This is a genomic window from Roseateles sp. FW305-36 (assembly GCF_058787015.1).
This window is the reverse complement of record NZ_JBYSZK010000009.1, coordinates 55,259-108,816: the sequence shown is the minus strand read 5'-3', so window position 1 is coordinate 108,816 and position 53,558 is coordinate 55,259. Positions and strand designations below refer to the sequence as shown.

General features: G+C 68.7%; 57 protein-coding genes (2 of these 57 running past the window's edge). 21 read left to right on the top strand and 36 right to left on the bottom strand.

Annotation, left to right across the window (positions count from 1 at the left end; all coding sequences use genetic code 11):
* The 7 genes from AC3WOE_RS17705 to AC3WOE_RS17675 form a co-directional block, all read right to left on the bottom strand.
* Window positions 1–68, bottom strand: the 5' portion of a protein-coding gene (locus AC3WOE_RS17705; RefSeq protein ID WP_492692281.1) for an AraC family transcriptional regulator. The gene continues 943 nt to the left of window position 1, outside the view; the window shows 68 of its 1,011 coding nt (coding positions 1–68); the start codon lies at window positions 66–68; its stop codon lies beyond the left edge, outside the window.
* Window positions 65–883, bottom strand: coding sequence for an oxidoreductase (locus AC3WOE_RS17700; protein ID WP_492692280.1), 819 nt, complete (start codon window positions 881–883; stop codon window positions 65–67). The genes AC3WOE_RS17705 and AC3WOE_RS17700 overlap by 4 nt, the downstream gene beginning before the upstream one ends.
* A gap of 139 nt (window positions 884–1,022) precedes the next feature.
* Complete coding sequence (locus AC3WOE_RS17695) at window positions 1,023–1,631, bottom strand: redoxin domain-containing protein (RefSeq protein WP_492692278.1); 609 nt, start codon at window positions 1,629–1,631, stop codon at window positions 1,023–1,025.
* Window positions 1,628–3,727 (bottom strand): protein-disulfide reductase DsbD family protein, encoded by a 2,100-nt coding sequence (locus AC3WOE_RS17690; RefSeq protein ID WP_492692276.1) that lies wholly within the window; start codon window positions 3,725–3,727, stop codon window positions 1,628–1,630. Before AC3WOE_RS17690 ends, AC3WOE_RS17695 begins: the two co-directional genes overlap by 4 nt.
* Before the next feature lie 9 nt (window positions 3,728–3,736).
* The gene (locus tag AC3WOE_RS17685) at window positions 3,737–4,291 is read right to left on the bottom strand and encodes a tRNA-uridine aminocarboxypropyltransferase (RefSeq protein ID WP_492692275.1); all 555 of its coding nucleotides are present in this window, start codon (window positions 4,289–4,291) and stop codon (window positions 3,737–3,739) included.
* A 10-nt stretch (window positions 4,292–4,301) separates the two neighbouring features.
* A complete protein-coding gene (locus AC3WOE_RS17680) occupies window positions 4,302–4,877 on the bottom strand; it encodes a hypothetical protein (protein WP_492692273.1) in 576 nt (191 codons plus the stop codon).
* A 117-nt stretch (window positions 4,878–4,994) separates the two neighbouring features.
* A complete protein-coding gene (locus AC3WOE_RS17675) occupies window positions 4,995–5,168 on the bottom strand; it encodes a hypothetical protein (protein ID WP_492692272.1) in 174 nt (57 codons plus the stop codon).
* Between the two features lie 170 nt (window positions 5,169–5,338).
* On the opposite strand from AC3WOE_RS17675, the gene AC3WOE_RS17670 reads away from it, so the two are divergent.
* The gene (locus tag AC3WOE_RS17670; RefSeq protein ID WP_492692270.1) at window positions 5,339–6,715 is read left to right on the top strand and encodes a leucyl aminopeptidase family protein; all 1,377 of its coding nucleotides are present in this window, start codon (window positions 5,339–5,341) and stop codon (window positions 6,713–6,715) included.
* 218 nt (window positions 6,716–6,933) lie between these two features.
* On the opposite strand, the gene AC3WOE_RS17665 is transcribed toward AC3WOE_RS17670, so the two are convergent.
* A complete protein-coding gene (locus AC3WOE_RS17665; RefSeq protein ID WP_492692268.1) occupies window positions 6,934–7,803 on the bottom strand; it encodes a ProQ/FINO family protein in 870 nt (289 codons plus the stop codon).
* A gap of 59 nt (window positions 7,804–7,862) precedes the next feature.
* On the opposite strand from AC3WOE_RS17665, the gene AC3WOE_RS17660 reads away from it, so the two are divergent.
* The gene (locus AC3WOE_RS17660) at window positions 7,863–8,345 is read left to right on the top strand and encodes a GFA family protein (RefSeq protein ID WP_492692267.1); all 483 of its coding nucleotides are present in this window, start codon (window positions 7,863–7,865) and stop codon (window positions 8,343–8,345) included.
* On the opposite strand, the gene AC3WOE_RS17655 is transcribed toward AC3WOE_RS17660, so the two are convergent.
* Both AC3WOE_RS17655 and AC3WOE_RS17650 read right to left on the bottom strand, forming a co-directional pair.
* Complete coding sequence (locus tag AC3WOE_RS17655) at window positions 8,342–9,016, bottom strand: DUF4197 domain-containing protein (protein WP_492692266.1); 675 nt, start codon at window positions 9,014–9,016, stop codon at window positions 8,342–8,344. The two genes, AC3WOE_RS17660 and AC3WOE_RS17655, sit on opposite strands and share 4 nt — an antisense overlap.
* A gap of 52 nt (window positions 9,017–9,068) precedes the next feature.
* A complete protein-coding gene (locus AC3WOE_RS17650; RefSeq protein WP_492692264.1) occupies window positions 9,069–10,067 on the bottom strand; it encodes a diguanylate cyclase domain-containing protein in 999 nt (332 codons plus the stop codon).
* A gap of 214 nt (window positions 10,068–10,281) precedes the next feature.
* Here AC3WOE_RS17650 and AC3WOE_RS17645 point away from each other — a divergent pair, with 214 nt between their 5' ends.
* Window positions 10,282–11,220, top strand: coding sequence for a histone deacetylase family protein (locus AC3WOE_RS17645; RefSeq protein WP_492692263.1), 939 nt, complete (start codon window positions 10,282–10,284; stop codon window positions 11,218–11,220).
* 8 nt (window positions 11,221–11,228) lie between these two features.
* Window positions 11,229–13,928, top strand: coding sequence for a bifunctional acetate--CoA ligase family protein/GNAT family N-acetyltransferase (locus AC3WOE_RS17640; protein ID WP_492692262.1), 2,700 nt, complete (start codon window positions 11,229–11,231; stop codon window positions 13,926–13,928).
* A 108-nt stretch (window positions 13,929–14,036) separates the two neighbouring features.
* Here AC3WOE_RS17640 and AC3WOE_RS17635 read toward each other — a convergent pair whose 3' ends face one another.
* The gene (locus AC3WOE_RS17635) at window positions 14,037–14,975 is read right to left on the bottom strand and encodes a nucleoside hydrolase (protein ID WP_492692260.1); all 939 of its coding nucleotides are present in this window, start codon (window positions 14,973–14,975) and stop codon (window positions 14,037–14,039) included.
* On the bottom strand, window positions 14,972–15,751 hold the full coding sequence (locus tag AC3WOE_RS17630; protein WP_492692258.1) for a fumarylacetoacetate hydrolase family protein: 780 nt from the start codon (window positions 15,749–15,751) through the stop codon (window positions 14,972–14,974). Before AC3WOE_RS17630 ends, AC3WOE_RS17635 begins: the two co-directional genes overlap by 4 nt.
* A gap of 34 nt (window positions 15,752–15,785) precedes the next feature.
* Here AC3WOE_RS17630 and AC3WOE_RS17625 point away from each other — a divergent pair, with 34 nt between their 5' ends.
* The 4 genes from AC3WOE_RS17625 (at window position 15,786) to AC3WOE_RS17610 (ending at window position 19,939) form a co-directional block, all read left to right on the top strand.
* Complete coding sequence (locus tag AC3WOE_RS17625) at window positions 15,786–16,691, top strand: hypothetical protein (RefSeq protein ID WP_492692257.1); 906 nt, start codon at window positions 15,786–15,788, stop codon at window positions 16,689–16,691.
* A gap of 123 nt (window positions 16,692–16,814) precedes the next feature.
* Window positions 16,815–17,096 carry a BTH_I0359 family protein gene (locus AC3WOE_RS17620; protein ID WP_492692256.1) on the top strand — a complete coding sequence of 94 codons (282 nt, stop codon included), beginning with the start codon at window positions 16,815–16,817 and terminating at the stop codon, window positions 17,094–17,096.
* 94 nt (window positions 17,097–17,190) lie between these two features.
* Window positions 17,191–19,500: an ATP-binding protein gene (locus AC3WOE_RS17615; RefSeq protein WP_492692254.1), complete on the top strand. Its 2,310-nt coding sequence runs from the start codon at window positions 17,191–17,193 to the stop codon at window positions 19,498–19,500.
* A gap of 193 nt (window positions 19,501–19,693) precedes the next feature.
* The gene (locus AC3WOE_RS17610) at window positions 19,694–19,939 is read left to right on the top strand and encodes a hypothetical protein (RefSeq protein WP_492692253.1); all 246 of its coding nucleotides are present in this window, start codon (window positions 19,694–19,696) and stop codon (window positions 19,937–19,939) included.
* A gap of 54 nt (window positions 19,940–19,993) precedes the next feature.
* Here AC3WOE_RS17610 and AC3WOE_RS17605 read toward each other — a convergent pair whose 3' ends face one another.
* The 4 genes from AC3WOE_RS17605 to AC3WOE_RS17590 are packed head-to-tail and all read right to left on the bottom strand — an operon-like array spanning window position 19,994 to window position 22,646.
* Entirely contained in the window at window positions 19,994–20,515 is a 522-nt protein-coding gene (locus AC3WOE_RS17605) for a GNAT family N-acetyltransferase (protein WP_492692251.1), read from the bottom strand.
* A 14-nt stretch (window positions 20,516–20,529) separates the two neighbouring features.
* Window positions 20,530–21,051, bottom strand: coding sequence for a GNAT family N-acetyltransferase (locus tag AC3WOE_RS17600; RefSeq protein WP_492692250.1), 522 nt, complete (start codon window positions 21,049–21,051; stop codon window positions 20,530–20,532).
* A complete protein-coding gene (locus tag AC3WOE_RS17595; protein WP_492692248.1) occupies window positions 21,048–21,617 on the bottom strand; it encodes a helix-turn-helix domain-containing protein in 570 nt (189 codons plus the stop codon). Before AC3WOE_RS17595 ends, AC3WOE_RS17600 begins: the two co-directional genes overlap by 4 nt.
* Window positions 21,618–21,647: 30 nt before the next feature.
* Window positions 21,648–22,646, bottom strand: a complete 999-nt coding sequence (locus AC3WOE_RS17590; protein ID WP_492692246.1) for a questin oxidase family protein — start codon at window positions 22,644–22,646, stop codon at window positions 21,648–21,650.
* 33 nt (window positions 22,647–22,679) lie between these two features.
* On the opposite strand from AC3WOE_RS17590, the gene soxR reads away from it, so the two are divergent.
* Window positions 22,680–23,168: a redox-sensitive transcriptional activator SoxR gene (gene soxR / locus AC3WOE_RS17585; protein WP_492692244.1), complete on the top strand. Its 489-nt coding sequence runs from the start codon at window positions 22,680–22,682 to the stop codon at window positions 23,166–23,168.
* Between the two features lie 68 nt (window positions 23,169–23,236).
* Complete coding sequence (locus AC3WOE_RS17580) at window positions 23,237–24,013, top strand: ferredoxin--NADP reductase (protein ID WP_492692243.1); 777 nt, start codon at window positions 23,237–23,239, stop codon at window positions 24,011–24,013.
* Between the two features lie 151 nt (window positions 24,014–24,164).
* Here the strand turns inward: AC3WOE_RS17580 and AC3WOE_RS17575 are convergent, their stop codons facing one another.
* The 11 genes from AC3WOE_RS17575 to AC3WOE_RS17525 all read right to left on the bottom strand — a co-directional run bounded on the left by AC3WOE_RS17575 (window position 24,165) and on the right by AC3WOE_RS17525 (window position 33,003).
* Window positions 24,165–24,998, bottom strand: coding sequence for a LytR/AlgR family response regulator transcription factor (locus AC3WOE_RS17575; RefSeq protein ID WP_492692242.1), 834 nt, complete (start codon window positions 24,996–24,998; stop codon window positions 24,165–24,167).
* Window positions 24,999–25,014: 16 nt separating this feature from the next.
* A complete protein-coding gene (locus AC3WOE_RS17570) occupies window positions 25,015–25,416 on the bottom strand; it encodes a hypothetical protein (protein ID WP_492692241.1) in 402 nt (133 codons plus the stop codon).
* Window positions 25,413–26,849: a sensor histidine kinase gene (locus AC3WOE_RS17565; protein WP_492692240.1), complete on the bottom strand. Its 1,437-nt coding sequence runs from the start codon at window positions 26,847–26,849 to the stop codon at window positions 25,413–25,415. Before AC3WOE_RS17565 ends, AC3WOE_RS17570 begins: the two co-directional genes overlap by 4 nt.
* Window positions 26,850–27,065: 216 nt before the next feature.
* On the bottom strand, window positions 27,066–27,632 hold the full coding sequence (locus AC3WOE_RS17560; RefSeq protein WP_492692238.1) for a YceI family protein: 567 nt from the start codon (window positions 27,630–27,632) through the stop codon (window positions 27,066–27,068).
* A 44-nt stretch (window positions 27,633–27,676) separates the two neighbouring features.
* A complete protein-coding gene (locus AC3WOE_RS17555) occupies window positions 27,677–28,210 on the bottom strand; it encodes a YceI family protein (RefSeq protein WP_492692237.1) in 534 nt (177 codons plus the stop codon).
* Between the two features lie 12 nt (window positions 28,211–28,222).
* Entirely contained in the window at window positions 28,223–28,759 is a 537-nt protein-coding gene (locus tag AC3WOE_RS17550) for a cytochrome b (protein WP_492692236.1), read from the bottom strand.
* Between the two features lie 102 nt (window positions 28,760–28,861).
* On the bottom strand, window positions 28,862–29,755 hold the full coding sequence (locus tag AC3WOE_RS17545; RefSeq protein WP_492692235.1) for a DMT family transporter: 894 nt from the start codon (window positions 29,753–29,755) through the stop codon (window positions 28,862–28,864).
* Window positions 29,752–30,516 (bottom strand): substrate-binding periplasmic protein, encoded by a 765-nt coding sequence (locus tag AC3WOE_RS17540; RefSeq protein ID WP_492692234.1) that lies wholly within the window; start codon window positions 30,514–30,516, stop codon window positions 29,752–29,754. Before AC3WOE_RS17540 ends, AC3WOE_RS17545 begins: the two co-directional genes overlap by 4 nt.
* Window positions 30,517–30,560: 44 nt before the next feature.
* The gene (locus AC3WOE_RS17535) at window positions 30,561–31,280 is read right to left on the bottom strand and encodes a site-2 protease family protein (protein WP_492692233.1); all 720 of its coding nucleotides are present in this window, start codon (window positions 31,278–31,280) and stop codon (window positions 30,561–30,563) included.
* Window positions 31,280–32,158: a DUF2167 domain-containing protein gene (locus tag AC3WOE_RS17530; RefSeq protein WP_492692232.1), complete on the bottom strand. Its 879-nt coding sequence runs from the start codon at window positions 32,156–32,158 to the stop codon at window positions 31,280–31,282. Before AC3WOE_RS17530 ends, AC3WOE_RS17535 begins: the two co-directional genes overlap by 1 nt.
* Before the next feature lie 71 nt (window positions 32,159–32,229).
* Window positions 32,230–33,003, bottom strand: a complete 774-nt coding sequence (locus AC3WOE_RS17525) for a substrate-binding periplasmic protein (protein ID WP_492692230.1) — start codon at window positions 33,001–33,003, stop codon at window positions 32,230–32,232.
* 93 nt (window positions 33,004–33,096) lie between these two features.
* On the opposite strand from AC3WOE_RS17525, the gene AC3WOE_RS17520 reads away from it, so the two are divergent.
* Complete coding sequence (locus AC3WOE_RS17520; protein WP_492692228.1) at window positions 33,097–33,606, top strand: DUF4440 domain-containing protein; 510 nt, start codon at window positions 33,097–33,099, stop codon at window positions 33,604–33,606.
* Between the two features lie 55 nt (window positions 33,607–33,661).
* On the opposite strand, the gene AC3WOE_RS17515 is transcribed toward AC3WOE_RS17520, so the two are convergent.
* The gene (locus tag AC3WOE_RS17515) at window positions 33,662–37,207 is read right to left on the bottom strand and encodes an indolepyruvate ferredoxin oxidoreductase family protein (RefSeq protein WP_492692227.1); all 3,546 of its coding nucleotides are present in this window, start codon (window positions 37,205–37,207) and stop codon (window positions 33,662–33,664) included.
* A gap of 215 nt (window positions 37,208–37,422) precedes the next feature.
* Between AC3WOE_RS17515 and AC3WOE_RS17510 the strand changes: the two genes are divergently transcribed.
* The 5 genes from AC3WOE_RS17510 to AC3WOE_RS17490 all read left to right on the top strand — a co-directional run bounded on the left by AC3WOE_RS17510 (window position 37,423) and on the right by AC3WOE_RS17490 (window position 42,331).
* Window positions 37,423–37,920: an Lrp/AsnC family transcriptional regulator gene (locus AC3WOE_RS17510; RefSeq protein ID WP_492692226.1), complete on the top strand. Its 498-nt coding sequence runs from the start codon at window positions 37,423–37,425 to the stop codon at window positions 37,918–37,920.
* Between the two features lie 27 nt (window positions 37,921–37,947).
* Entirely contained in the window at window positions 37,948–39,525 is a 1,578-nt protein-coding gene (locus AC3WOE_RS17505) for a GNAT family N-acetyltransferase (RefSeq protein ID WP_492692225.1), read from the top strand.
* Window positions 39,526–39,603: 78 nt separating this feature from the next.
* Complete coding sequence (locus tag AC3WOE_RS17500; RefSeq protein ID WP_492692224.1) at window positions 39,604–40,719, top strand: GGDEF domain-containing protein; 1,116 nt, start codon at window positions 39,604–39,606, stop codon at window positions 40,717–40,719.
* A gap of 78 nt (window positions 40,720–40,797) precedes the next feature.
* The gene (locus AC3WOE_RS17495; RefSeq protein ID WP_492692222.1) at window positions 40,798–41,697 is read left to right on the top strand and encodes an EamA family transporter; all 900 of its coding nucleotides are present in this window, start codon (window positions 40,798–40,800) and stop codon (window positions 41,695–41,697) included.
* Between the two features lie 10 nt (window positions 41,698–41,707).
* Complete coding sequence (locus AC3WOE_RS17490; RefSeq protein WP_492692220.1) at window positions 41,708–42,331, top strand: hypothetical protein; 624 nt, start codon at window positions 41,708–41,710, stop codon at window positions 42,329–42,331.
* Here AC3WOE_RS17490 and AC3WOE_RS17485 read toward each other — a convergent pair.
* The gene (locus AC3WOE_RS17485; protein WP_492692219.1) at window positions 42,322–43,125 is read right to left on the bottom strand and encodes an isocitrate lyase/PEP mutase family protein; all 804 of its coding nucleotides are present in this window, start codon (window positions 43,123–43,125) and stop codon (window positions 42,322–42,324) included. The two genes, AC3WOE_RS17490 and AC3WOE_RS17485, sit on opposite strands and share 10 nt — an antisense overlap.
* Before the next feature lie 191 nt (window positions 43,126–43,316).
* Here AC3WOE_RS17485 and AC3WOE_RS17480 point away from each other — a divergent pair, with 191 nt between their 5' ends.
* The 4 genes from AC3WOE_RS17480 to AC3WOE_RS17465 all read left to right on the top strand — a co-directional run bounded on the left by AC3WOE_RS17480 (window position 43,317) and on the right by AC3WOE_RS17465 (window position 47,834).
* Window positions 43,317–43,685 carry a methylglyoxal synthase gene (locus AC3WOE_RS17480; protein ID WP_492692217.1) on the top strand — a complete coding sequence of 123 codons (369 nt, stop codon included), beginning with the start codon at window positions 43,317–43,319 and terminating at the stop codon, window positions 43,683–43,685.
* A 31-nt stretch (window positions 43,686–43,716) separates the two neighbouring features.
* Window positions 43,717–45,816: a putative bifunctional diguanylate cyclase/phosphodiesterase gene (locus tag AC3WOE_RS17475; protein ID WP_492692216.1), complete on the top strand. Its 2,100-nt coding sequence runs from the start codon at window positions 43,717–43,719 to the stop codon at window positions 45,814–45,816.
* A gap of 68 nt (window positions 45,817–45,884) precedes the next feature.
* A complete protein-coding gene (locus tag AC3WOE_RS17470; protein ID WP_439463957.1) occupies window positions 45,885–46,049 on the top strand; it encodes a hypothetical protein in 165 nt (54 codons plus the stop codon).
* An 84-nt stretch (window positions 46,050–46,133) separates the two neighbouring features.
* On the top strand, window positions 46,134–47,834 hold the full coding sequence (locus tag AC3WOE_RS17465; RefSeq protein ID WP_492692215.1) for an NAD(P)/FAD-dependent oxidoreductase: 1,701 nt from the start codon (window positions 46,134–46,136) through the stop codon (window positions 47,832–47,834).
* A 212-nt stretch (window positions 47,835–48,046) separates the two neighbouring features.
* Here the strand turns inward: AC3WOE_RS17465 and AC3WOE_RS17460 are convergent, their stop codons facing one another.
* From AC3WOE_RS17460 to AC3WOE_RS17440, 5 genes are all read right to left on the bottom strand, one after another.
* Window positions 48,047–48,307, bottom strand: a complete 261-nt coding sequence (locus tag AC3WOE_RS17460) for a DUF7661 family protein (protein ID WP_492692213.1) — start codon at window positions 48,305–48,307, stop codon at window positions 48,047–48,049.
* 18 nt (window positions 48,308–48,325) lie between these two features.
* On the bottom strand, window positions 48,326–48,910 hold the full coding sequence (locus AC3WOE_RS17455; RefSeq protein ID WP_492692212.1) for a hypothetical protein: 585 nt from the start codon (window positions 48,908–48,910) through the stop codon (window positions 48,326–48,328).
* 217 nt (window positions 48,911–49,127) lie between these two features.
* Window positions 49,128–49,793 (bottom strand): glutathione S-transferase family protein, encoded by a 666-nt coding sequence (locus tag AC3WOE_RS17450; RefSeq protein WP_492692210.1) that lies wholly within the window; start codon window positions 49,791–49,793, stop codon window positions 49,128–49,130.
* Complete coding sequence (locus tag AC3WOE_RS17445) at window positions 49,790–50,170, bottom strand: hypothetical protein (protein WP_492692209.1); 381 nt, start codon at window positions 50,168–50,170, stop codon at window positions 49,790–49,792. The genes AC3WOE_RS17450 and AC3WOE_RS17445 overlap by 4 nt, the downstream gene beginning before the upstream one ends.
* Before the next feature lie 10 nt (window positions 50,171–50,180).
* Entirely contained in the window at window positions 50,181–50,417 is a 237-nt protein-coding gene (locus AC3WOE_RS17440) for a hypothetical protein (RefSeq protein WP_492692208.1), read from the bottom strand.
* Window positions 50,418–50,443: 26 nt separating this feature from the next.
* Between AC3WOE_RS17440 and AC3WOE_RS17435 the strand changes: the two genes are divergently transcribed.
* On the top strand, window positions 50,444–50,725 hold the full coding sequence (locus tag AC3WOE_RS17435) for a DUF427 domain-containing protein (RefSeq protein WP_492692207.1): 282 nt from the start codon (window positions 50,444–50,446) through the stop codon (window positions 50,723–50,725).
* Here the strand turns inward: AC3WOE_RS17435 and mltA are convergent.
* Window positions 50,709–51,812, bottom strand: coding sequence for a murein transglycosylase A (gene mltA, locus AC3WOE_RS17430; RefSeq protein ID WP_492692206.1), 1,104 nt, complete (start codon window positions 51,810–51,812; stop codon window positions 50,709–50,711). The genes AC3WOE_RS17435 and mltA overlap by 17 nt on opposite strands.
* Window positions 51,813–51,914: 102 nt before the next feature.
* Window positions 51,915–53,558, bottom strand: partial view of a site-specific recombinase gene (locus AC3WOE_RS17425; RefSeq protein ID WP_492692205.1) — the 3' portion only. The gene runs 309 nt beyond the window's last position; the window shows 1,644 of its 1,953 coding nt (coding positions 310–1,953); its start codon lies off the right edge, out of view — the gene reads right to left on this strand; it ends in the stop codon at window positions 51,915–51,917.

The following is a 53,558-nucleotide window of genomic DNA, read 5'->3' as shown; positions in this document are numbered from 1 at the left end:
CCCAGGTCACACATCAGCGTCGCCCAGCCGGCCTCGACCAGGAAGAGCTTGGGCGACGGCGTGCTCATTTCACTTGGCTGACGATGAGGCGGTCGTAGGCCCGATCGCCAAACCACTTGCGGACGAACATCAGCAGCCGCGCGAACTTGCCCGCGACATAGCGTGTGGCCGGCCGGCGCGCCTGCACGGCCTTGGCGATGGCATCGACAACGACGGACGGCGGCGACAGCGACTCCGGCTTGTCGTAGGACTCGCGCGTCGCGCGGGCCACGGCCTGGGCCAACGCACGGTAGGGACCACTGCCGGAGCGCTTGAGCAGGGGCTCCAGCATGACTTCACCGAACTCGGTCGCGATGACTCCCGGCTCGATGACGACGACGGCTATGCCGAAGGCCGCCAGCTCCAGGCGCAGGCAGTCGCTCCAGCCCTCGACGGCATGCTTGGTGGCGTGATACCAGGCGCCCAGCGGCGTGTAGATGCGCCCGCCCATGGAGGAGAGGTTGATGATCTTGCCGGCGCCCTTGGCCCGCATGGCCGGCAGCAGCAACTGGGTCAGCCGCGCCATGCCGAAGAGGTTGACCTCGAACTGGTAGCGGGCGTCTTCCAGCGGCATGTCCTCGACAGCGCCGAACAGCCCGAAGCCGGCGTTGTTGACAAGCACGTCGACGCCGCCGTGGCTGCGGGTGATCTTCTCGACCGCGGCCACGATGTCCTCGTCGCGAGTGATGTCCATCTTCAGCGCGATGGCGCCTGCAGCCTGCAGATCCTGCATCTGCTCGACGCGTCGGGCAGCCACGTAGACGGTGTAGCCCAGTTGCAGCAGGCGCCTGGCCGTGTCCTTGCCCATGCCGGACGACGCGCCGGTGACGAGAGCGATGCTCATGAAAATCCTTGCGAATACCGGGGACCGGCGGCACCTTCAGTGTGCTGCCCTGCCCGGCGCGTCAGACTCGCAAAGTGCGCCAAACCTCCAACCAAAGATGCCAACCTGGCGCCATCCGGCGCCAAGCCGTCTCGCCAGATCAGCTCGCGTATTTCACCGAGCAGCCGTAGGGCCGCGTCGACGCCTTCTCGACCTTGCGACCCGCGGCCACGGCCGCCAGGGCTTCGGTCACATAGGGCTCAGCCTTGGCGATGTCGGCCTTGTCGGATGTCGCGATGCTGTCGATGCCGCCCTTGTAGGCCAGGGTGCCATCGGCCCTGATGACGTACATATGCGGCGTCGTCTGCGCGCCGTAGAGCCTGCCCAGTTCGCCCTTGGGATCAAGCAGCGTCGCGGTCGGCACGGCACCCCGATCGGTGTTGAGCTTCTGCGCCACCGCACCGTCGACGAAGCCCTGCTGGCCGGGCGCCGACGAGATCACCTGCAGCCACACCACGCCCTGCGCTGTCGCGGCCTTCTGCTGGTTCTGCATATTGCCGCTGCCGTAGTGCTTCCTCACGAAGGGGCAGTCGTGGTTGGTCCACTCCAGCACCACGGTCTTGCCCTTGTAGTCGGCCAGGTTGACCGTTTTGCCGTCGGCCGTCGTGGCGGCAAAGGCCGGTGCCGGCGCGTCGACGGTGGCGGTGGCGTGGGCCAGCGCCGGCAAAAAGATCAGGGCGGCGAGCAGGCTGCGGCGAAGCAAGGTCATGTCGAACTCCTGGAAGCGGTCGGGGGCGGCGTGGACGAAGAAATGGCCTCGACGACCAGGCCGGAGGTCAGGATCTGCGGCAGTACCTGGGCCTCGGCGGCACCCGGTGCGTAGTAGAGGTACAGAGGCACGCCGGAGCGGCCATGGGCCTTCAGCACGGCGGTGATGCTGGGGTCCTCGCGGGTCCAGTCGCCCTTGAGATAGGCGACACCGGCCTTGGCAAAGGCGTCCTTGACCTCGGGGCGCGACAGCGCGACGCGCTCGTTGACGAGGCAGGAGATGCACCAGGACGCCGTCATGTTGACGAAGACCGGCTTGTTCTGCGCACGCAATTCGGCCAGGCGCTCCGCGCTGTAGGCCTCGGTGCTGGACTCGGCGCGCACCTCGAGCGCCGCCACCGGCTTGATCCAGTGCACCACGCCCAGGGCCAGTGCCAGGCTGGCCAGCGCGGCCACGCCGCTGACAACGCCCTGGCTGGCGCGACGCAGCCACAGCGCGAAGGCGATCAGCACCAGGCCGCCCAGGGCCATCGCGACGCCGTCCGGGCCGGCCTGCTGGGCCAGCACCCACAGCAGCCAGACGACGGCCACATACATCGGGAAGGCGAGGAACTGCTTGAACTTGTCCATCCAGGCGCCCGGCCGCGGCAGCCAGCGCTGCGCCGCGGGCCAGAAGGCCAGGATCAGGAAGGGCAGGGCCAGGCCGAGGCCGAGGGCGAGGAAGACAGCCAGCATGACCGCCGCCGGCTGGGACAGCGCGAAGGCCAGCGCGGCCCCCATGAAGGGCGCCGTGCAGGGGGTGGCGACGACGGCCGCAAGCACGCCGGTGAAGAAGCTGCCCGCCAGGCCCTGCTTGGCCGCCAGGTCGGACCCCAGGCCGGTGAAGCTGCCGCCGACATCGAAGAAGCCCGACAGGTTCAAGCCGACCAGGAAGAGCAGATAGCTGACGATGAGGACGAAGACCGGCGAATGGAACTGGAAGCCCCAACCCACCTGCTGGCCACCGGCGCGCAGCGCGATCAGCACGGCGGCCAGGGCCGCGAAGCTGATCAGCACGCCGGCCGTGTAGGCCAGGCCCTCGGCCTTGTGGTTGCCTTCGCGCACCAGGGCCAGGGCCTTGATGGACAGCACCGGAAAGACGCAGGGCATCAGGTTCAGGATCAGGCCACCCACCAGGGCCAGGGCCAGGGCGGGCAGCAGGCCGAGGTCGCTCTCGGGCGTGGGCGTGGCCGCGGGCGCGGCGCCGGCCTCGGGCGCGCTCAGGTCGGCCGGGCCCGGGCCCTTGCCGGCGCCCTCGGGCATGGGCACAGAGACCGCCCAAGCTTGCTCACCCGCTGCTGTCGTCAACACGACGACGCCGGACAGCGGCTTGCCCGCCGCCACGGGCTCGTCGCCGGCGGGAATGTCCAGCGCCCAGCCGCTGCCTTCGGCGTTCAGGGCCTGCGGCGCGCTGTGGGCGACGGCGCCCCAGGTGTCGGCAAAGAAATAGGCCTTGGTCACGCCTGCCGTCGGGCCGCTGAGGCGCACACCCTGGGGCGCAGCCTTGAGCTGCACGGCGAAGGTTGCCGGCTTGGGGATGGCACCGCGCCATTCCTCGATCTGGGCCGCGTCGGGGCCCGCCTTGGCTTCGGCCGCGACCGGCAGGTCCAGACCCAGGCTGACATCTTCGGGAATGCACACGTCCTTGCAGACCAGCCATTTGACGGCGGCGGCGGGCTTGAAGCGGCTGCCCGGCTTGGCGTCGGCCGGCACCGTCAGTTCGACCAGCAACGCCGCACGGCCTTCATAGCCGTAGTTGACGATGGGGCCGATGGCCTGGATGGATGGCGTGGGCCACTGGATGGCACCGGCCTGGGCGCCCGCCCAGGCTATGGTGGTGGCCTGTCCGGAGTCACCCGGGTTCAGCCAGTAGGTATGCCAGTGCGGCTTGATGTTCTGCTCCAGCGCCACCGTGAAGCGCTGGCCCGGCGCCACCGTGGCCTGGCTGGACACGAGGCGGGCCTGCACATGCTCGGTGGCGGCCTCGGGCGGGGCGGCCAGGGCGAGCAGCGGAGCGGCCAGCAGGGCCGGAAGGAAGGGGCGCAGCAACGAGAACATCCTGAAATCCTAGGCCATACCGCTTTCACCCCGCCGTGACAGGCCTGCTTGAACAAAAGCGTCGAAAGCGGCCCACAGCGGTGCAAAGCGTTCCGGAGCCCCTTCCAGCAGGGCCAGGGCATGCAGGCCCGCCTCCAGGGTCGACAGCTGGCCGGGACGGTGCGAGCGGCGAAGCGCATAGCGACCAGGGGTCTGCGGCAGCGCCAGGCGGGGCAGCGCAGCGAGCCAGGGATTGGCAGCCAGCAACCGGCGGCTCTGGCGCCAGCTGCCATCCAGCAGGATGAGGCGATCGATGCAAGCCGGCAGCGCGGACTCGCCCTCGCCCGGGTAGAGCAGCACGGTGCCGGGGCCGGCCAGGGCCGGGTCGAACACCTCGCCGCACAGCCTTCGCGCGGCCGGGCTCAGGCCCAACGTCAGAAAAGCGGTGGTGTTCTTCGCGTGGCCGGCCTCGTCGGGGTGCTGCAGGACGACCAGCTCGGTGCGCACTGCCAGCGGGGTGGGCAGCATCGCGCACAGGCAGGTCGCGGCCGGGCGCTCGCAGCGCGGGCAGACCGCGCGGGGCATGGCTGCAGGCTCAGTTCGCCGGCGGCGACACGGAGTGCGGCGCGATCGTCGACACCGTGCTGTCGGTGCCGGCGTCGGCGGCCTCTTCCTCACCCGCACGGCGCCGCGTGCGCGTGCTCGGCAGCTTCATCTGGCGGCGCTTGGCCAGGCGGCCCGCCAGCCAGACGCCCAGGACCACGCCGAAGATGTTCAGCGCGCCGAACAGCGGCGCCGCGTTGGACGACAGCAGCATGCTCTGCAGCGGTGCGGAGTAGGCTCGCGGCTTCAGCGCGAAGCTGAAGGCGCCAAAGATCAACCAGCCCCCCCAGCCCACGCCGACGCCGGACATCATCCAGGCCAGATAGGGCCGGTGGCGGCGGCGCTGCGGCCGCAGCGTCAGATAGCCCCAGATCAGTGAGACCAGGAAGAGCAGCAGCGCGATGGCGAGCGCCTCGCCCAGCATGACCTGCAGGCTGTTGCGGCCGCCCAGCTGGGCATAGACCTGACGCGGCAGGCCGGTGGTCGCGTACTTCATGGCCGCACCCGCGCCGAAGCAATACAGCAGGAGGCCGGAAAAGAAGGCGATGGAGCGACGGGCGGCTTTCATGGAGGCGGATTCTCGACGTTGTCGGCCCCGCGATTCCGGCAGGATTTCCCGATCGGCCAAAACAAAGCCCACCGTCCAGGGGGGTGGACGGTGGGCTGAGAGGAGGGGGCTGGGGAACTAGCGCTTGCGGTCGAAGCGCTGGGCGCGGGCGAGGCCGCGACGCTCGCCGCTGTAGAAACCGGTGTCGAAGGCCTCGTGCTTGCGGCCCTTTTCGACGGATTCTGCGCTCCAGGCGGCTTCCGGGAGGGGGAGGCGGCGCGGCTGGTGTTCGGTGCGGGTCTGGATCTTCATGATGCTGTCTGGCCTTTTGGGGGCCGTCTCACGCCGAGAGCGGCGCGATTGGGAGGCACAACGGCGGCCCCGCAACGGCGGTTGACAGCCAAAACACACTTCTTTGCAGATCTGGCCTGCGGTCACCCGCTGTGTCGACAATGCCGGTTTTGGAAATCCAGGACCCCGCCATGACCGTCCAGCTGAAGAAGACCCTCCCGGCCAAGGCCACCCCCATCACTGTCGTCGACCGGGCCGCCTTCCAGGCCCTGGCTGCCGGCCTGCCCGAGGCCACGCGGGCCTGGCTGGCCACGGTCGGCTTCGTCGGCGCCCCCGACAGCCACGCCCTGGTGCCCGGCGCCGACGGCCGCCTGGCCCAGGTGTTCGCCGGCGTCGCCCACTCGGCCCACCCCTTCGCGCTGAGCGCCCTGCCCCTGGCTCTGCCGGAAGGGCTCTACAAGCTGGACGAGGCCGGCCTGGCCCTGCTGCCCGAGGCGGCGGCCATGTCCTGGGAGCTGGGCGGCTACCGCTTCGACCTCTACAAGCCGGCCAAGCGCGCCCCGGCGACGCTGGTGCTGAAGGGCGGCGCCGACTCCGAACGCGGCCTGGCCCTGGCCGCCGCCATCGCGGCGACCCGCGACCTGGTCAACACGCCGGCCGAGCACATGGGCCCGGCCGAACTGGCCGCCGCCGCCAAGGCCCTGGCCAAACAATACGACGCGAGCTACGCCGAAACCGTCGGCGACACCCTGCTGAAGAAGAACTTCCCCAGCATCCACGCGGTCGGCCGCGCGAGCATGCGCTCACCTCGTCTGATCGAGGTGAACTGGGGCAACCCCAAGCATCCCAAGCTGGCCCTGGTCGGCAAGGGCGTCTGCTTCGATACCGGCGGCCTGAACATCAAGCCCGGCGAAGGCATGCGCCAGATGAAGAAGGACATGGGCGGCGCCGCCAACGCCCTGGGCCTGGCCACGCTGATCATGGCCTTCAAGCTGCCGGTGCGGCTGCAGCTGCTGATCCCGGCGGTCGAGAACTCGATCTCGGGCAATGCCTACCGGCCCGGCGACATCATCAAGACCCGCAAGGGCCTGCACATCGAGATCGGCAACACCGACGCCGAGGGCCGGGTCATCCTCTGCGACGCCCTGGCCTATGCCGCCGAAGGCAAGCCCGACCTCGTCATCGACCTGGCGACGCTGACCGGCGCTGCCCGTGTGGCCCTCGGCGCCCAGCTGCCGGCCCTGTTCGCCAAGCACATGGACACGGCCCGCGACCTCGTCGACCTGGGCCTGAAGCTGGACGACCCGCTCTGGCATATGCCGCTGTGGGCGCCGTATCACGCCGGCATCGAAAGCACGATCGGCGACATCGTCAACACCGGCAAGAGCCCGCTGGCCGGCGCCATCAACGCGGCGCTGTTCCTGGAAGACTTCCTGCCGGCCCAGCAGGACTGGCTGCACGTCGACCTGTTCGCCTGGAACGACGCGCCGCGCGCCGGCCGCCCGGTGGGCGGCGAGGCGCAGACCATCCGCACCTTGCTCGCCTACCTGGAGCAGCGGTACATGTGAGCCCCTCGCCCAATCTCGCCCCGCTGAACGCGGGCGAGCTTGGTCGGTCCCCCGAGGGGACGGCGATGCTTGCGGCATCGAGCCGCAAGCACATCGCCGCGCGGGCCGGCTCGGTGAACTGGAGTGGGACACAAGCAGTCCCTGCGGACTGCTTGTGCCTACGGAAGGCCTTGGGACTCTGGCCCAAGGCAGGCCCAGCGCTCGGACCGAAGGCTGCGTTACTCGGCCGCCTTGTCGTCGGAGGGCGGCACCGGCTGAACGGCCGGCTCGGGCTTGGCCACCTGGGCGACGTTGGGCTTGGCCGGCTGATCGCGACGCGGCTGATCGGGCTTCCCGCCCTGACCCTGGCGCTGCGGCGGACGTCCACCTTCACGGCGGCCACCTTCCGGGCGGCCACCGCCACCGGGGCGACGGTCGTCGCGACGCGGCGGCGGGCCATCGCGGCGAGCTTCGCGCGGCGGGGCCGGCGGCGCCTCGGCGCGCTCCTTGCGCGCGATCTCCAGCAGACCCGGCAGTTCCTCGGGCGTGGTGCCCTTGAGGACGCAGAAGTTGGCTTCGGTCAGCGTCGTGCGCTCGAAATCCCACAGCAGCTGGGCGCGGTTGCGGCGCTGCTGGGCTTCCAGGCGGTGTTGCTCCTGGTCGGCCTGTTCGCGCTCCTGCTTCAGGCCACGGCGACGGGCCAGCTCTTCCTGGGCGGCCTTGAGGTGTTCCTCGGTGATCTCGCCGGCCGGCTGGCCGTCGAGGTCGAAGCGGGTCTTGGCCTGGGTCAGCGCGATCAGATAGCCGGTGCCGCCGGTGTAGCGACGCAGGAAGGCGCTGAGCTGGGCCTTGGTGAACTTGCCGGGGGCGCGCTCCTGGATGTCGGCCTGGATGCGCAGCTTGACGGGCTTGGGCTTGCCGGTGAACAGGGCCGGGAACAGGGCCTTGAGCTCTGCGGTGGCGTCGACGGGGGCAGCGGCGGACTCGGCCGGCTTGGCTTCGGGCGCAGGCGCCGCAGCGGCAGCAGCGGCCGTGTCGTCGGACGGGCTGTCAGACGGAATAGCGGGATCGGGCAGATCGGAATTCATCGCAAAGCGGTTGGCAAGCAAGGGGCGGGATTGTCGGCCATCATGGCCACCTGCACGCTTTTCGCCAAAAGGCCGCCCCCATGCACCTCGAAGGCTCCTGCCATTGCCGCAGCATCCGCTTCTCCGTCGAAGCGGATTCACCCGCTCCCTTCATGCGCTGCTACTGCTCCGTCTGCCGCAAGACGGCCGGGGCCGGCGGCTTCGCCATCAACCTCGGCGCCCTGACTCACACCATGAAGGTCAAGGGCAAGCGGCATCTGCGCATCTACCGCGCCAAGCTGGCCGACAAGTCCGGCAAGGGCAAGCACAAGAGCAGCGCGCGGCGCTACTTCTGCGTCAAATGCGGCAGCGCGCTGTGGCTGTGGGACCCGACCTGGCCCGAACTCGTGCATCCGCATGCCAGCGCCGTCGACACCCCGCTGCCGACACCCCCCGAGCATGTGCACTGCATGGTGGGCTCGAAGGCGAATTGGGTCGAAGTGGAAGGCCACGCCAGGGACCCACGCTTCGACGAATACCCCGACCAGTCACTGGCCGAGTGGCACAAGGCCCACGGCTTCTAGCCGAGCCCGCCAAACACCTTCTTGAGGATGGCGCTGCCGGTGCCCACCGGGTCCTGGCGGATCTTCTTTTCTTCCTCGCCGATCATGCGGTAGAGGCCGTCCAGGGCCCTGGCCGTCACGTATTGCTGGATATTGGCCTCGTCGCCCTTGACGAGGCCGAAGCCGCCGGCCTTCTTGGCGACGGCGTTGTACTTGTCGGCGAGGGACACCTTCTCGGTCGCCTTGGTGACGATGGGCAGGAACTGCTGGCCCAGCGGCTCCCGGGTCTTGCCGGCGAAGAACTGGGTCACCGAATCGTCGCCGCCCTTGAGGATCCTGAGACCGTCGTCGACGCTCATGTCCTTGACGGCCTTGACCAGCAGGGGCTTGGCGGCGGGTACCGCTGCCTCGGCGGCGCGGTTCATCGCGGTGACGAGTTCGTCCAGCTTGGCGCCCTGGCCGGTGGCCTTGAGCAGCTTGGCGGCGTCCTTCAGATAGCCCGGCAGCTCGATCTTGACCAGGGGGTTGCCGAGAAAGCCGTCCTGCCTGCCGAGCAGGGCGACGGCGGAGTTGGCGCCGCGCTCCAGGGCCGTGCGGATGCCGGCGTTGGCGTCACCCTCGGTCAGGCTCAGCGCCCAGGCGGGGCGCAGCAGCAGCAGGGGGGCCCAGACGATGGCATGGCGGCGTTGCATGGCAACACTCCTGGTGGAAGAAGAGCCCCATCTTGCCACCGCGTCCGGCGGATCAGGCGGCGATGTGCTGAAGGCTGCGCTTGTGTTGATACATGCGCTGGTCGGCCAGTTCGATGAGGGCGGCGATGTCGGTGCCGTCCTCCGGAAAGCTCGCCGCACCCATGCTGGCACCCACGCGCAGCAACTGCCCCTCGAACTCGAAGCTGCCGTTCAGGTCGCGCGCCAGGCGTCGCATCGTCGCATCCAGGCCGCCGCTGGCGGCCAGCGGACGCAACAGCACGCCGAACTCGTCACCACCCAGGCGCGCGGCCGTGTCGGACTGGCGCACGCCGGCTGCAAGGCGACGCGAGAACTCCTGCAGGGCCGCATCGCCGGCGCGGTGGCCGTGACGGTCGTTGATCGGTTTCAGGCCATTCATGTCCAGCATCATGACGGCCATGGGTTGACGGTCACGCACGGCCTGCGCCAGCGAGCCGTGCACGCGGTCGAGGAACAAGGCGCGGTTGGGCAGGTCCGTCAGGCTGTCATGGGTGGCCTTGTGGAAGAGTTCGCCCGGCGCGTAGCGGGTCGCGAAGTACATGGCCGCAGCGACAAGTTCCGACACCATCTGCATCAACGCCAGATGCCGGTCATCGAAGTGGCCCGCCTGCCGTGACATCGCCTTCAGCACGCCGACCGTCACGCCATGGTGGCGCAGCGGCACGACGACCATGGACCGCAGTCCCAGGCGCTCGCAGGCGGCACGGTCGGCACGCGGGTCGATCAGCGCGTCGTCGCAACGAAGCGCCTGCCCCTGCGCCACGCACAGGCCCGAGAGGCTGAGATTGCGCTTGAGCCGCAGGCCCACGCTGCCCTCGGCCATGCCGGCGGCCGCGCGGTAGACCATTTCGTCGCCCTCGGCCATTTCCAGCACGGCCCCATCGGCCTCCACCAGGCCCAGGGCACGGTGGACAACGAGATCCATCAGGCGACCCAGGTCCAGGTCCAGTCCCATGCCGGCCACTTCGGTCTGGATCGCAATGACCTCCAGCAGCTTTTCCCTGCTCGGCATGCCTCTCTCCTCGGCGTCGCGCTCGCGCGACGGCGCACTCCTTGGTTCCTGAGCGCTGCCATTGCCTCCCCAGTCGAAGTGTCTCACGCGGAAATATATGACGTCGACATCGAATCAACGCTCATTCCTGGTCATTTCGACGCTTTCGCAGCTTGCGCTGCATCAAGGTGGCGCCGGGGGGGCGCCCTAGCATGACTCGAGGAGACCACCCACAATGCTGCCCGTCTACATCAGCCATGCCGACTGCGCCCGCCACGAGATGGGCGAGGGCCATCCCGAATGCCCCGAGCGCCTCACCGCGATTGCCGACATGCTGCTGATCCACGGCCTGCTCGACTACATGGTGCCCCATGACGCCCCATCGGCCACGCGAACCCAGCTGGAGCGCGCCCACACGGCGCTGCATGTCAGCCGCGTGATGGACGCTGCGCCCGCCCAGGGCTACGCGATGGTGGACCCCGACACGCGCATGAATCGCTTCACCGTGCCGGCCGCGCTGCGCGCTGCCGGTGCTGCCGTGCTGGCCACCGACCTCGTGCTGGGCGGCAAGGCCCCGACCGCCTTCTGCGCCGTGCGCCCGCCCGGCCACCATGCCGAGCAGGACGCGGCCATGGGCTTCTGCTTCTTCAACAACGTCGCCGTGGGCATCCGGCATGCGCTGGACGTGCACGGCCTGTCGCGCGTGGCGCTGATCGACTTCGACGTCCACCATGGCAATGGCAGCGAGGACATCCTGTCCGGCGACGAGCGCGTGCTGATGTGCAGCATCTTCGAGACCGGCCTCTACCCCTTCAACGGTCCGGATGCCCGCTCGCTGAAGGATGCCCCCAACATGATCAACGTCGGCCTGCCGCCGCGCAGCGGCAGCGAGGCCTTCCGTGCCGCGGTCACGGAACATTGGCTGCCGGCCCTCGAGCGCTTCCGACCCCAGCTCATCTACATCAGCGCCGGCTTCGATGCCCACCGCGAGGACGACATGGGCAATCTCGGCCTCGTCGACGCCGACTACGCCTGGGTCACCCGCCAGCTGATGGACCTGGCCGGGTACCACTGCCGCGGCCGCGTCATTTCCTGCCTGGAAGGCGGCTATGTACTGAACCCGCTGGCGCGCAGTGCCGCGGCCCATGTGAAGGTGCTGATCGGCGCCGACTAGAGTTTCCAATGGACAACCATTTCCTGACCCCGCTCTTCATGCCCCGTTCGGTGGTCGTTTTTGCCGGCCCGCCGGACGAGCCCGAGCGCCAGACCCGCCAGGCTCGCGTGCTGCGTGCCGCGCTGGCGGCCGCCCCCGGCGCCAGCCCACCGCAGTTCCTGCACGGCGAGACGACCGGCACGCTGGGCGAACTGGCCCGCTCGCGCGCGGACCTGGCCGTCATCGCCCTGCCCGCCGAAGAAATCGCCGCCGCCCTGGAGGTGGCCGGCCGCATCGCCTGCCGCTCGGCGCTGATCGTCAGCGACGGCATCGAGCCCGAGCAGGCCGCCCAGCTCAAGCGCATCGCGCGCCGCGAGGGTGTCCACCTGCTGGGCCCCAATTGCCTGGGCTTCCAGCGCCCGCATCTGAACCTGAATGCCAGCGCCGCGGGCCCGCTGGCCGCCGAGGGCTCGCTGGCCCTGGTGTCGCAGTCCGGCGCGCTGACCTCGGCCATGCTGGACTGGGCGCTGCAGAACCAGGTCGGCTTCAGCCAGGTCGTCTCGCTGGGACCCAACGCGGCGGTGGACCTGGCCCAGGTGCTGGACTTCCTGGCCGCCGACAACCGCACGCAGAGCATCGTCGTCTACCTGGAAGGCATTTCCAGCTCGCGGCGTTTCATGAGCGCGCTGCGTTCGGCGGCCCACGCCAAGCCGGTCGTCGTGCTGAAGGCCGGCCGGCGCCGTGCCGGCAACGAGGCGGCGCAGACGCACAGCCGCGCCATCGTCGGCAGCGACGATGTCTTCGATGCCGCGCTGCGGCGCGCCGGCGCGGTACGGGTGCGCAGCTTCGTCGAGCTGTTCTCGGCCGCCAAATGCCTGGCCGCGCGCTACCGCCCGGTGGGCAAGCGCCTGGCCATCGTCACCAACGGCGGCGGCCCGGGTGTGCTGGCAGCCGACTGGGTCAGCGAGATCGGCCTGATGCTCGCCAAGCTGTCCCCGGACACCGCACGGGCGCTGGCCCCGCAGCTGGCGCCCCTGGCATCGCTGACCGACCTGATCGACCTGTCCGCCGCCGCCACGCCTGAGCATTTCCGCGCCGCCATCGAGGCCGCGGCGCAAGACTCCGCCGTGGACGGGCTGCTGGCCGTCTATGCGCCGCAGATCGGCTCCGACGCGACCGAGACCGCCCGCGCCGTCGTCGCCGCCAAGGGCACGACGGGCAAGCCGCTGCTGGGCTGCTGGATGGGCGATGCCTCGGTGCTGGAGGCCCGCCGCGTGCTGAACGAGGCGGCCATCGCCAACTTCCGCACCCCGGAGGCGGCCGTCGGCGCCTTCGGCAACATCGCCTCCTTTTATGCCAACCAGCAGTTGCTGCTGCAGACGCCGCCGCCGATGTCCAACCTGGCCCAGCCCGACGTCGAGGCGGCGCGCCTGCTCATCGAGAGCGTGCTGGCCGAGCGCCGCCGCACGCTGACCGAGATGGAAAGCAAGGCCCTGCTCGCGGCTTTCCACATTCCCGTCACGCAGACGGTGCTGGCACGCAGTGCCAACGAGGCCATGATGCTGGCCACCCAGCTCGGCTTCCCGGTGGCGCTGAAGATCGACTCGCCCGACATCGCCCACAAGAGCGATGTGCAGGGCGTGGCCCTCAACATCCAGAGCGGCGCCGCCGCCCGCGATACCTACAACGAGATGGTGGCGCGGGTCGGGCGGCTGCAGCCGCAGGCACGCATCAACGGCGTGACGGTTCAGCAGATGGCCCGCGCGCGGCGCGGCCATGAGGTCTGCGTCGGCCTGGTGACGGACGAGGCCTTCGGCCCCACCATCGTCTTCGGCGCCGGCGGCACGATGATCGAGCTGATCGCCGACCGCGCCATGGAGCTGCCGCCGCTGAACCAGTTCCTGGCGCGCCGCCTGATCGAGCGCGCCCGCGTGTCGGAAGCGCTGGCCGAGGGCCGCGGCGGCGCGGCGCCGGCCGACCTGGAAGCCCTGGAGCGCGTGCTGCTGCGGGTCAGCGAAATGGTCTGCGAGTTCCCGCAGCTGCGCGAGATGGACATCAATCCCCTCATTGTCGACGAGAGCGGCGCCATCGCCGTGGACGCGCGCGTCGTGCTGCAGCCGGGCCAGCAGGCCGGCAGCCCGCGCGCCTTCGACTACCCCCACCTGGCCATCCTGCCCTACCCGGCGCGCTTCGAGCAGGTCTGGCCGCTGGCCGGCGGCGGCGAAGTCACGGTACGCCCGGTGCGGCCCGACGATGCACAGATGCTGCAGGACCTGGTGCGCGGGCTCAAGCCCGAGAGCCGCTACTTCCGTTTCGCCAGCGCGATCAAGGAGCTGCCGCCGGGGCTGCTGGCCCGCCTGACGCTGATCGACTACGACCGCGAAATGGCGCTGGTGGCCGTCTACACGGAACGCACGGCGCGCGACGATGGCGGCTTCGACGAGGCCGAACGCATCGTCGGCGTGTCGCGGATGATCACCAACCCCGACCAGACCAGCTGCGAATTCAGCCTGCTGGTGGCGGACGACTTCGGCGGCAAGGGCCTGGGCTCGCGGCTGATGGAGGGCATCACCGACGCGGCGCGCGAGAAAGGGCTGGCCGACATCGAAGGCCTGGTGCTGACCAACAACGCCGACATGCTGAAGCTGATGCGCGGCCTGGGCTTTTCGGTCAAGCCCTTCCCCGAAGACCCCGACTTCAAGCTCGTGACGCGATCACTGCAAGGCTGAAACGGGAAGCCCCTCGCCCAGGGGGACGGCGATGCTTGCGGCATTGAGCCGCAAGCACATCGCCGGCACGGGCCGGCTTGGGAGCGGCCCGGCGCTCGGCCCGCAAGATCAACCCAACCGTGCAAGTCTTTCAGTCAGCAGGGCGAAGAAACCGTCGGCGTCGACGTGGCGCAGCACCTGGGCGTTGGCCGGCAGGCCGGTGACGGCCCACCAGTCGATGACGGTCATGCCGCGCGTCAGCTCGCTGCGGGTCTCGATGCGCACATTGCAGTCCCGGCCGGTGAAGAGCTCTGGCGCCAGCAGCCAGGCGATGACGCAGGGATCGTGCAGCGGGCCGCCGTCCTGGCCGTATTTCTCCTCGTCGAAGCGCTCGAAGAACTCCATCCAGGCGGCGACGACCGGGCCGACGCGGTTGCTCAGGCGCCGGATGGCCTCGATGCGGGCCGCCGTCGTCAGCGCCTCGTGGGTCACGTCCAGCGGCGCCATCGTGATGGGCACGCCGCTGGTGAAGACCTCATGGGCTGCCTGCGGGTCGACGTAGATGTTGAACTCGGCCGCTGGCGTGACGTTGCCGCCCTCGAAGAAGCCGCCGCCCATCAGCACGATGCGGCGGATGCGCGCTGCGATGTCGGGTGCCTTGCGCAGGGCCAGGGCGATATTGGTCAGCGGGCCCAGCGGACACAGGGTCACCGTGCCGGCCTCGCGTTCACGCAGGGTCTGGATGATGAAGTCCACCGCGTGGCGCGGGTCCACCGGCAGCGTGGGCTCGGGCAGGTCGACACCGTTCAGGCCGGTGTCGCCGTGCACATGCTCGGCGGTCACCAGGGGGACGTCCAGCGGGCGGTCGGCACCGGCGCAGATGGGCACGTAGCGGCGGCCGGCCAGCTCCATGACCTTGCGGGCGTTCAGCGTGGTCAGCGACAGCGGCACATTGCCGGCCACCGTCGTCACTCCGAGCAGCTCCAGTTCGGGGCTGGCGGCCGCCAGCAGCAGGGCGATGGCGTCGTCCTGGCCCGGGTCGGTGTCGATGATGATGGGGTGGCTCATGGGAGGGTGGGCGGGGGAGCGAGTTCGATGTCGATGGCGCCGAACAGGCTGGCGCCCTCGGCGGACTTGAGGTCCAGATGCAGGCTGTCGCCGGGCGCCAGCGGCAGCTCCAGGCTGCCCAGGGCCGCGCCGGCGAGCTGGCCGGCCCGCAGCGCACGCAGCCGGGCCAGGCGGGCCAGCACTTCGCCGGGCGCCACCACCACGTCGCGCGGCTCCTGCCGGGCGCCGTTGTGCAGGGCGACGAGCCGGGCCTGCAGGCGGCCGGCGCTCCAGGCGTCGCCCAGCTCATCCGGCGTGACGGCCAGCGGCGCGCAATGCGTGGCGATCATTTCGCCGTCCAGGCGCCAGTCGACGGCAAAAGTCAGCAGGCGCAGCGCGTCCAGCGCCGCGGCGGTGTCGCTGGCGGCGGCCAGGTCGCCGCAGACGAGGGCCAGGGCCGGCTCGCAGGCCGCGGGCGCCCTCAGCGGCTGGTGGCAGGCCTGGAACTGGCCGGCCTCGCGGCGCACGCCGCCGTCGGCATCGACAACGGCCCAGCCATAGGCGCGCGGCAAGGGCGCCACGCATTTTCCGGGATCGAAGGGGAAGGCATGGCGCAGCTTGCCGTGGTTGAGCTGCACGGCGAGGTCTTCGAGCTGGGGGGCGAGAAAGCCCCAGTCGTCGAGGACCTGCTGCAGCCGCGTGGCGATGCCGGTGGCGTAGTGGGCCTGGGTCAGGTCGCGCGACACGACGACGAGGTGGCCGTCGCGCGAGCCGTCGGCGTAGCTGGCGAGTTTCATGGGGAAAGGTCCGGGGTGATGGCAGCATTGTGCGATGCGCGTCGGCCTGCCTCGTCTTCCCCGCGCCGCCGCGCTGGCGCTGGTGGCGAGCGTGATCGCGCATGCGGCACTGCTCAGCGGCGAGCGGGAGCGCGAGGACGGCCGGCCACAAAAGGCACGCGCCGTCAGCGTCGCCCTGTTGCCACCGCCGGCCGTGCCCGTTGCCCTGCCCGAGCCGGCGCCGCCCAGCTTGCCGACGGCCCGGTCGCGCGCCGGACGCTCCAGCACCCAGCCGCCCGCGCCGGCCATGGAAGCCCCCACGGCGGCACCCGATGCCCCGCTGCTGCGCCTGGCCGGGCCGGCCTCCTGGCGCTACCGCCTGCGCCAGGGCGGCCAGGATGGCGAGGCCCAGCTGGACTGGCAGCCTCAGGACGACGGCCGCTACAGCCTGCGCCTGACGCGCCGCGTTGGCGAGCGCACGCTGCCGGCCTGGGAGAGCCTGGGCCACGCGGGCGGCACCGGCCTGGCGCCCGAGCGCTTTGCCCTGCAACGCGGCGGCCAGGACCGCCAGGCCATCAATTTCGATGCCGAGGGTCGACGCGTCAGCTTTTCGGCCAGCCCGGCCCTGCTCGATCTGCCCGACGGGGTCCAGGACCGGCTGTCCTGGTGGCTGCAGCTCGCCGCCCTGGTGCAGGCAACGCCGGCTCCGGCGCCGGACGGGCGCTGGCGCCTCTGGGTGGCCGGGCTGCGCGGCGAACTGCGCGAATGGACCTTCGAGGTCGTGGCCGCGGCACCCGAGGACGCCGAACTGCTGCATCTGCGCCGCCGGCCGCTGGGAGAACGGGACCCGGGCGTCGAACTGTGGCTGGACCCCAAGCGGGGCTACTGGCCGGTGCGGCTGCGCCAGGGCGACCCGGAAACGCGTGGTTTCGAAATCCGTCTGTCCGACGTGAACTCCTGACGCTTCCTACACGTTGGCAGCGCGTGGGATGACCCGAACAGCGGGACGTTCTGCCAGTATCTAAACCAAGCGGGGCTTGAAACACCCGGCCCCACCCGCAGTTGAAGCCCTGAGGAGAACTCCATGCACATGCTCTACAACTCCGACAGCTTCATCGTCGTCCAGTTCGACGTGCCGACCGCCGTGCCTCAGGAGGTGGAGGAAGGTCCGTCACTGAACCGCGGCGGTTTCGAGATCGTCGACAAGTTCGCCCGCAAGGAGATCTTCATCGAGGGCGCCCTGGCCGAATCCTTCTCGCAGGGCGTACAGGCCCTCATCGAGGACGGCGAGCCGTCCGAGGACGAACTCGACGCCTTCATCGAGCGTTATGCCGTCATGGGCCAGCAGCCGGTCGTGATGCACTGAACATTTGGGGGGCCGATCTGACGTTGATCTGCGCCCAAGCCTGATACAAGATGGGACCGCGCCGCCGCTGCAGGCAGCGCAAGGAGCCCATCGAATGGTGAAGCGAGCCGTCGCCGCAGAGACAGCCTCCCGGACACAGGTCCGCGTGCTGCCTTCGCCCGGCCTGGACAGCGCTCCGGTGCTGGACCGCATGTGCTCGCAGTTCGTGCTGACGCTGACCGTCAGGCACGCCGGCCGCTTCAATCTGCGGCGCGATTTCAACGGTCTGCTGTCCTTCACCGGCCGGCATCTCGTCTGGCCCACCCGCGTGCTGCAGAGGCTGCGTGGCTATCTGGCCCAGCGCTGCGCCGGCAACGAGTTGTGGCGCGGCCACGAAGCCCTCGGCGACGAAGCCTTCCTCGACCGCTTCGGCCAGTGGAGCGGCCCCTTCAGCGAAGCGACGCTGTTCTTCTACCTCGACGAATACGTCAAGGACGCGCCCAAGGACATGATGGCCCTGCTGGCCACCACCTGCGAGCACCTGGACCGGCAGCTCAAGCGCGAGTCGACCTTGGTCGAGAAGAACATCGATTCCCTGGGCCAGTTGCTCCAGCTCAATCCGGCCGAACGCGCCATCCTGCTCTACGGCACCCTGGCCCGCTACCAGCGCGAGTTGCGCGGCGCCCTGGTCGAGTTCAAGGTCAACACGGCGCAGGAGGCCTTCGCGGCCATCGCCGCCGTGGCCGGCGTCGACGAGCGCGAGGTCGCCGAGGCCCTGCGCGCCGGCTCGCGCCTCGAGCGCATCGGCATGGTCGAGAACCTGATCTCCGAACACAACATCACCGATCTGGCCGACCTGATGAAGGTCAGCGACCAGCTGCCGCCGGTGCTGATGCGCGAATACCAAGGCCCGCATGACCTGATGGCCGTGTTCACGCGGCCGGCCACTCGCAGCGCCCTGGTCGCCTCCGACTTCCAGTTCGTCGTCGACGACCTTGACCTGCTCAAAGGCATGCTGCGCCAGGCCGTAGCCACGCATGCCACCGGCGTCAATGTGCTGCTCTACGGCCCACCGGGCACGGGCAAGACCGAGCTCGCCAAGGTCGCCGCGGCGGCTGCGGGCCTGGACCTGTACGAGGTCGAATACGCCGACCGCGACGGCAATTCGCTGTCGGGCCGCGACCGCTACCGCTCGCTGCAGATCAGCCAGGTCTTCCTGAAGGCCAGCGCCAATGTGGCCCTGCTCTTCGACGAGGTCGAGGACGTCTTCCCGCCGCTGTCCAGCGACACGGCCTCGCTGCTGAACCGGCTGGACGCCAGCGGCGAAGGCGGCGTCGGCAACTCGGTCAGCGGCAAGGCCTGGGTCAACCAGATCCTCGAGACCAATCCGGTGCCCGTCATCTGGGTCACCAACCGCATCGAGCAGATCGACCCGGCCTTCCGGCGCCGCTTCCAGTACCACCTGGAGCTGAAGTCGCCGCCGCCGGGCGCGCGCCGCGGGCTGGTGGCCAAGGCCCTGGGCGAAGTGAGCGTCAGTGAAGGCTTTGTCGCCAAGCTGGCCGAGCGCCCTGGCCTGACGCCGGCGCAGATCCGCACCGCGGTGCGCTTCGCCCAGCTGGCCGGCGGCAAGGACGATGCCGAGAAGCTCATCGAGCGCCAGTTGCTGAACGCCGACAAGGCCCTGGGCCGTGACGACGGCAGCAGCCTTGCCCGCCCCTGCGTGACCCAGTACGCGCTGGAGCTGCTGAACTGCGAAAGCCGCTTCGAGATCCCGCGCATCGTCGAGGCCCTCCGCCGCAAGGGCTCGGGCCAGCTCTGCTTCTATGGCCCGCCCGGCAGCGGCAAGACGGCTCTCGCCGAGCACATCGCGCAAGCCCTGGGCCGACCGCTGATGGTCAGGCGCGCCAGCGACATCGCCAGCAAGTTCGTCGGCGAGACCGAGCAGAACATGGCGCGCATGTTCGAGACGGCGCAGACCGAAGGCGCCGTGCTGCTGCTGGACGAAGCCGACAGCTTCCTGCGCAGCCGCAAGCATGCGGAGCGCAACTACGAGGTCAGCGAAGTCAACGAGATGCTGGCCGGCATGGAGCGCTTCAACGGCCTCTTCATCTGCACGACCAATCTCTTCGACGATCTCGACGAGGCGGCGCTGCGGCGCTTTGCCTTCAAGATCCGCTTCAAGGCGCTCAAGCCCGAACAGCGCGTGGCGATGTTCGAGCGCGAGGCCGGCGTCGCGCCGACCGACGAGCAGCGCGCCAGGCTGGCGGCGCTGGACTGTCTGACGCATGGCGACTTTGCCGCCGTGCGCAACCAGGTCGAGATCCTCGGCGAGACCTTCACGCCGGACGAGTTCCTGGCGCAGCTGGAGGCCGAGCACCGGGCCAAACCCGAGGTGCGCGAGCGGCGCGGCATCGGCTTCCGCTAGGACGGATCGGGAGACTCCGGGCGCCGGCGAACGACGGCGCTCCGTGCGCTACTTCGCGCCGCGCCACGGCGTTTGCACAGGCCTGCATGTGATCGCACGAATGCAAGGGACGGACGCCTCTTCGCCTGCGCTGGCATCCGCCGCCCTCGCCCGCAGAAGCGGTGGTATCGAATCAAAACAGAGGAGGAATTCGATGATGAAGCGACTGAGCTTTGCAGGACTCGCCGTGGCCGCATCTCTGGTGCTGTCGGGCTGTGCATCCGTGAACATGGCTCCCAAAGAGGAGTCCACCCAGGCCAAGGAATTCAAACAACCCGCCACCGGGCAGGCAGGCCTGTTCACCGACCGCATCGAGGCGGCCTCCGAACGGCAGGGCAAGAAGGACGTGTCCCAGCTCGAGATGGCCAAGATGGGCACTTGCAGCGGCACCAAGAAATAGCAGGCCGCAGCTGGCACGAGGGGCGGATCTTTCCGCCCCTTTTTGCTTTCCGGCTCAGCCGTCCACGGGGTGCTCGGGCGTATCCAGCACCAGCTGGTAGAAGCCCAGATCCAGCCAGCGACCGAACTTGAAGCCGGCCTGCCGAATGGTGCCGGCGTGCTGGAAGCCCAGCTTTTCGTGCAGGGCGATGCTGCCATGGTTGCTCATGTCGATGCCGCCCACCATCACATGCACCTGCCGCTCGCGGGCCGCCGCGATGAGCCGCGCCATCAACGCCGGGCCCAGTCCCTGGCCGCGATGGTCCTTGTGCACATAGACCGAATGCTCGACGGAATACTTGTAGGCCGGCCATGCGCGAAACGTGCCGTAGCTCGCGAAGCCGAGCAGCTTGCCTTGCTCGTCGACCGCGCCGATGACGGGAAACCCGCTGGCCTGCTTGGTCTTGAACCAGGCCTGCATGGACTCGCGCGGCCTGGGCTCGTAGTCGTAGAGGGCCGTCGAGGTGAGGATGGCCTCGTTGAAGATGTCGAGGATGGCGTCCCCATGCGCCTCCAGCGTGCAGGCGATGAACTCCATGCGGGTCTCCCGGGTCATAGATGGCGAAAGTAGTAGGTCGTCGAGCACGGCGGTCCGTCGGGCATCAACGCGTAGTTCGGGATGTCGCCCGCCTTCTGCCAGCCCGTGCGCTCGTAGACGCGCGACGCGTCACTGCCCGTGACGGTGTCCAGCACCAGCGTTGTCCGGCCCAGTTCACCGGCCTTCGCTTGCAGCGCCGTCAGCAGCCGCTCGGCCAGCCCCTGGCGGCGCGCTCGGCGGTGCACCAGCATCTTGCTGACGTCGGCCCGGTGCGGCTGGTTGTCGGGCATGTCGATGACCAGGGACAGCGTGCCACAGATGCGGCCCGCCTCGTCCTCGGCCACGAAGAGATGGCGTTCGCCGGTCGCGACACCTGCCGCGACCTTGCGCCAGAAGGCTTCGGGCCGGCCCTCGGCCAAAGGCAGCATGAAACCCACCGACGCGCCGCCTTCGACGCAGTCGCGCAGCACCTCGGCGAGTTCGCCCACGCGGGCAGCGGCTTCGGCGCCATCGAGTTCTCGAATCGTCGCGGTCATGGCTTGCGGGCTCCGGTCAGGGCGACGAGATAGCGGGCCGGCTTGGCGCCGGGGTTGTGGAAGCGGATAGGCGCGTCCAGGCGCATGGCCAGGCAGTCGCCGGGATTGAGCTGCCACTGCTCGCTGCCGTGGCCTATCTCCATGACACCGTCGATCATCCAGACCTGCTGGTGGATGTCGGCATCACGCTCCGAGGTCTCGAAGGAGACGCGCTGGCCGGCGGGAAAGAGCACGTCCACCAGCTGCAGCGGCGACACGCCCGGGGGCGAGACATTGCGGCGGCGATAGCCCGAGGCGGGATCGTCCCAGACCGGCTGCTCGTCCACGCGGGCCAGCGGCGACGGCGCAGCCGCCGGCGGGCCCGTCTCGAACATCGACGCGACGCTGACGCCGAGGGCCGACGACAGCTTGTCCAGCACGACGGCCGTTGGGCTGCTCTGGCCGCGCTCGATCAGCGAGATGTTGGAGCGGCTGACCCCGCTCTTCTGCGCCAGCGCGTCCAGTGACAGGCCGGCGGCCGAGCGCAGTTCATGCAGGCGGCGACCAATGCGTTGCGTGATGTCCATGCATTCCAGTTTACTGGAAATTCGCTTCCATCAAAATGGAATTGCATGTTCAACGGCGCGGCGCCAGGCCGGGTCGGGCCAGCGGCGGCCCAGGCGCCAGGCGGCGTGGGTGAGCTTGATGACATGGGCGTCTTCCTGCTCACAGGCAGCCGCGATGAGCGCGGGCCAGGGGCGGCTGGGTGGGTGGTCGAGAGTCGACGCAGGCGCCGCGCCGCTGGCCAGCAGACCGGCCGCGGCGGCGACGCTGAAGCCCCGCGCGAGCTCGGGCGCCGGCCACCAGGGCTGGAGCACGCTCATCGCATGGCTGCCGGTCAGCAGATGCAGCACGGTGAAGTTGCCGGTCGCCGCATAGGTGCGCGCAGCCAGCAGGGCGAGGTCGCGCAGCATGTCGGGCCCGTGATGCAAACGGCCGGCGACGGCGGCGAAGTCGGGGGATGAAGCCCAGGCCTCCATGCGGCCGTGGATCAGGCTGCCGGCCGGATAGCTCGGGCGCGGCAGCCGCTGCAGGGCTTCAAGCCAATCGGTCAGTTCCAGCGGCGCACCGTCGTTCGTCGTCGGCAGGGGCAGGAAGTGAGCCGCCCAGTGGGCCAGGCCGAAAGCGAGTTCACCCTCCTGGCCGGCCAGCACGGCATGACCGGTGCGGATCACGCCGTGGAAAGCGATGGCGCCGACACCGTCGAGCAGCCGGGGCAAGGCTTCGCGCAGCGTGGCCGCCGAGCCGATCGCCTCGATGCGCGCAGCGAAATGAGCGCGCCAGGCGGCCTCGCTGTCCGGGCGTCCCAGGTCGCGCTCGTAGCTGACGCTGGCCGGGCGGGCGGCGACGCGCGGCTCAAGGTGTGCTTCATAGGCCTCGCTCCAGGCCTGCAGCCGCGCCGCCGAGGCGCCCAGCTCCAGCAGGGCCTGCTGGGCCATGGGCAGGTGGTTGCTCAGGCGGCCCCGGTAAGTCGGCGACAGCGCCGCTCCCGCGTCGAGCAGGTGGTGCAGCTGGGCCAGGGTGGCGGGCGCAGGCGTGGCGGTCTTCATCAGCATGGCACGGCGTCTCGGCTGTGGGAACATGACGCCATGCTCGAAGTTCAAGTGGACTTGAAGTCAAGCCCCGATCAACCGACCGCGCCGCTGACCATCGGCCAGTTGGCCAAGCGCTCGGGCGTGGCGACCAGCGCCCTGCGCTTCTACGAGGCCGAGGGCCTGATCGCCGGCAGCCGCAGCGCCGGCGGGCATCGCCAATACCCCCGACATGTGCTGCGCCGCGTGGCCTTCATCCGCGCCGCCCAGGTGGTGGGGTTGACGCTGCCACAGATCAAGGCGGCCCTGGCCACCCTGCCCCAGGGCCGCACGCCGACCAAGGCCGACTGGACGCGGCTGTCGGCTGGCTGGGCACCGCTGCTGGACGAGCGCATCGCCGCCCTGCAGCAGCTGCGCGAAAGGCTGACCGGCTGCATCGGCTGCGGCTGCCTGTCGCTGAAGGCCTGCGCCCTCTACAACCCCGAGGACGTCAAGCGCGGCGAGGGTGCGGGGGCAAGGCTTCTGCGCATCGAAACCGCGACTTGACCCCTTGGCGACGTTGGACTGTCACTTCCGGGCGAAAATCCCCGGGTTAACCCGTCAAAAACACCGCCATGAGTGCCTTCCACGAAGAGACCGTCCTGACCGTCCATCACTGGACCGACCGCCTGTTCAGCTTCACGACGACGCGCGACCAGGCCCTGCGCTTCTCCAACGGCCACTTCACGATGATCGGCCTCAAGGGCGAGAACGGCAAACCGCTGCTGCGTGCCTACAGCATCGTCAGCGCCAACTACGAGGAACAGCTCGAGTTCCTCAGCATCAAGGTGCCGGACGGCCCGCTGACGTCCAAGCTGCAGCACATCAAGCCGGGCGACAAGATCGTCGTCGGCCGCAAGCCCACGGGCACCCTGCTGATCGACTACCTGCTGCCGGGCAAGACCCTCTATCTGCTGGGCAGCGGCACGGGCCTGGCCCCCTTCATCAGCATCGTGCGCGACCCCGAGACCTACGAGCGCTTCGAGAAGGTCGTCATCGTGCACGGCGTGCGCCACATCAACGAGCTGGCCTATCACGACCACCTCACCGTCGACCTGCACCAGCACGAGTTCCTCGGCGAGTTCGCCAGCGAGCAGTTGCTCTACTACCCGACGGTCACCCGCGAGCCCTACAAGAACATGGGCCGCATCACCGACCTGATCCAGACCGGCAAGCTGCAGGCCGACCTGGGCCTGCCGCCGCTGGACCCCGAGAACGACCGCATCATGCTGTGCGGCAGCCCGGCCCTGCTGAAGGACATGCAGGAGATGCTGGAGATCCGCGGCTTCAAGGAAGGCAGCACGACGACGCCCGGTGACTACGTCATCGAGCGGGCCTTCGTGGAGAAATAGGCGCCCCTCGTCTGGTCCTGCCCGGCTGAACGCGGGCGGCCCAGCCGGTCCCCCGAGGGGACGGCGATGCAAGCGGCATTGAGCCGCTCGCACATCGCCTGCAGGCCGGCTCGGGAGCGGCCCAGCGCTCGGCCCGCACGCAAATGCGGGTCTACATCCCTTTGAACAGGTGCGTATAGCTGCGGCTGACTTCGAGCTTCTCGGTCAGGCCGCGCACGCCCACCATCTGGCGGCCGCGGAAGTCGCGGGTGATGCCGTCGATGGCGCGGGCATTGACCAGGGTCGAGCGGTGGATCTGCCAGAACAGCTGGGGGTCCAGCTCGTCCACCAGCTCCTTGATGGGCTTGCGGATCAGGGCCTCGATCTTGGCCGTCTGCACGCGCGTGTATTTCTCGTCGCTGATGAAGAAGAGCACATCCTCGACCGGGATCATCTGGATGGCCTGGCCGACGGTGGCCTGGATCCACTGCAGATAGGCCGGCTTGCCCGTCGGGTTCATCTGGCCGGACAGCTTGTGCAACAGCTGCTGCAGCGGCACCGGCGCGCTGTCGCTGAAGTCGCCGGCCGGCGCCTCGCGCTGGGCCAGGCGCTTCTTGATGCGCGCCACAGTCAGCTGCAGGCGCTCGCGCTCGGCGGGCTTCAGCACATAGTCGGCCACGCCCTGCTCGAAGGCCTCGACGGCGTACTGGTCGTAGGCGGTGATGAAGACGATCTCGGGCACCAGCCAGGCCTCGTCCTCGGATCCTTCATCTCCCATTTGGGCAATCTGGCGGGCCGCCTCCACGCCGGTCAGGCCGGGCATGCGGATGTCGAGGAAGACCAGGTCGGGCTTGTGCTCCTTGGTCAGCTCGACGGCCTCGAGGCCGTTCTTGGCCTCGGCAACGATGTCCAGCTCGGGCCAGACCTCGGTCAGTCGGGCGCGCAGCTGCTCGCGCATCAGTCTTTCGTCGTCGGCCAGAACGGCGCGGATGGGTGCATTGCTCATAGCCGACGATGCTAGTTCAGACCGGCGTCGATTTGGCGCTGTTGGCGCGGCGACGGTTGCGCAGCACGACGAAGAACAGCAGGCCGAGCAGGATCAGCGGCGAACCGAGGACCGCGCCGACGCCGAGCAGGCTGGCGACCACCAGGGCCAGCACGCCGCCGACGACAACCAGCGGCAGGGCCACGCCGAGCAGCAACACCAGGGGCAGCACGACGACGCAGATCACGCCGGCGACGAAGAGGCCGATGCTGGCACCCAGCCAGTCGCCGAAGTCGCTGCCGCCGAGGAAGAACTCGCCGTCATCCAGCACGATGTGCATGTCGGAGCCATGGTGGTGCAGCAGCGCGAAGCCACCGAACATCGCCATCAGGACCATCAGCGCGGTGCCGATGAACAGGATCTTGAACAAGGTTTTCATGCTGACGCTCCTTCGTCGTTGCGGCTGCGATAGGGCACGGTGATGGTGACGACCGTGCCGCTGGGTTGGTTCTCGGTGACGGTGACGCTGGCGCGGGCGCCGTGCAGCAGTTGCAGGCGTTCGCGGATGTTGGCCAGGCCCACGCCGGTGCCTGAGGTGGCGGCCCGGCCGAAGCCCAGGCCCGTGTCGGCGACCGTGACGGCCAGCTTGCCGTGCACGATCTCGGCCTTGACCTTCAGGCTGCCGCCCTCGGCCTTGGGCTCCAGGCCATGCTTGATGGCGTTCTCGACCAGGCCCTGGATCATCATGGGCGGGAATTCGGCGGACAGCAGGCCCTCGGGCACGTCGATCTCGGTCTGCAGGCGCTCTTCCATGCGCATCTTCAGGATCTCGAGATAGGGCCGGATGACGGCCAGCTCGCGGCCCAGGTCGCGCACGGCACCGCTGGCGTTCGCCTCGCGCATGGTGGGCATGGAGGCCCGCAGCAGCGCGATGAGGTTCTTCTGCATCTGGCTGGCCCGTGGCGGGTCGACCTCGATGAGATGGTCGATGCTGGCCAGCGTGTTGAACAGGAAGTGGGGCTCGACCTGGGCCTGCATGGCGGCCATGCGGGCCTCGATAACCTGGCGCTTCAGGGCCTCGCTCTCGGCGTTCTCGGTGGCCTGCGCGGCCTTGACCTCGGCCTGGATGCGGCCCTTGTACATGGCCTTGATGACGGCCGAGGCCAGGATCCACAGGGTGGCCAGGTCCACCAGGGAGTCGCCGGCATGCACGATGGTGACGCGGCGGCGGCTCTGGGCGTCGGCGGCTTCCTCGGCGGCTTCCTGCAGCGCGGCCTGGGCCTCGGCGGCGGCCTGCTGGGCATCCTTGACCTCCTCGGCCTCCTGCTTGAGCTGGCTGAGCTGCTCCTTGGCCTGGTCGATGGCGGCGCGGATGTCCTCGGGGCGGGTGCTCTTGGGGAAGTCCAGGGAGATGGCCGGCGCGTCGTCAGCCTTGGGTTCGCCGTCTTCGCCCTCGGCGCCGCTGGCGGCCGAGGCCGCGGGGCGCACCGGCTGGATGCGCACGCCGCGCTCGTCGATCTTGACCTCGTAGTGGACGCCCTTGTCGGCCGCCTTCCTGCCGGCTTTGTCGACGGCCTTGCGGGCCTGCTCGACGGCCTTGCGGGCTTCGGCCTCGGCCTTGGCCTTGCGGCGCTCGGCGCCATGGTCATGGTCCTCGACCTGCTCGCTGATGCGCCAGGTGAAGGGGGGCAGGTTCTTCAGCACGTTGACGCCGATCAGCAGGGCCAGCGACAGCAGCACGAAGCGCTTCCAGCTGATGCCGACCAGCCAGCCGGCATAGATGTGGAAGTAGCGCACCACCGTGGTGGAAAAACGCTGCCAGCGCTCGATCCAGAGCTTTTGCTGGGGGCTGGGGGAGAAGGAGGGAGTCATGGCCGGTTTGTCGTCGTTGGGGCCACTGTAAGCAGGCGGCCCGGGCGGCGTGGGGTCGAAGCGACACGCCGGCCCGACCGGGTGACGAACTGCATGGGGGCGCGACAGTCCGCGCGGCCGGGCGTGACAGGGCTGTGACCGCCCTGGCAATACTTCACGGATCGCCCAGCAAAAAGCCCGCCAAAGGGCGGGCTCGGAAGGGAAGGCGCGGCCAGCTTACTGCTTGACGGCTTCGATCTGGATGACGATGCGGACGCTGTCGGGGATGCCCGGCAGGCCGTAGTTGACGCCCCACTGGCTGCGCTGGATGGTGCCCTCGAAGTCACCACCGCAGACTTCGCGCTTGAGCATGGGGTTCTCGTAGCAGTTGAAGTTGTTGGCCGTCAGCGTGACCGGGTTGGTCTTGCCGCGCAGGGTCAGCTCGCCGGTGACGCTGGCCAGCTTGTCGCCGTTGAAGCTGAACTTGTCGCCGACGAACTTGGCCGTCGGGAACTGCTCGGCGGCGAAGAAGTCGTTGCTCTTCAGGTGGCGGTCGAAGCCCGGCACGCCGCTCGAGATGGAGTTCATGTCGAGGGTGACCTCGACCTTGCCGGTCTTGGCGGCCTTGTCCAGCGTGACGGTGCCTTCCTTCTTGTCCCAGCGACCGCGGTTGGTGCTGGTGCCGAAGTGCTTGGCCTCGAAGAACACGGTGGTGTGGGTCGGGTCGATGGCGTAGGTGGCGCTCTGGGCCTGGGCGGCGCCAATGGCGGCGAGCAGGGCGGTGAGCAGCAGGGCTTTCTTCATCGTGAAGGTCTCCGGGGGGGTGAAGAGGAAGGGAGGAAAAGAGGTTACAGGCCAGCGAAAGACAACTTGAACTTGACGGTCACATCGTTGGCCACCATGGAGGTGTCGGCCCATTCGCCGTCACCGATCTTGAAGTCCAGGCGCTTGATGCCGACGCTGCCGGCAGCCACGCCCTGGGCCAGGGTGATGGGCACGACGACGTCATGCGCGGCGCCCTTGATGGTCAGCTTGCCGGCGACGTCGTACTTGCCCGGGCCGGTGGCCTTGATGCTGCTGGACACAAATGTGGCCTTGCCGTTGCGCTTGGTGTCGAACCAGGGCGAGCCGGCCAGTTCCTTGTCGAAGGCCGGGTCGCCCAGGGACACGCTGCCCAGATCCACCGTGAAGGCGATCTTGCCGGCTTCGGGCTTCTTGGCGTCGAAGTCCAGCTGGGCTTCGAACTTCTTGAACTTGCCGTCGACCGGCACGCCCATCTGCTTGAAGGTGAAGCCGAGGTCGCTCTTCTCGGGCTGCAGCGTGGCGGCCTGGGCGGCCAGGGCGCTGGTGGCGATCAGCAGGGCGGAAAACAGGCTTTTCATGGGAATCCTTGTTCAGGCGCGGCCGACACCCATGCGGGCAAGCAGGCCGTCGCGGTCAATGAATTGGTGCTTGAGGGCGGCGGCCAGATGGCCGGCGACGAGCAGGCCCAGGCCATAGGCGGCGAAGTGGTGAACCAGCTTCAGCGTCTCGGCGAGTTCCTTGTCCTTGCCCACGAAGTCGGGCAGAGGCAGCACGCCGAACCAGACGATGGGGAAGCCGGCCGCCGAGCTGTAGGCCCAGCCGGTCAGCGGCACGGCGAAGAAGAACAGATAGAGCAGGCTGTGCGTCAGATGGGCGGCGCGCAACTGCCAGGCCGGCATGGGGATGTCGACCGGCGGGCGGTGGGTCAGGCGCCACAGCAGGCGCAGGGCCGACAAGGCCAGGATGGTGACACCGGCCCATTTGTGCCAGTTGTAGAGCTTGAGCCGCGCCGGCGAGAACGGCAGGCCGGTCATGTACAGGCCCACGCCGAAGGCGCCGATGATGGCCAGCGCGAGCAACCAGTGCAGGGCGATGGCGACAGGGGTGTAACGGGTGGGGCTCGTCATGGGCATGCAGTGTGTTCCTCGCTGACCGGGCTTCGGTTCATGGCCCTTGTCGCCAATGTTCAGCGATTTTGAACACGCCAGCCCCTCAGGGGTCAATCCTGTTCAGCGCGAGCCTGGTTTCAGTCCCACCAGGAAGACCCCGACCATCACCAGCGCCGTGCCGAGCACGATCCAGGCATTCATGGGCTCGCCGAGGATGAAGACGCCCATCAGGATGGTGCTCATGGGGCCCACCATGCCGACCTGGGACGACAGCGGCGCGCCGATGCGGGCGATGGCCAGCATCACCATCAGCACCGGCGCCACGGTGCAGGCCGTGGAGTTCAGCAGCGACAGCCACATCACCGGCTCGGGCACGGCGAAAGCGGCCAGTGGCTTGAGCACGAGGAATTGCGCGATGCACAGCACGCAGGCCACGCTGCTGGCCAGGCCTGCCAGGCGCATCGAGCCCAGGCGCTGCACCACCTTGCCCGACAGCGCCAGATAGATGGCATAGCTGATGGCGCTGGCGAACACCAGGGCCGCACCGATGGCCGTGCTCCTGCCTTCGAAGCTCAGCTCGTGCGCGAACACTGCCACGACGCCGGCATAGCTGATGGCCAGCGCGATGACCTGGCGTGCCTGCAATTTGTGATGAAAGAACACCACCGACAGCAGCAGCACCAAGGTCGGGTTCAGATACAGGATGAGGCGCTCCAGGCTGGCCGAGATATAGGCTAGGCCGGCGAAGTCCAGATAGCTGGCCAGGTAGTAGCCGGTGAAGCCCAGCACGGCGATGTCGCGCCAATCCTGCCGGGTCAGTGCCGGCTTGCCCCGCCCCGCCCACCCCGCCATGGCGAGGAACATGGGCAGGGCCAGCAGCATGCGCCACATCAGCAGCGTGACCGCGTCAACGCCGTAGCGGTAGGCCAGCTTGACGATGATGGCCTTGCCGGAAAAGCCGATGGCGCCCAGCACCGCCAGCAGCAGGCCGGGCCAGAGTGCCTTTGAATTCATAGCAGTCCGTAGGCTGCGCGCAGCCGCGCTGCCATGCCGTTGAGCTCGAGGGCGCGCATGGCCATGACGACGCGCGCCAAGCGCTCCGGCGCCAGTCCGGGCGCGTGGGCCAGCAGTTGGGCGTCGGCATGGAAGGCGGTCGGCAGGATGCGCACGCGTGCCTGCAGGCCCTCGGCCTCGATGACGTGGCGCAGCGTGGCGTCGGCCTGGTAGAAGAAGCGGCCGCGGCCGCCGAGCAGCTTGCGCAGGTTCTGTGCGTTGTCGGCGGCACCGGCGTCGACGATGAGGCCGGGCTGCTCAGCCAGGAAGCTCACATAGCCGGTGCCACGCGTCGCCAGCACGACGCCCTGGGCACCAAGGGCACGGATGTCGTCGAAGCTGCGCACGTCGATGCGGTCGTCGGCGCGCACGGCCACCTGGTGGCGGATGTTGTAGAGGGGCGGCGTGTCGATGAAGCGAAAGCGCGCCGCGCGCTCGCGGGTCTTGAGCAGGCCGAAGAAGAGGTCGATGCGCTCAGCCGCCAGGTCGCTCTCGATGCGCATCAAGGGCATGGCCTCGTCCAGGCCGCTGAACTGCAGGCCGGGATCGACGCGCTGCAGGGCGCGCACATAGTCGACGCAGAAGCCCTGGGGGCCGTCGCCACCGGCATTGAACTTCAGCGTCATGCCGGCCTGGGCGATGGTGCGCAGCAGGTCGTCGGCCACGGCCGCACCAACGGCGAGGGCCAGTGCGCTGGCGATCAGGGGGCGGCGGCGGATCATGGCGCGCGCAGTCTAGGGCCCGCACCCTGCGTGCGCCGCGAAGCTCAACCCCGTGTGGCGGCAAGCATCTCGTGCACATCGTGGCACATGACGGCGAGGTAGGCGGCCAGCACAAGGTAGTAGGTCGCGTATTCCCACTTCACCGCGGCGGGCACGGCGTAATAGGTCTGGGCCTCGACGCTGTCGCTGCGGTGCTTCCAGGCCTTGACGAGCTGGGGCCAGGCCAGCACGGCCATCAGGATCAGCATGGGGCTGGGTCGCCAGAAGAACAGCGCCACCAGGGCCGGCGCGCCCAGCAGCCAGATGCGCGGCGACAGCACGGCCGTGATGCGGCCGCCATCGAAGGGCGAGATGGGGATCAGGTTGAACAGGTTCAGGAAGAAGCCGCTGTAGGACACGGCCAGCAGCCAGTCGGCGCCCCATGAGCGCGCCATCAGATAGGTGATGGTCGCGCCCACCGTGCCCAGCATGGGGCCGGCGAGGCCGACGAAGGCCTCCGTCTGCGCATCGTGCGGCATGTCCTTTAGCTCGACCCAGGCACCGACGAAGGGAATGAAGGTCGGCGCGCCGACATTCAGGCCCTTGTAGCGCGCGGCGACGAAATGGCCCATCTCGTGCACGAAGAGCAGCGCGATGAAGCCGGCCGCGTAGCGCCAGCCATAGATCCAGGCGTAGATGACCAGCGAGACCAGCATGGTCCCGCCGGTGGTCAGCAGCTTGCCGAACTTGGCGCCCGACAGCAGCAATGCAAGCAGCTTGAGCATCAGGCCGTCTTGTCGCGCTTGAAGAACTTGGTGATGGCCGCGCCGAAGCCGACGACAGCGATGAAGATGATCTTCGCGAACTTGGCGACGAAGGCGAAGATGACGGCCAGCAGGCCCAGCTTCTTGGCGCCGACGCCGACAACCAGGGCCGCCAGGCCGTACTCGGCGACATGGTCGGTGGAGGAATCGAAGTCCTCGTAGCGCTTGCCCTTGTCGAACTCCAGCGCGCCCAGCAGGGCCTTGGCATCGGGCTTCTGGGCCGGCAGGTCCTTCAGGTCGGTGATGAAGTTCAGGCTCAGATAGCCCTCGCGGCCCAGGGCATAGGTGTTGTAGTTGACGCCCAGGTTGGCGTCGGCCGGCGCACCCTTTTCCTTGGAGCTCATGGCCCAGACCAGGCGGTGCTGGGTCGCTTCATAGGCCGGCGGCTCGGCCCAGCCGGTGATCTCGAGGGCCGCCACGCCCATCTTCTTGCGCTCCTCGTTGCTGGCCTCGGTGCCTTCCTTGTAGCTGGACAGCAGCTCGTCGGCCTTCCACTCCTTGGCGTCGCCGTCCTTCACATAGCCGGAGGCGATGTAGCGCAGCGTGGCGAACCATTCGCCCTCGCCCTTGGGGAAGATCAGCCCGGCCAGTTCGGTGTGCTGGCCCGGGTTGCCCATCGCCGTCAGCAGCTTGCCGGCCTGGGGCTGGGGGATGAAGACGCGGTCGGCCGGCAGATGCAGCGTGGCCTGGCCGGCAATCGCGACGTCGGCGGGGCCGGCCTTGGCGACGGCCTTGGCCTCGGTCCAGGCCGGGTTCTCGGCCGGCGCGTCGGCGGCATGGGCCAGGCCGGCGCAAAGGCAAAGGGCGGCCAGCAGGCCGCGCAGCGTGGTGGTCTTCATCTTTTCTCCCTGTCGAAAGCTTCGCAGTCTAGGCAAACCCGAAGAAGACGATTTTCAGGGAATGCCAGCGCTCAACGCAGGCCGTAAGCCATGCGCAGCCGGGCAGCGGCCCCGTTGGCCTCCAGCGCGCGCATCGCGGCCAGGATGCGCGCCAGGCGTTCGGCGGCCAGGGCCGGCGCATGGGCCAGCAGCAGATCCTGGCGGCGGAAGACAGTGGGCAGGATGCGGACCTGGGCCTGCAGCCCATTGGCCTGGATGGCGCGGCGCAGCGACGATTCGGAGTCGTAGAGGAAGCGCGACCGGCCGCCGATGAGCTTGCGCAGGTTCTGGTCGATGCTGGTCGCGCCGTCGTCGACGTTGAGCCCGAGTTGATCGCGCAGCAAGTTGGCATAGCCACTGCCTCGCGTGGCCAGGATGACACGGCTGCCGACCGTCGCCTTCAGTTCGTCGATGCTGCGCACCTGGTCGGCCTGGGTGTCCGAGGCCAGCACGGCCACCTGGTGGTGGATGGTGTAGATGCGTGGGCTGTCGGCAAAGCGGTACATGGCCTCGCGCTCCGGCGTCTTCAGCATGCCGAAGAAGACCTCGACGCGGCCCGAGGCCAGCTCCTGCTCGATGCGCAGCGTCGGCAGCATTTCGTCCAGGCCGCTGAAGCTCAGCCCGGTGTCGACCTGGACCAGGGCCTGGATGTATTCGATGCAAAAGCCGGGCTGTCCCTCGCCGCCCACATTGAACTTGTGGGGGAAGCCCGCCTGGGCGGCAGAACGCAACTGCAGGGGTTCGGCGCGGACGGCCGGCAACTCGCCGAACAGCAGACCCAGAGGCGAGACATGACGTCGGCGCATGGCAGCCACTGTAGGCGGGCGCCGCCCCGTCGCCAAGCGCCGGGCCTCGACGCGGAGCTGCACAATCGGCGCCACAAGACAGGGGAGTTCGACATGGCAATGATCGACAGGTTGCGCCGGCCGCTCGCTATCGCGGTCGCCCTGCTGCTGGTGCTGGCAACCAGTGGCTGCTCGACGGGACCCAAGGTGAGCGTGTCGCCGCCGCTGCGCTGCGATGCGCCCGACAGCGGTTGCGTCAACGATCTGATGCTGGCGCTGGAGGACTGGAAGGATGCCTACAACGCCCGCGACCCGCGCCGGCTGCAGCAGCTCTATGCGCCGGGTGCCCTGATCACCGACGACGAGTACACGGCCGTGCCGCTGGATGGCGTGGCGCTGCCGGTGTTCTTCGACCAGATGGCACAGCGGCCCACGGCCCGCATGCGCTGGATGATCGGCAACCTGCAGTTCTTCGGCGACACGGCGGTGCGCTCGGGCGAATACGAGTTCACCGAGCAGGTCGGTGGTGAAACGAAGGAAAGACCGGCCCGCTACAGCTTCGCCTACCAACGCATCGAGGGCCGCTGGCTGATCGTGCTGCAGCACTCGACATTGAGGCCCTGAATGAACAAAGCCCCGCGGGACGAACCAGCGGGGCTTCACAAGGGCGTGAGCGCGATCAGACCTTGGCGATCAGCGCATCCCACTTGGCCTTGGCGGCCTTCTCGTGGCGGGCCTTCACATGGCCGTAGCCGCGGATGTCTTCCGGCACGCGGGCCAGCTCGACGGCAGTGGCGAGTGACTCGGCCGTCAAGCCGGCCAAGGCCTTGTCGACACCGGCGCGGTAGTCGCCAATCCAGCGGCGCTCCATCTTGCGCTCCTCGGTGTGCCCGAAGATGTCGAAGGCCGTGCCGCGCAGGCCCTTCAGCTTGGCCAGCAGGCCGAAGGCCGGACGCACCCAGCCACCGAAGGGGCGCTTGACCAGCTCGCCCTTGTCGTTGGTCTTGGCCAGCAGCGGCGGCGCGAGGTGGTGCACCAGTTTGTAGTCGCCCTCGAACATGCCGGCGATCTTGTTCGTGAACGCGGCGTCGGTGTGCAGGCGGGCGACCTCGTACTCGTCCTTGTAGGCCATCAGCTTGAACAGATAGCGGGCGACGGCTTCGGTCAGCGTGGTCTTGCTGCCCAGCTTGGCTTCGGCAGCGCGCACCTTGTCGACGAAGGCCTTGTACTCGGCCGCATAGGCGGCGTTCTGGTAGCCGGTCAGGAAGTCGACGCGCTTGGCGACGATCTCGTCGACGCTCTGGCGCTTGACCAGCTGGATGACGGCCTGGGCCGCATACAGCGACTGCACGCTCTTCAGGTCATGCGCGCAGCGGCGGCCCCATTCGAAGGCGATCTTGTTGTTGTCGATCTGCACGCCGTTGAGTTCGATGGCGCGCATCAGCGCGTCATAGCTCAGCGGGATGCGGCCCTGCTGCCAGGCATAGCCCAGCATCAGCGGGTTGGTATAGAGCGAATCGCCCACCAGCTTGACGGCCACTTCCTCGGCGTCGAAAGAGCCCAGGTGATCGCGGCCCACCGCATTGCCCACGGCCTGTTCGCAGGCCGCGCCCGGGAAGCTCCAGTTGGCGTCGTTGACCAGCGTCGCCGTCGGCGAGCCGTGCGTGTTCAGCGCCACATAGGTGCGGCCTTCACGCATGACGGCCAGCGTCGCCTTGTTGGCGGCGACGATGGCATCGCAGGCGATGACGAGATCGGCCTCCGCCGTGCCCACCTTGGTACAGAAGATGGCCTCGGGCGTGTTGGCGATCTGGATATGACTCCAGGTTGCGCCGCCCTTCTGGGCCAGGCCCGCGGCGTCTTGCGTGATGACGCCCTTGCCTTCCAGGTGGGCGGCCATGCCCAGCAGCTGGCCGATGGTGATGACCCCCGTGCCCCCCACGCCACCGACGACGATGCCCCAGGCCTCTTCGGCATTCGGAATGACCGGCAGGGGCAATGCGGGCAGCGCCGCATCAAACGGACTCTTGCGCGATTCCTTCTTCGGCTTGCGCAGCTCGCCACCTTCAACGGTGACGAAGCTGGGACAAAAACCCTTCACGCAGGAGTAGTCCTTGTTGCAGGTGTTCTGGTTGATCTGGCGCTTGCGACCGAAGTCGGTCTCCAGCGGTTCGACCGACAGGCAGTTGGACTGCACGGAGCAGTCGCCGCAGCCCTCGCAGACCAGCTCGTTGATGACGACGCGCTTGGCCGGGTCGACCATCTTGCCGCGCTTGCGGCGGCGACGCTTTTCAGTCGCGCAGGTCTGGTCGTAGATGATGGCCGTCGTGCCTTCGATCTCGCGGAACTGGCGCTGGATGCTGTCCAGTTCGTCGCGGTGGTGCACGGTGACGCCCGGCGCCAGGGCCACGCCCTCGTACTTGGCCGGCTCGTCGGTGACGATGACCAGCTTCTTGACGCCTTCCGAGATCACGCTGTTCATGATCTGGATGACGGTGTGGCCCTCGGGGCGCTCGCCCACGGTCTGGCCACCGGTCATCGCAACGGCGTCGTTGTAGAGGATCTTGTAGGTGATGTTGACGCCCGAGGCGATGCTCTGGCGGATGGCGAGGCTGCCGCTGTGGAAGTAGGTGCCGTCACCGAGGTTGGAGAAGATGTGCTTCTCGTTGGTGAAGGGCGCCTGGCCCGTCCAGGGCACGCCCTCGCCGCCCATCTGCGTGAAGGTGGCCGTGTTGCGACCGGGCATCCAGGTCACCATGTAGTGGCAGCCGATGCCGCCGACGGCGCGCGAGCCTTCCGGCACGCGGGTGCTGGTGTTGTGCGGGCAGCCCGAGCAGAACCAGGGCGTGCGGTCGGCGCCACCGGCCGTCTGGGTCTCGGCCTTCAGTGCGTTTTCCTTGGCGTCGATGATGGCCAGTCGGGCGTCCAGGCGCGACACGATGTCGCTGTCCACGCCCAGCTTCTTCAGGCGCTTGGCGATGGCGCGGGCAATGATGGCCGGCGTCAGGTCGGCCTGGGGACGCAGCAGCCAGTGGTCGCTGGGGTTGGGCACGCTCCACTCGCCGCCCTCGCCGCTGTCGCCGGCGTCGAACTTGCCAAGCACATTCGGGCGCACGTCGGCGCGCCAGTTGTAGAGCTCTTCCTTGACCTGGTATTCAATGATCTGGCGCTTCTCTTCGACGACCAGGATCTCCTGCAGACCCTTGGCGAACTCGCGCGCCACCTGCGCCTCCAGCGGCCACACCACGTTGACCTTGTGCAGCCGGATGCCGATGCGGCGGCAGGTGTCTTCGTCCAGGCCGAGGTCGTGCAGGGCCTGGCGGGTGTCGTTGAAGGCCTTGCCGCTGGTGATGATGCCGAAGCGGTCGTTCTTGCCTTCGATGACGTTGTAGTTGAGGCGGTTGGCGCGGATGTAGGCCAGGGCCGCGTACCACTTGTAGTTCATCATCCGCGACTCTTGCTCGAGCGGCGGATCGGGCCAGCGGATGTGCAGGCCACCGGCCGGCATCTGGAAGTCCTCCGGCATGATGATGTTGACGCGGTCGGGATCGACGCTGACGCTGGCCGACGACTCGACGATCTCCTGGATGGTCTTCATGCCGGCCCACAGGCCCGAGAAACGGCTCATCGCAAAGGCGTGCAGGCCCATGTCGAGGATGTCCTGCACGCTGCTCGGGAAGAAGGTCGGAAAGCCGACGGCCTTGAAGACGTGGTCGCTCTGGTGAGCCGCCGTCGAGCTCTTGGCGATGTGGTCGTCGCCGGCGATGGCGATGACGCCGCCGTGCTTGGACGTGCCAGCCATGTTGGCGTGCTTGAAGACGTCGATGCAGCGGTCTACACCCGGGCCCTTGCCGTACCAGAGGCCGAAGACGCCATCGAACTTGGCCTTCTCGGGGAAGAGGTCCAGCTGCTGCGTGCCCCACACGGCCGTCGCGCCGAGTTCCTCGTTGACGCCCGGCTGGAAGACGATGTTCTGCTTGGCCAGATGCTTCTTGGCCGCCCACAGCGCCTGGTCATAAGTGCCCAGCGGCGAGCCGCGGTAGCCGCTGATGAAGCCGGCGGTGTTCAGGCCGGCCATCGCGTCGCGCGTGCGTTGCAGCATGGGCAGGCGCACCAGGGCCTGCACGCCGCTCATGAAGGCACGGCCACTGTCTAGGGCGTACTTGTCGTCGAGCGAGACGGTCTGTAGCGCCTTCAGGATGTGTTCGGGCAGCGGGGCGTTCATCGGTGGGAGCTCCTGGATGGCGACCCGTTCGACCTGCCCTTGTGAGGCGGCCGCGCGGGCCATGGGCCAGTATGGCCGGACCGGGCAGTGTAGGGAAATGGTCGCGAGGAGTGCTTTCTCATTTACGCTTGAAATCGAGTCGAATGGCAATTTCCTTTCTCGAGGATGCAAAATTCGTTTGAATTGCATCGCCACTTCGCCGATCAGGGCAAACCATGAGCACCGAAGAAGCCACCCCGGAAGCACTGGACCGCCATCACATCGCCATCCTGGCCGAGCTGCAACGCGACGCCCGCCTGTCCAACGCCGAGCTGGCCCAGCGCATCGGCCTGTCGGCCGCCCCGACCTGGCGGCGCGTCAAGTGGCTGGAGGACCAGGGCTATATCACCGGCTACCGCGCCGAGATCGACAGGCGCAAGCTGGGCCTCGGGGTGCTGGCCTTCGTGCGCGTGGACGCCGAGCGCAGTGCCGGTGCCGCCACCAAGCCGCTGGAAGACGCCATCCGGCGGCTGCCCGAGGTCATCGCCTGCCACTACATCTCGGGCGCCGGCACCTTCGAGCTGCAGGTCATGGCCACCGACCTCGATGCCTTCTCGCGCTTCTCCATCGACACGCTGTTGAATCTGCCCAATGTGAAGGACATCCACACCAGCTTCTCGCTGGGCGAGGTCAAGGCCAGCGGCGTGCTGCCGCTGGGCCACCTCGGCGGGTAGAAAGGGCAACAGCGCCAGAATCGACGCATGGGCCTGATCTACAAGATTGCCAGCGACGCCGCCGAATTCGAGGCGATCCACCAGCTCAACTACCGCACCTTCGTCGAGGAGATCCCGCAGCATCCGCCCAACCCGCTGCGGCGCCTGGTGGACCGCTTCCACGACGAGAACACCTACGCGATTGCGCTGGAGGGCGACGAGCTCGTCGGCATGATCGCCGGCCGCGCGCGGCGGCCCTTCTCGCTGGACGGCAAGCTGTCCGACCTGGACGCCTACCTGCCCGAGCACCAGCGCGCCATGGAAGTGCGACTGCTGGCCGTGGCACCGGACTGGCGCAAGGCCGGCGTGTTCGCGCGGCTGGCGGGCGTGCTGGGCCGCGAGTTCCGTGACCAGGGCTGCGACCTGGCGTTGATCTCGGGCACGACGCGCGAACTCAAGCTCTATGCCCATCTCGGCTTCCAGCCCTTCGGCCCGCGCGTGGGCAGCGGCGAGGCCGTCTACCAACCGATGTGGCTGCGCCTGCCCGACTATGCCGAGCGCGTCGCCCATCTGGAGCTGAGCGCCGGCGAGGAGGCGGCCTGCTTCCTGCCCGGGCCGGTGCCGCTGTCACCTGCCGTGCGCCGGGCCTGGAGCGGCGAGCCGGTGTCGCACCGCTCCATCGAACACAGGCGGCGCGTCGAACGCATTGCCGAGCGCCTTCGGCAGATGACCGGTTGCGCCGGCGCCCTGCTGCTGCCCGGCGGCGGCACCTTGGCGAACGATGCCGTTGCCGGGCAGATCCGCCAGCGCGGCCGCACCGGCCTGGTCATCAGCAACGGCGAATTCGGTGAACGCCTGGCCGACCATGCGCGGCGCTGGCAGCTGCCCCACCAGACCCTGTCCCTGCCCTGGGGCGAAGCCATCGACGAACAGCGCCTCGTCGCCACCCTGGCCGAACAGCGGCCGGCCTGGGTGTGGACCACCGTCTGCGAAACCTCGACGGGCGCGCGCAACGCCCCGGAGATGCTGAGCAAGGCCTGCGCTGAAGTCGGCGCGGCCCTCTGCCTGGACGCCGTCAGCGCGCTGGGTTTGCAGGAACTGGACCTGCACGGCGTCTGGCTGGCCAGCAGCGTCAGCGGCAAGGCCCTCGGTAGCCATCCCGGCCTGGCCCTGGTGCTGCACGACGGCGATCTGGCTTCGGGCGCCACGCTGCCGGCGGCCTTGGACCTGGGTGCCATCTCGCGGGCCGGCGGCGTGGCGTCCACGCAAAGTTCCAATGCGGTGGCCGCGCTGGAGGCGGCCTTGACCCTGGACTGGCCGGCGCATTGGCAGGCCACCCGCGAGGCGGACAGCCAGTTGCGCGACGCCTTCCGGGCCATGGGCCTGCCCGCCCTGGTGGCGCCATCGCAGGCCCAGCCCGGCGTCATCACGCTGGCCCTTCCGCCCGGCATCGATGCGCAGCGCCTGGGCCAGCGCCTGGGCCGCCTCGGTTGCCGCATCGCCCACCAGAGCGCCTACCTGCGCGAGCGCAACTGGGTGCAGGTCTGCCTGATGGGCGCCTGGCGGTCCGCGGCCGTGGAGGTGCTGCCCGCGCTGCTGCGGCGCTGTGCCGGCTTGACGGACTAGCGTGAACAAGCACCGCCCCGGCTCGACAAGGAGCAAGGCCTGACCCACCGCAGCGGAGCTGCCGGTTAGGCTTGCGGCATGGCGCTGTCGCACCTTCGTCGGCTGGTCGACCTGTGGCTGGGCGTCGAGCCCGCCCAGCGCCTGCGCCTGCGCCAGACCTCGCTCGCCATGGCGTTGATGGGCCTGTGCGTCCCCATGCTGCATTACGCCGTCAGCGTCGCTCACGCAGAGCATGGCCTGCTGCTGTGGACCTGGACGGCCGTGTCGCTCGCCGGCATGGCGCTGATCTACGCGGCCATCCGCAGCGGCTGGTCGCTGCGCTTCGCCGACCCCTCGCTGACCCGGCTGCAGATCGGCTTCGCCATCGCCGCCGCGGCCTTCGGCTACGCCCAGGCCGGCCCGCTGCGTGGCGCCGTCTTCCCGGTGCTGACGCTGATCCTGATGTTCGGCATGTTCCAGCTGCGGGCCCGCGGCGCCTATGCCCTGGGCCTGTTCGCGCTGACGCTGTTCGGCCTCGTCATGGCCTTCATGGCGGGCCATCGGCCTGCTGACTATCCGCCCGCGATCGAGATCGGCCATTTCCTGATGCTGGCCATCATGCTGCCCGCCGTCGCCGTGCTGACGGCGCGACTGAGCCGCATCCGCCGCCGCCTGTCCCTGCAACGCGAGGAACTGGCACGCGCCCTGGCCCAACTGCAGGCCATCGCCACGCGCGACGAACTGACCGGCCTGCCCAACCGCCGCCAGATGCAGGCCCTGATGGACCAGGAGCTGCTGCGTTCGCTGCGCCATGGTCACGACTTCTGCATCGCCGTCGTCGACCTCGACCACTTCAAGCGCGTCAACGACGAGTACGGGCATGCGGCCGGCGACGCCGTGCTGCGCGCCTTCGCCCAGGCCGGCCAGGCGGCCCTGCGCGCGACCGACGTGCTGGCGCGCTGGGGCGGCGAGGAGTTCGTCGTGCTGCTGCCTGACACGGCCATGCCGCCGGCCCTGGGCGGCATGGAGAGGCTGCGCCAGCAGATCGAGGCCCTGTCCATCGACATCGGCGGCGATCGCACGCTGTCGATCACCGTCTCCATCGGCCTGACCGGCCATCACCGCGGCGAGGCCCTGGCCGACACGCTGGCACGCGCCGACCAGCGCCTCTACCAGGCCAAGGCTGCGGGACGCAACCGCATCGGCATCGACTGACGCTGGTCAGCGCGCAGCGCGCAAACCAGGAATCCCATGTGGATGATGGCAGTCGGCCGTTCTGCCTAGACTGCCGCCATGCAAGCCGCCCTGCCCCTGCGCCATTTCCTGCTCGCCCTGGCCGTCGTCGCGATCTGGGGCAGCAACTTCGTCGTCATCAAATACGCCCTGCACACGCTGCCGCCGATGACACTGGCCGCGCTGCGCTTCGGCTTCGCCTTCGTGCCGGCCTGCTTCTTCCTGCGCCGGCCGCAAGTGGACTGGCGCAACCTCGGCGGCTATGGCGTGCTGATCGGCGTGGGCCAGTTCGGCCTGCTGTATCTCGCCATGCGCAGCCAGATCTCGCCGGGCCTGGCCTCGCTGGTGGTGCAGACGCAGGTCTTCTTCACGCTGCTGCTGGCCGTCAGCCTGCGCGGCGAACGCGTGGCGGCGACGACCTGGCTGGGCCTGGCCCTGGCAGCGGGCGGCGTCATCGTCATCGCCTCGCACACCGACGGGACGACGACTGCTCTGGGCCTGGCCATGGTGCTGGCGGCCGCGCTGTCCTGGGCCTGCGCCAACCTGCTGACCCAGCGCGCCGGCCGCATCGACATGCTGGCCTATGTGGTCTGGAGCAGCGCCTTCGCGGTGCCGCCGCTGATGGTGCTGGCCCTGCTGGTCGACGGGCCCGACCAGGTCACGGCGGGCCTTGCCGCGTCGGGCGTCGGCACCTGGGCCGCGGTGCTGTGGCAGTCGATCGGCAATACGCTGTTCGGCTATGGCGTCTGGAGCTGGCTGCTGGCCCGCCACCCGGCCGGCCGCATCGTGCCCATGGCCCTGCTGGTGCCGGTGTTCGGCATGGGCTCGGCCAGCCTGCTGCTGGGCGAAGCGCTGCCGGGCTGGAAGCTGATCGCCGCGGCCCTGGTGATGGCCGGTCTGGCGATCAACCTGTTCGGACCGCGGCTTTTGCCGGCCAGCCCCAAGGCCGCACGGGAATAAGCTGGTGCGCATGAAGCGCCGTGCCGTCCTGTTGACCTTGTGGCCGCTGGCGGCCGTGGCCGCGCCACCGGCCGTCACTTTCGTGGTCGAGCTGCGCTGGGTGGACAGCAATCTGCCGCCCGCCGCCCAGGCCGGCGTGCGCGACGGCGCCGTCGTCGTGGGCACGGCCGGCTCGGTGTCGCCACGCGGGCCCGGCGTGGTCACCTCGACCGCGCAGCCCCTGCCGCAGACGGTCCAGCGCCTGCTGGTGCAGAACGGCCAGCGCACCGCCCAGCGGCTGACGACGCGCGAACCTCTGCAATGGGTGGACGCCGTCGTCCAGCTCGACCCGACCACCCGCACGCCGCAGCGTGTCTATGCCAGCCCGCGCAGCGGTGAACGCCGCACGACACAGAGCTTTGCCGTGAAACCCAGCTGGCCTGGCGGCAAGGCGCTGGTTCATGTCGAGTTCGACATCGACATGGACGACCAGGCCCTCCAGTCGACCCTGGACCTGCCGCTGGAGCGTTGGCAGACCGTGGCCCGCAGCGGCGGCGCCACGACGCAGCCCGCCCCCCGCGGCACCGTCAGCAGCCGCGACGCGGCCGGCCAGCCGGAGCGCGAGCTGCAGTTGCGGGTCTCGATTCAGCCTTGAGGCTGGTTGGCGGCGTTCAGGGCGCCGTTGATCTGCGGATAGGGCGTCGCGCCTTCGAACAGCTCGTTGCCGGCGCCTTCGGCCAGGAAACCCGCCGCGGCCCGCTGAGCCCGGCCCCAGGCCGCCTCGGCAATCGCGCTGCCCGCGCTGATGCGGCGCACGCCCAGGCGTTGCAGTTCCTCCAGGCCGGGCAGGGTCGGCCGGGCCATCACGTTCAGCGGCAGGGGCTGGCCGCCCACCAGGGCCTGGATGTCGGCCACGACCGTCACACCGGCCGCGAACAGGCCATCGGCGCCGGCGGCGGCGTAGTCACGCGCCCGCAGCAGCACCTCCTCGACCGCCCGGCCGGGCGCCAGGTTCTTCAGCCAGACATCGCAACGGGCATTGATGAAGATGTCGAGGCCGGCCCGGGCCGCCGCCGTCTTGATGGCTTCGATCTTGCGGCACAGCAGGGCGGGCGCACCGGTGCCATCCTCCAGGTTGATGCCGACCACGCCGGCCGCGGCGAACTTCATGATGTTGTCGGCCACGGTCGTGGGGTCATCGCTGTAGCCGGCCTCGCTGTCGGCGGACAGCGGCACGCGGGCGACGCGGGTGATGCGGCGCAGGGCGTCGGCATGCTCGTCGACGGGCAGCTGGTTGCCGTCGGGGTAGCCCAGGGCCCAGGCCAGGCCGGCGCTGGTGGTGGCCAGGGCGGGCACGCCCTGTGCCTGCACCAGGACGGCACTGCCGGCGTCCCAGACATTGGCGATCTTCAGGAGCCCGGGGCCCTGGTGGAGCTGGCGGAAGTTCATGAGGTTCAGGCGGTTGGCGAGTTGGAGAGGCGATGCTGCCCGGGGGCGCTGCCAGGCCGTGGCAGCAGGGCGACGGCGGGTACGTCGAGTAACAGCCGCTGCCAGTGTCGCAATGTGCCAAGTCTTGCGCGTTTATGTTCACGTCTTGCGTGTAACGTCAATCCTTTGCAGAACTCATCGCCTTTCAGCCCATGAAGCTTGCCCTGATCGCCCACGACGGCAAGAAGGACGCCATGCTCGCCCTGGCCGGAGACTTCCTGCCGCTGCTGCGCCGTTGCCAGCTGATGGCCACCGGCACGACGGGCACGCGGCTGACCGCCACCCATGGCCTGACCATCGAGCGCATGCTGAGCGGCCCGATGGGCGGCGACCTGCAGATCGGTGCCCGCCTGGCGGTGGGCGACCTGGACGGGGTCATCTTCCTGCGCGATCCGATGACGCCCCAGCCGCACGAACCCGACATCAACGCCCTGGTGCGCGCCTGCGACGTCCACGACGTGCCCTGCGCCACCAATGTGGCGACGGCGCGCCTGCTGCTGACGCGCTGGAGCGCCGAATGACCCCACGGGAGCCGGCCCAGGGATGAGCGGCATGCAGCGGCCCCTCAGCAGGCTGTCGCGGCGGCTGCGCATCCGCACCCGCCTGGGCCTGGCCTTCGGCCTGCTGCTGTTGTTGCTGATGGGCCTGGCGGCCCTGTCGGTGTATCGCCTGACCGGGCTCTCGGAGGCGCTGAACCGCATCGTCGACGACCAGGCCGTCATCCGCGACTCGGTCAACGAGATCAACCGCAACGCCGAAGCCGTGGCGCGCAAGCTGCTGGTGCTGATGAGCCCCGACGCCGAGCTGCGCGTGTCCGCCTATCCCGAGATCAATGCCGCCAACAACCGGCTGGACGATGCCATGCAGCGCCTGGCCATGGTGCTGCCTTCCGGCCCGCGCACCGAGCGCCTGTCCGAGGTGCGCCAGCGCCTGGCCGACTACCGCGCCAGCTACGTCGACGTGCGCGGCCTCATCGAGCGTGACGACTTCCAGGCCGCGCGCGCCCTGCTGGGCAGTGACACCGAGTCGGCCCTGTCCTTGTTCGTCAGCGCCATCCACCAGCTGGCCGCCAGCGAGGAGCGTGCCGGCACGGCCCAGGCCCGCGAGCTGCGCGACCAGATCGATGCCGACCGCACCGGCGTGCTGGCCATCTGCATAGGCGCCCTCATTGCCGGCGCCCTGCTGGCCGTCGGCGTCACGCGTTCCATCATCAACCCCCTCAAGCGCGCCGAGGACGGTGCCGAGCTGATCGCCCAAGGCCAGTACGGCCACCGCATCGAGGTCGACTCGGCCGACGAGGTCGGCCACATGGCCACGGCGATGAACACCATGGCCGAGGCCGTGGGCCAGCGCGAGGCCGAGCTGCGCCGCCTCGCCGACGTCGACCTGCTGACCGGCCTGCCCCAGCGCGCCCGCTTCATCGCCGACGGCGACCGCCTGCTGGCCAGCCTGCCCGAGCGCGAGCAGCAGGCCGTGCTGATCTGCATCGACGTGGACCGCCTCAAGGCCGTCAACAGCGTGCTCGGCTTCGACGCCGGCGACGCCCTGCTGCGCGGTGCCGCCGCCAAGCTGGAGGGCCTGTTCGAGGGCGTGGCCGCCTATGGCCGCCTGGCCGGTGGCACCTTCGCCGCCCTGGCCCCGGTGTCCAAGCTGGACCACGGCGCGGCACTGGCCGCCCAGCTGCGCGAGGAGGTCGAGCACAAGCTGAACTGGCAGGGCCAGTCCCTGGACCTGTCGGTGTCACTGGGCGTTGCCCACTGGCCGGAACACGCGGCCGACACCGAGGCCCTGCTGCGCCGCGCCGAGCAGGCCATGTTCGAGGCCAAGCGCCTGCGCCAGGACGTCGCCGTCTTCAACCCCAGTGCCGAAGCCGCGCGCGCCCTGCATCTGAGCCTGCTGTCCGACCTGGCCACCGCCATCCAGCAGGACCAGCTGCGCCAGTTCCTGCAGCCCAAGCGCTGCCTGAAAACTGGCCGCATCACCGGCGCCGAGGCCCTGGTGCGCTGGCAGCATCCGCAGCGCGGCTGGCTGCCGCCGGGCGATTTCGTGCCCTTTGCCGAGCGCAGCGGCCGCATCCGCCAGATCACCGACTGGATGCTGGCGCGCGCCGTGCGCACCTTGGCCGCCTGGGAGGTCGAGGGCCGCCCGCCCATGAGCATCGCCGTCAACATCTCGACCCTGGACATCCAGGACCAGACCCTGCCCGCCCGCCTGGCTGCCCTGCTGGCCGAATACCGCGTCGACCCCAGCCAGCTGCAGCTGGAAGTGACCGAAACCGGCCTGATGTCCAGCGGCACCGACCCCATCGCCGTGCTGAACGCGCTGAAGGCCTGGGGCGTCAGCCTGGCCATCGACGACTTCGGCACGGGTCAGTCGTCGCTGGCCTATCTGCAACACCTGCCGGTGGACGAGCTCAAGATCGACCGCAGCTTCGTGCAGGACGTCAACGGCGACCCGCGCCGCCAGGCCCTGCTGAAATCCATCGTCGGCGTCGGCCAGGGCCTGGGCCTGACCGTGACGGCCGAGGGCGTCGAGAACCAGGCCGAGCTCGACTGCATCGCCGCCTGCGGCTGTGATTTGATCCAGGGTTATCTGCTGGCCAAGCCCATGGATCTGCCCGACTTCCAGGCCTGGTTGGGCCGGACAGGCTAAAATCCGCGCTTTTCGACGCTGTATTGGCGATTCGCCCCTGCTGTGGGCTTTTGTGTTTAGGAGCCATCATGGGCAACAAGATCGTTACCGAAGCCGACCGCAAGGCTTCTCCCCGTCCCGCCGCCCCCAAGGGCGTGACCTTCACGGCCGGCAAGGGCCAGCTGCGCAGCCTGGAGCGCGGTTCGCACACCCGTTCCAAGAAGAACCCGGGCAAGCGCCCCCATTCGGGTTGATCATCGGGCCCTGCGCCTGAAGATCCCCTCAACAGGCCCTGCGGGGCCTGTTTGTTTTTGTCGGCTAGAAACTGACCAGACACCATGATCCGCATCAACGAACTCCGCCTGCCGCTCAACCATACCGAGGACGCACTGCGCCCGGCCGTGCTGGCCCGGCTCAAGCTCTCGGACGCCGAACTGGCCGGCCTCCACATCGCCCGCCGCGGCTACGACGCGCGCAAGCGCAGCGACATCCAGCTGGTCTACACGCTGGACTGCACGCTGGCCGAGGGCGTCGACGAAGCCGCCGTGCTGGCCCGCTTTGCCGGCGACCACCAGATCCGCCCCACGCCCGACACCGGTTATCACTTCCTGGCGCAGGTTGGCGAGTACACCGGCCCGCGCCCCGTCGTCGTCGGCTTCGGCCCCTGCGGCCTGTTCGCCGCCCTGATCCTGGCCCAGATGGGCCTGCGCCCCATCGTGCTCGAACGCGGCAAGGCGGTGCGCGAGCGCACGCAGGACACCTGGGGCCTGTGGCGCGAGCAGAAGCTGCACCCCGAGAGCAATGTGCAGTTCGGTGAAGGCGGCGCCGGCACCTTCTCCGACGGCAAGCTCTACAGCCAGATCTCCGACCCGCGCCACCTGACGCGCAAGGTGCTGACCGAGTTCGTCAAGGCCGGCGCGCCCGAAGAGATCCTCTTCGTCAGCAAGCCCCATATCGGCACCTTCCGCCTGGTCAGCATGATCATCAAGATGCGGGCCGACATCGAGGCCCTGGGCGGCGAGATCCGCTTCCAGCAGAAGATGACCGACCTGCTGATCGAGGACGGTGCGGTGCGCGGCGTGCAACTCGAATCGGGCGAACAGATCAGCACCACCCACGTCGTCATCGCCCTGGGCCACAGCGCCCGCGACACCTTCAAGATGCTGCACGAGCGCGGTGTGCAGATGGAGGCCAAGCCCTTCTCCATCGGCTACCGCATCGAGCATCCGCAAAGCCTCATCGACGCGGCCCGCTTCGGGGCGGCGGCCGGCAACGAGATCCTCGGCGCGGCCGACTACAAGCTGGTCCATCACGCCAAGAACGGCCGCTCGGTCTACAGCTTCTGCATGTGCCCCGGCGGCACCGTGGTGGCCGCGACGAGCGAGGAAAACCGCGTCGTCACCAACGGCATGAGCCAGTACTCGCGCAACGAGCGCAATGCCAATGCCGGCATCGTCGTCGGCCTGACGCCCGAGGACTACCGCCAGGACGGCAAGCGCGACGGCAGCCCGGTGAACCCGCTGGACGGCATGGCCTTCCAGCGCATCTGGGAAAGCCGCGCCTACGAGCTGGGCGGCGGCGGTTATCTGGCGCCGGGCTCGCTGGTGGGCGACTTCATCAAGCGCCAGGTCAGCAAGGAATTCGGCGACGTGGCACCGAGCTACAAGCCGGGCGTCACGCTGACCAATCTGCAAGAGAAGGGCCGCGGCTCACTGCCGACCTACGCGCTGGAAGCCATCCGCGAAGCCCTGCCCGCCTTCGCCCGCCAGATCCGCGGCTTCGATAGGCCCGATGCGGTGCTGACCGGCGTGGAGACGCGCACGTCCTCACCGCTGCGCATCAACCGTGGGCGCGACTACCAGAGCGTCAATGTGCGCGGCCTGTTCCCGGCCGGTGAAGGCGCCGGCTATGCGGGCGGCATCATGAGCGCGGGCGTCGACGGCATCGAGGTGGCCGAGGCACTTGCCGCCGATTTGCTCGGCATGCCGGACGCGCCGGTGCTGCAGGGCAAGGGGGCGAAGGCGGGCGGGCAGGTTTGACGCCTGCCTCTTGCTAAGGGCGCTTCCTGCGTCGCCAGAGCCAGGCCACTGCTTGGAACGGTGCCAGGGCGACCAGCGCCAGGAGAGGGCCGGCAAAGTAGCCGGCCACGGCGCCCGCGCCCACCGCCACGACGCCGGGTGTTACGCCATAGGGTGACGCCCACTGGTAGCCCAGCGCTGCGCCTACGGGAACGCAGACGATGGTCGCCAGCTCAAAGATGTTCATGTTCACCCGGCGTGCCCGTGCCGCCATCGCGGTCGACCCGATGGATGCCACCCTTCTTGTAGGCAGCCTGCTCGTGGAACAGGTCGAACAAGAACTGCTCCAGTTCCTCGCCCGCCACGAACTCCGGGATGACGAAACCGGCCGGTGCACGCTTGCCGTCGTTGCCGACGTAAAGCACCGTCCATTGCTCGCCGCGGCGTTCGATGTCGAAGAGGCGTCCGAAGACGTTGAAGCGCTGAACAGCCATTTACCAGTTCGGCACTTCCTAGCGCCAAGCGTATGGGTTGAGCATATTCACCCCTTCCAGGGCGCTACGGTCAGTCTCGCTTGCATTCAAAAAAACCAGTATGGCAAATGCGTCCCGAAAGAACACCAAGGCCACAGACATCTTCCCCGTATCACTCACGGCCCAGCGGTAGAAGAACTGATCCTGGAGGTTCGTGTTGGCGCGTCGAAGAGTTGGAAAGTTGACCAGGAGCTCTGCGAGCTCCGTCGGAATTTCGTCGTTACTGATTTGGAGATTTGAGTACCAACGAACCGCAATGTCGGCGTTCGGCGGAGCAATCGTATTTGCGTGTCTGTAGTGCAGTGCACACGCAAGTTTCCTACCGAAGTTGGCAATAGCGGAATTTACAAGCGGGCCTTTGACCGACAAAAGAGGAAGGTCACGTAAGAGTTGCCCAGGACTCGGGCGAACGTCGTATTTGCGGCCCGCCTCACGAAGCTGAGAAGTGGAAGGCCTCATCTCATGAAAGATAGCTGGGAGGTTGTTCGCAACAGCCTGAATACGTTCCTGCACAAGCGACATCATTTCTGGGTCAGCGCTGGTGGCAGTGAGAAGCGAAAGCATCGCCACTACTTGTTCGTCAAGCGCTGTGGCTCGATTGCACCTGCTGCAAGCGGGAAACTCAAATCCTTCTGGCCAACGCCGATCTTTGAACAGAACACGAGAAGGCACATGGTCAATCTCCTCGCTCGCCGTGGTGCCTCCACAGAAGCAACACAGCGGATGTTGAGCCAGGAACTCTCGGCGGCGATCAGATCTAGCACCCATGGAAGAACCTATCTCATCCGTCCGGAAACCGCTCAAGCCAGAGCTCTGCGAGGCGAGGCTCCTCGTCCACGCGTCGGATCACCTCTGCCATCCGCGGCGCAGCCGTGTAGAAGCGCTCGCGCCATGGCCCGAAGCGCGAGATGACGGCGACGTAAAGGTCCAGCACCGTCAGCTCATCACCCAGCAGCCAGCGACCCGGCGTCAGCTGCCCGTCCATATTGGACCAGCAGAAAGCGATGCGCTCGTGCACCGCATCGACGACGGCTTCTCGCGCGCTGTCGGGCGCACCGATGCGCTTCACGTCGGGCTTGATCCAGTGCAGCGAATAGATCGCCGACGACGCATAGAGCATCCAGCGCAGGAACTGCCGGCGCACAGGGTCGCTCGTCGGCGGCGCCAGTCGAGCCTCGGGATGCAGATCGGCCAGATAGATCAGGATGGCCGCACTCTCGGTCATGACCTCCCCGTCCGGCAGCACCAGCGTCGGGATCTGGCGCATCGGGTTGGTCGGCGCGACGCGCTCGCGAGCGGCGGCTTCAGCCCAAGTAGCGCCTTCGATCAGCGTGTAGGGCAGACCGAGCAGCGTCAAGGCGGCTTCGACCGCGACTGAGCCGGAGGCCCGGGCGCCATAGAGAGTGAGCGGAGCAGGGTGAAGAAGCTTCATGGCCAGCGCACTCATCGCGCCGTTGGCGCGCTGAAAGTCATGGCGTAGCGCGTCGCGCTGACCATCAGCTGGTTGTTGCCAAAGTCCTGGTCGTCCGACATCGAAGGGTCGAACTCGCGCTCATCGCCAAGGTAGATATCGATCGACTTCCCGCTCTTGCCGACCTCGACGTTGGCGCTGGCCGCCGCCTTGCGGAGATGCGCGTTGTAATCGCCCGGCCACAAGCGCACACCAATCACTTCGCCGGACTTCAGCCTCAGCCAGTCATAGAAGCCTATCCAGTCGCCGAGCCCGGCGTGCTCGAAGCGCTCACCGTCAATGCTCAACACCCGTCCGGGCTCTTCGAGCAAGGAGCAGAACGTGGGCGGCCCGGCTTGATCGAGGATGACCAAGACCATCGCGTCAGCCCGCCATCATCTCGATCAGCTCCTTCGCAAACGCCAGCGCCTCCTCCGGCGTCTCGAAATGCATCTCGTTGTTGAGTTCATCCACGTCGCCGCCAGGCCCCTTGTGGACGACCGACCAACCGCCCGCACCGCCGTCGATGGCGAGCACGCCGAACTGGCCCGGCTCGAGGTCGCGGGCGCTGCCGCCGGTGACGACGATGTCGCGGCCCAAGTGGGAGTGGTAGCGTCTCATCCAACCCATTTTCACGGAGACCCTGCATGAAGGCAGTCTGGAACGGCGTGACCATCGCCGAGAGCAACGACACGGTGGTCGTCGAAGGCAACCACTATTTCCCGCCCGAGGCGCTGAACAAGCAGTACACGACCTTCAGCAACCACGTCAGCCGCTGCCCCTGGAAGGGCGAGGCCAAGTACCTGAGCCTGCTGATCAACGGCGAGATGAATACCGACGCCGTCTGGTACTACCCCGACCCGCTGCCGGCCGCGGCCGAGATCAAGGGCCGGTACGCCTTCTGGAAGGGCGTCAAGGTTTCGGAGTGAAGCCTTCAGGCCACAACGCCCACAGCCGCAGCGGCTGCTTGGTGCGGCCGGCCTGCACCGCGGCTTCGTCGCCCCAGCCCCAGAACAGGTCGGCGCGTACGGCGCCCTGGATGGCACCACCGGTGTCCTGGGCCAGCACCAGGCGGCGCAGCGGCGTGCTGCTCCAGGGCTCGGTGCTGTCCAGCCACAGGGGCGTGCCCAGCGCGATATAGCCACGGTCGATGGCGACCGAGCGGCCTGGCGTCAGCGGAACGCCCTGGGCGCCTCGCGGGCCCCGGGTCGCGTCGGGCAGGGCCTCCTCGCGGAAGTAGACGACGCGCGGGTTGACGGCCAGGGCCTCGCGCACCTTGCCCGGATTGCGGCGCGCCCAGTCGCTCAGGGTGCGCGGCGTCGCGTCGCTCACTTCGCCACGATCCAGCAGCGGCCGCACGACCGACTGGAAGGGCTGGTCGTTGTGGCCGGCAAAGGCGACGCGGCTGATGCGCTCGACCCCGCTCGCATCGCGCATGACGAGGCGGCCCGAGCCCTGGATCTGCAGCTGCAGCAGCGCGAAGGGGTCATCGACGTAGGCCAATTCCAGCGCCGCGAAGCGCGGGTTGGCGTCCACATCGCGACGCGGCAGTCGGCGCAGGGCCAAATCGTTCGGCAGGGAATGCAGCGGCCACTGGAAGGCACCCTGGCGGCTGCGGCTGGCGGCGAGCTGGGGCTCGAAATAGCCGGTCAGCAGGCCGGTGGCCTCGCCGCCGTCGGCACTCAGCCGCCAGGGTCGCAGATGCTTCATTAGGAAGACTGTCGCCTCGAGCGGATCGACCGGCGCTTGCAGCGCAGCCCGGGCGCAGAACTCGGCCCAGCCGGGCGCGGGGCGTTGGCAGCTGGCCAGCAGGGCCGGCCAGGCGGCCAGCAGGTCGTCATTGCCCCAGCCAGGCAACTCCTTCCAGTCGACGGCGACCCAGCGCGCGGCGGCGGCTCGCGGCGGCGTCTGGCTGGGTGCCGATGGGGTGGCCGATGGCGTTTGCAGCGGCGGCGAGGAGCAGGCGACCAGGCTTCCTAGAATGGCGGCCAGCCCCAACCGCGTCCACCCCGCCATGCTGTTACTCGTCCTCGAAGCCCTCGGCGCGCTGCTGATCTTCGTCTTCATCATCTGGTGGACCATGTTCTCGGGCCGCAACAAGGGCGAGCGCCGCGAGGATTAACGCGGCGGGACCAGGAAGCTCAACGGCGCCCGACGCAGCCTGGCGCGGATGGCCGCATAGACCCGCCTGCGGTCCGCCAGGCGCACGCCGCGCGAACGCATGGCCACCTTGAAGGCGCAGAAGAAGCTGACGCCGACGTTGAGCACACCGATGCCGGCGATGCACAGCACGCAGGACCAGAAGGCCCAGGTCGCCATGACGCCGACGCCCAGAGCCCCCACAGCGGCCGCGAGCTGGCCGGTGGACAGGGTCACATGGCGCACCTCGATGCCAAGACCGAAGAAGCCGAACAGCGCCGGCACCAGGCCCAGCATCAGGCCCAGGCTGGTATTGGCCGTGAGCCCGGAAATATTGGCCCGCCACCAGCGCGACCAGCGCTGGGCGCGCGCCGAGCCCAGCGTCGCGACGATGCGCGGGTTCCAGGCAATGGCGCTGTCCAGGCGGTGGAAGACGAACCAGTTCTCCACCCAGCCGGCGATGAGGCTGGACGCGAACAGCAGCGTGCCGGTGAAGGCGGCGAACAGCAGCGAGGGACCGAACAGGCTCAACGACTTCAGCACGTAGAGGGCATCCTTCTGGCCCACCAGCGGCGCGCCGAAGGCCAGCCAGCACAGGCCCTGCACGGCCAGCACCAGCGGCGCGGCGAGCGCGAGGTTGCCGACCACCCCGGCCACCTGGGAGCGCACGAGATGCGTCACCTCGTCGACAAAGCCTTCCAGGCCCTCGTCGCGGTCGATGTGCTGCAGCTTGTCGGCCATGGCCGGTGCCGTCATGGCGGGCTGCTTGGTGGCCACCGTCCAGTGCAGCAGATGGATGAGGACGAAGCTGGCGGCGTAGTTCACGCCGGCCCAGAAGCCGCCCCAGAAGGCCGTGAAGCCGAGCAGGGCGATGAGGAACTTGAGCAGCGTCGTGCCGGCAATGACGGCGCCGCCGCCGGCCGCACGCTTGAGCATGTCGCGGTACTCGTCGCGGCTGCGGGTGATGTAGTGCTCGCCGGTCTCGGCGCTGCGTTCGGCCACCTTGCGTGCCAGCAGCGAATAGTGGCGGGCAAACAGCATGCGCAGGCTGCGCCTGTCGTGCACGACGCGCACGAGGCCGGCCACCAGCCGCATCAGCTCCCGCCGCGGCTCGGCCGATACCAGGCAGGCCAGCAGGGCCTCGATGCGGTCCAGTCGCGCCGTCAGCTGCTCGACCGAGAACATCAGGTCCACCGACACGCCATGCGCTTCCAGATGCTCCGGCACGGTCAGCGTGGCGGCGCGGCAGCGGTCCAGCAGCGCGTGCAGGTACTGCATGGCCGGCGCCAGCACGTCCTCCTCGCGCTGCTGAAGGGCGCGCTCCACGGCTTCCCAAGCGGTGGGCAACTGGTGGAAGGGCCTGTCCTGCAGCAGCAGCTCGTCCATGCGCACGCGCAAGGGGCCGGACAGGCCGGCTGCATGCACGCTGCTGACCAGCACCGTGACGGCCGAGCGCATCTCCACCCGCCAGCCGCCATCGGGCGCGGCGGCGAACAGCAGGCCCAGCCGCGCCAGCAGCTCGTCGTCGATGGCGCTGATCCAGTCCTCGTCAGCCTCATCGCCGAACAGCAGTTCGAACAGCGCGGCCAGGTCGCGCGTGTCGGCGCTGGCGGGCAGCACGCG

Excerpts from the sequence above, each read along its gene's own strand:
- AC3WOE_RS17700 (WP_492692280.1), bottom strand. The coding sequence starts at position 883 with ATGAGCATCGCTCTCGTCACCGGCGCGTCGTCCGGCATGGGCAAGGAC.
- AC3WOE_RS17695 (WP_492692278.1), bottom strand. The coding sequence starts at position 1,631 with ATGACCTTGCTTCGCCGCAGCCTGCTCGCCGCCCTGATCTTTTTGCCG.
- AC3WOE_RS17690 (WP_492692276.1), bottom strand. The coding sequence starts at position 3,727 with ATGTTCTCGTTGCTGCGCCCCTTCCTTCCGGCCCTGCTGGCCGCTCCG.
- AC3WOE_RS17685 (WP_492692275.1), bottom strand. The coding sequence starts at position 4,291 with ATGCCCCGCGCGGTCTGCCCGCGCTGCGAGCGCCCGGCCGCGACCTGC.
- AC3WOE_RS17680 (WP_492692273.1), bottom strand. The coding sequence starts at position 4,877 with ATGAAAGCCGCCCGTCGCTCCATCGCCTTCTTTTCCGGCCTCCTGCTG.
- AC3WOE_RS17675 (WP_492692272.1), bottom strand. The coding sequence starts at position 5,168 with ATGAAGATCCAGACCCGCACCGAACACCAGCCGCGCCGCCTCCCCCTC.
- AC3WOE_RS17670 (WP_492692270.1), top strand. The coding sequence starts at position 5,339 with ATGACCGTCCAGCTGAAGAAGACCCTCCCGGCCAAGGCCACCCCCATC.
- AC3WOE_RS17660 (WP_492692267.1), top strand. The coding sequence starts at position 7,863 with ATGCACCTCGAAGGCTCCTGCCATTGCCGCAGCATCCGCTTCTCCGTC.
- AC3WOE_RS17655 (WP_492692266.1), bottom strand. The coding sequence starts at position 9,016 with ATGCAACGCCGCCATGCCATCGTCTGGGCCCCCCTGCTGCTGCTGCGC.
- AC3WOE_RS17650 (WP_492692264.1), bottom strand. The coding sequence starts at position 10,067 with ATGCCGAGCAGGGAAAAGCTGCTGGAGGTCATTGCGATCCAGACCGAA.
- AC3WOE_RS17645 (WP_492692263.1), top strand. The coding sequence starts at position 10,282 with ATGCTGCCCGTCTACATCAGCCATGCCGACTGCGCCCGCCACGAGATG.
- AC3WOE_RS17640 (WP_492692262.1), top strand. The coding sequence starts at position 11,229 with ATGGACAACCATTTCCTGACCCCGCTCTTCATGCCCCGTTCGGTGGTC.
- AC3WOE_RS17635 (WP_492692260.1), bottom strand. The coding sequence starts at position 14,975 with ATGAGCCACCCCATCATCATCGACACCGACCCGGGCCAGGACGACGCC.
- AC3WOE_RS17630 (WP_492692258.1), bottom strand. The coding sequence starts at position 15,751 with ATGAAACTCGCCAGCTACGCCGACGGCTCGCGCGACGGCCACCTCGTC.
- AC3WOE_RS17625 (WP_492692257.1), top strand. The coding sequence starts at position 15,786 with ATGCGCGTCGGCCTGCCTCGTCTTCCCCGCGCCGCCGCGCTGGCGCTG.
- AC3WOE_RS17620 (WP_492692256.1), top strand. The coding sequence starts at position 16,815 with ATGCACATGCTCTACAACTCCGACAGCTTCATCGTCGTCCAGTTCGAC.
- AC3WOE_RS17615 (WP_492692254.1), top strand. The coding sequence starts at position 17,191 with ATGGTGAAGCGAGCCGTCGCCGCAGAGACAGCCTCCCGGACACAGGTC.
- AC3WOE_RS17610 (WP_492692253.1), top strand. The coding sequence starts at position 19,694 with ATGATGAAGCGACTGAGCTTTGCAGGACTCGCCGTGGCCGCATCTCTG.
- AC3WOE_RS17605 (WP_492692251.1), bottom strand. The coding sequence starts at position 20,515 with ATGGAGTTCATCGCCTGCACGCTGGAGGCGCATGGGGACGCCATCCTC.
- AC3WOE_RS17600 (WP_492692250.1), bottom strand. The coding sequence starts at position 21,051 with ATGACCGCGACGATTCGAGAACTCGATGGCGCCGAAGCCGCTGCCCGC.
- AC3WOE_RS17595 (WP_492692248.1), bottom strand. The coding sequence starts at position 21,617 with ATGGACATCACGCAACGCATTGGTCGCCGCCTGCATGAACTGCGCTCG.
- AC3WOE_RS17590 (WP_492692246.1), bottom strand. The coding sequence starts at position 22,646 with ATGCTGATGAAGACCGCCACGCCTGCGCCCGCCACCCTGGCCCAGCTG.
- soxR (WP_492692244.1), top strand. The coding sequence starts at position 22,680 with ATGCTCGAAGTTCAAGTGGACTTGAAGTCAAGCCCCGATCAACCGACC.
- AC3WOE_RS17580 (WP_492692243.1), top strand. The coding sequence starts at position 23,237 with ATGAGTGCCTTCCACGAAGAGACCGTCCTGACCGTCCATCACTGGACC.
- AC3WOE_RS17575 (WP_492692242.1), bottom strand. The coding sequence starts at position 24,998 with ATGAGCAATGCACCCATCCGCGCCGTTCTGGCCGACGACGAAAGACTG.
- AC3WOE_RS17570 (WP_492692241.1), bottom strand. The coding sequence starts at position 25,416 with ATGAAAACCTTGTTCAAGATCCTGTTCATCGGCACCGCGCTGATGGTC.
- AC3WOE_RS17565 (WP_492692240.1), bottom strand. The coding sequence starts at position 26,849 with ATGACTCCCTCCTTCTCCCCCAGCCCCCAGCAAAAGCTCTGGATCGAG.
- AC3WOE_RS17560 (WP_492692238.1), bottom strand. The coding sequence starts at position 27,632 with ATGAAGAAAGCCCTGCTGCTCACCGCCCTGCTCGCCGCCATTGGCGCC.
- AC3WOE_RS17555 (WP_492692237.1), bottom strand. The coding sequence starts at position 28,210 with ATGAAAAGCCTGTTTTCCGCCCTGCTGATCGCCACCAGCGCCCTGGCC.
- AC3WOE_RS17550 (WP_492692236.1), bottom strand. The coding sequence starts at position 28,759 with ATGACGAGCCCCACCCGTTACACCCCTGTCGCCATCGCCCTGCACTGG.
- AC3WOE_RS17545 (WP_492692235.1), bottom strand. The coding sequence starts at position 29,755 with ATGAATTCAAAGGCACTCTGGCCCGGCCTGCTGCTGGCGGTGCTGGGC.
- AC3WOE_RS17540 (WP_492692234.1), bottom strand. The coding sequence starts at position 30,516 with ATGATCCGCCGCCGCCCCCTGATCGCCAGCGCACTGGCCCTCGCCGTT.
- AC3WOE_RS17535 (WP_492692233.1), bottom strand. The coding sequence starts at position 31,280 with ATGCTCAAGCTGCTTGCATTGCTGCTGTCGGGCGCCAAGTTCGGCAAG.
- AC3WOE_RS17530 (WP_492692232.1), bottom strand. The coding sequence starts at position 32,158 with ATGAAGACCACCACGCTGCGCGGCCTGCTGGCCGCCCTTTGCCTTTGC.
- AC3WOE_RS17525 (WP_492692230.1), bottom strand. The coding sequence starts at position 33,003 with ATGCGCCGACGTCATGTCTCGCCTCTGGGTCTGCTGTTCGGCGAGTTG.
- AC3WOE_RS17520 (WP_492692228.1), top strand. The coding sequence starts at position 33,097 with ATGGCAATGATCGACAGGTTGCGCCGGCCGCTCGCTATCGCGGTCGCC.
- AC3WOE_RS17515 (WP_492692227.1), bottom strand. The coding sequence starts at position 37,207 with ATGAACGCCCCGCTGCCCGAACACATCCTGAAGGCGCTACAGACCGTC.
- AC3WOE_RS17510 (WP_492692226.1), top strand. The coding sequence starts at position 37,423 with ATGAGCACCGAAGAAGCCACCCCGGAAGCACTGGACCGCCATCACATC.
- AC3WOE_RS17505 (WP_492692225.1), top strand. The coding sequence starts at position 37,948 with ATGGGCCTGATCTACAAGATTGCCAGCGACGCCGCCGAATTCGAGGCG.
- AC3WOE_RS17500 (WP_492692224.1), top strand. The coding sequence starts at position 39,604 with ATGGCGCTGTCGCACCTTCGTCGGCTGGTCGACCTGTGGCTGGGCGTC.
- AC3WOE_RS17495 (WP_492692222.1), top strand. The coding sequence starts at position 40,798 with ATGCAAGCCGCCCTGCCCCTGCGCCATTTCCTGCTCGCCCTGGCCGTC.
- AC3WOE_RS17490 (WP_492692220.1), top strand. The coding sequence starts at position 41,708 with ATGAAGCGCCGTGCCGTCCTGTTGACCTTGTGGCCGCTGGCGGCCGTG.
- AC3WOE_RS17485 (WP_492692219.1), bottom strand. The coding sequence starts at position 43,125 with ATGAACTTCCGCCAGCTCCACCAGGGCCCCGGGCTCCTGAAGATCGCC.
- AC3WOE_RS17480 (WP_492692217.1), top strand. The coding sequence starts at position 43,317 with ATGAAGCTTGCCCTGATCGCCCACGACGGCAAGAAGGACGCCATGCTC.
- AC3WOE_RS17475 (WP_492692216.1), top strand. The coding sequence starts at position 43,717 with ATGCAGCGGCCCCTCAGCAGGCTGTCGCGGCGGCTGCGCATCCGCACC.
- AC3WOE_RS17470 (WP_439463957.1), top strand. The coding sequence starts at position 45,885 with ATGGGCAACAAGATCGTTACCGAAGCCGACCGCAAGGCTTCTCCCCGT.
- AC3WOE_RS17465 (WP_492692215.1), top strand. The coding sequence starts at position 46,134 with ATGATCCGCATCAACGAACTCCGCCTGCCGCTCAACCATACCGAGGAC.
- AC3WOE_RS17460 (WP_492692213.1), bottom strand. The coding sequence starts at position 48,307 with ATGGCTGTTCAGCGCTTCAACGTCTTCGGACGCCTCTTCGACATCGAA.
- AC3WOE_RS17455 (WP_492692212.1), bottom strand. The coding sequence starts at position 48,910 with ATGCTTTCGCTTCTCACTGCCACCAGCGCTGACCCAGAAATGATGTCG.
- AC3WOE_RS17450 (WP_492692210.1), bottom strand. The coding sequence starts at position 49,793 with ATGAGTGCGCTGGCCATGAAGCTTCTTCACCCTGCTCCGCTCACTCTC.
- AC3WOE_RS17440 (WP_492692208.1), bottom strand. The coding sequence starts at position 50,417 with ATGAGACGCTACCACTCCCACTTGGGCCGCGACATCGTCGTCACCGGC.
- AC3WOE_RS17435 (WP_492692207.1), top strand. The coding sequence starts at position 50,444 with ATGAAGGCAGTCTGGAACGGCGTGACCATCGCCGAGAGCAACGACACG.
- mltA (WP_492692206.1), bottom strand. The coding sequence starts at position 51,812 with ATGGCGGGGTGGACGCGGTTGGGGCTGGCCGCCATTCTAGGAAGCCTG.